Consider the following 57,671-nt stretch of genomic DNA (forward strand, 5'->3'; position numbering starts at 1 on the left):
GCCCCGGAATGTCCGGGCCAGCGCGGGCGCAAGGCGTTGCAGCCGGATCAGATGCGTTCGAAGATCGCGGCGATGCCCTGGCCGCCGCCGATGCACATGGTGACCAGCGCGTAGCGGCCGTTCACGCGCTGCAGTTCATGCAGCGCCTTGGTGGCGATGATGGCGCCCGTCGCGCCGATGGGGTGGCCCAGGCCGATGCCGCTGCCGTTGGGGTTGACCTTGGCCGGATCCAGCTTCAGTTCGCGCGACACCGCGCAGGCCTGCGCGGCAAACGCCTCGTTGGCTTCGATCACGTCCAGCTGGTCCACGGTCAGGCCGGCGCGCTTGAGCGCGGCCTGGGTGGCGGGCACGGGGCCGATGCCCATGATTTCCGGATCCACGCCCGCATGCGCATAGGCCACCAGGCGGGCCAGCGGCTTGATGCCGCGCTTGGCCGCGACCGATGCGTTCATCAGCACCAGCGCGCCCGCGCCGTCGTTCAGGCCGGACGCGTTGCCCGCCGTGACGGTGCCGTTTTCCTTCTGGAAAACCGCCTTGAGCGTGGCCAGGCTGTCGGCCGTGACGTCGCGACGCACGTGTTCATCGGTGTCGAACACGATTTCGCCCTTGCGCGACTTGATCTTCACCGGAACGATCTGGTCGCGGAAATAGCCCGCATCGATGGCGGCGGCGGCGCGGCGGTGCGATTCCGCGGCCACGGCGTCCTGGTCCTGCCGGCTGATGCCGAATTTCGCCGCCACGTTTTCAGCGGTGACGCCCATGTGCATCTTGCCGAACGGATCGGACAATGCGCCGGTCATCATGTCCAGCATGACGCTGTCTCCCATGCGGGCGCCCCAGCGCTGGGCCGGCGCAATGTAGGGCGCGCGGCTCATGCTTTCGGCGCCGGCGCCCACCGCGATCTCGGCGTCGCCCAGCATGATGGTCTGCGCCGCCGACACGATGGCCTGCAGGCCCGAACCGCACAGGCGGTTGACGTTGAAGGCGGGCGTTTCCTTGGCGATGCCGGCGTTCATGGCGGCCACGCGCGACAGGTACATGTCGCGCGGCTCGGTGTTGATGACGTGGCCGACGGCGACGTGGCCGACTTCGCTGCCCGAGACGCCGGCGCGCTCGAGCGCGGCCTTGATGACGGTGGCGCCCAGGTCGCAGGGCGGCACGTCCTTGAGCGCCCCGCCGAAATCTCCGATGGCGGTGCGGACGGCCGAAGCAACGATGACTTCATTCATGGTGTTTCCTCCTTGTAGTGCTTTCCATCATACTGCCCGGCCGCCGTCCCGGCCTCATCCTTGCGGCTTGCGCGCGGCGCGGCGCGCGATGAACTGACCGACCGCCTCGGCATGCGCCGGCGTCTTGTGCGCCAGCGCCTGATAGGCCGCAGACAGCTCCAGCAACGTATCCAGGCGCACGTGCTGGCTTTCGCGCAGGAGCCGCTTGGTCAGGCGCACCGCCTCGGGCGAATTGGCCGCCATGCGGCCCGCCAGCGCCCGGGCCGTGGGCAGCAGTTCGGCGGCCGGCACCACGCGCGACACCAGCCCCCATTCCACGGCCGTGGTCGCGTCGATCGCGTCTCCGGTGAACGACATCTCCGCCGCCCGCGCCGACCCGATCAGGCGCGGCAGGAACCAGGCGCCGCCGTCGCCGGGCACGATGCCCAGCTTGACGAAGCTTTCGGCAAACGCGGCCTCTTGCGCCGCGATGCGCACGTCGCACATGCACGCCAGGTCGCAGCCCGCGCCGATGGCCGGCCCGTTCACCGCCGCGATAGTCGGCACTTCCAGCGCGTGCAGCGCCAGCGGCAGCCGCTGGATGCCGTGGCGGTACTCCTGGCGCAACGCCGCGCTGCCCACTTCCGGACCGATCTGGCGCTGCATGTCGTTCACGTTCCCGCCCGACGAGAAGACGCTGCCCGCGGCGGTGATGATGAGCACGCGCGCGGACGGGTCGCGCTCGATGCGCGCGAACTCGGCCAGCAGCTCGTCCACCATGGCGCTGCCCGTGAGCGCATTGCGGGTTGCCGGATCATTCAGGGTCAACGTCACGACGCCGTCGGCGCTTTGTTCGACCTGCACAAGCTCTGCCATGGACTGCTCCTGTTTCGAATGGCGGTGGTCTATTGTTTCGGGATGCCGGCGCGCTGGGCGGCCTCGTCCCACTTGCGGATTTCCTGGCGCTGGAACTCGCCCAGTTCCTTCGGCCCCACTGGGAACACCTCCCAGTTGGTGCGCGCCAGGAACTCGGCGGCGTCGGGCGTGCGGTAGATGGCGAGCAAGGCGTCCGACAACACGTCGATGATGGGCGCGGGCGTGCGCGCGGGCGCGAACGCGGCGGTCCAATTCACCATGTAATAGCCCGCGAACCCCGACTCCTGCAAGGTCGGCGTATCGGGCGAACTCTTTAGCCGGCTGTCGCCGGTCACCGCCAGCAGCCGCATGCGCCCGCTCTGCACGAAGGGAATCACCGCGCCATAGTCCGCGAACACGAAGTCCACCTGTCCGCCGGCCAGGTCGGTGAGCGCGGGCGCCGCGCCGCGGTACGGCACGTGGTTGGCCTTGATGCCGCCCATGGACAGGAACAGCTCGGTCGCGATCTGGTACGAGGCGCTGCCGCTGCCGTAGTTGAGTTCGCCGGGACGCTTGCGCGCGGCGTCGACCAGGTCGGCCACCGTCTTGTAGGGCGCATCGGACTTCACCGCCAGCGCCATCGCGCCATAGCCCAGCCGGGCCACGGGCGCGAAATCCTTGACCGGGTCATACGGCAGGTCCTTGAACATCGCGGCGTTGGTCGCGACGGGCGAATTGCTGGCCAGCAGCAGCGTGTAGCCATCGGGCTGCGCGGCGGCCACGGCCTGCGCCGCGATGAAGCTGTTGCCGCCCGGCCGGTTTTCGACCGTCACCGCCACGCCCAGCCTTTCCTCCATCTTTTTCGCCACGTAGCGGGCATTGCTGTCGGTCCCGCTGCCCGGCGGAAACGACACGATCAGCCGGATCGGCTTGTCCGGGTACGCGGCCTGCGCCGCCGCCCCGGACAACGCCAGCCACGCAACGCCCGCCAGCGCCGCCAGGCGCATCACCTTGTTCATGCTTGTCTCCTTTGTTGTTGTCGCTCGGTCCACGCGAGGCGTGGAGCGGCGCTGCATGAAGCGTAGGCAGTCGGGACAGGCGCCGTCTAATATTAATTTTTGCGCGCGTGATATCGCACCGGTATCGCCCAGGACGGCTCCGCCCTTGGCGACAGGCCCCGATACGGAATCCGTATCGGAAATCCAAAAAATAATATTGGACAGCTTTCAGCGCGTTCCCGGATAGTCGGCTTTGGCGCCTGTGTCGCGGCGCCGTTGCCCGCACCGGAGCGCCGAATGATCGATACGCTTGAACTGACCGCCATCCCCCCCGAGGACGAAGCCCTCCGCGCCGAGGTGCGCGCCTTCCTGGCGGACGCGCTGGATGGCCTGGAACCCGACGAGCGCGCCCGCTCCTGGATGGGATTCGACGCGGGCTTCAGCCGCCAGCTCGCCGAGCGCGGCTGGCTGGGCCTGACGCTGCCGCGCGAATACGGCGGCGCGGCGCGCGGCCACTTCGCGCGGTTCGTGCTGTCCGAGGAACTGCTGGGCGCCGGCGCGCCCGTATCGGCGCACTGGATCGCGGACCGCCAGAGCGCGCCGCTGATCCTGAAATACGGCACGCCCGCCCAAAAGGACTTCTACCTGCCGCGCATCTGCCGCGCGCAGGCCTTCTTCTGCATCGGCATGAGCGAGCCCGGCTCCGGCTCGGACCTGGCCAGCATCCGCACGCGCGCCGAGCCCGCGGCGGGCGGGTGGCGGCTGAACGGCAGCAAGATCTGGACCACCAATGCGCACCGTTCCCACTACATGATTGCGCTGGTGCGCACGTCGGGCACGTCGCAGGACCGGCACCAGGGCCTGTCGCAGGTCATCGTGGACCTGTCGCTGCCCGGCGTGTCGGTGCGGCCCATCGAAGACCTGGCGGGCGACGCGCATTTCTCCGAGGTGTTCTTCGACAACGTGGAACTGGCCGCCGACGCGCTGATCGGCGAGGAAGGCGCGGGCTGGGCGCAGGTGAACGCGGAACTGGCCTTTGAGCGCAGCGGCCCCGAACGCCTGTATTCCAGCATCGCGCTGCTGGAATGCTGGCTGGCGCACTGCCGCGATTGCGGCGGCGACGCCGCCAGCCGCGCCGCGCTGGGCAGCATCCTGTCGCAAATGGCGGTGCTGCGCGCCATGTCCCTGTCGGTGGCGGGCAAGCTGGCGGCGGGGCAAAGCCCCGCCATCGAGGCCTCGCTCGTGAAGGATCTGGGCACCGAGCTCGAGCAGGCCATTCCGCGCCTGATCGGCGATGCCCTGGGCCGACGCCCGGACCAGCCTGCGCCCCTGCCGCTGCTGCGCACGCTGGCGTACCTGGAACAGGTGGCTCCCACGTTTTCCCTGCGCGGCGGCACCCGCGAAATCCTGCGCGGCATCATCGCGCGCGGCCTTGGCCTTCGATAAGGACGACTTCATGGACAACCTCTTTGGCGACGCCGCCGAACGCCTTTTTGCGCAGACCTGCACCCCCGACGTGGTCCGCCGCGCCGAACAGGGCCAGACGCCCGACAGCGCGTGGCAGGCCTGCGAGGAAGCCGGCTTCGCGGACGCGCTGGTGCCGGAAGAACACGGCGGCGCCGGCCTGGCCCTGGCCGACGCGCTGCCCGTCGTGCTGGCCGCCGGCAGCCATCTCTGCCCCTATCCCATCGCTCATACGCTGCTGGCGCGCGCCTGGCTGAGCCGCGCGGGCCGGCAGCCGCCGGCCGGTTCCATCGCACTGGCGCCGCAGGGCCTGGCCATCGACGGCAAGCGCATCGCGGGCGTCAGCGTGCCCTGGGCGCGCACGGCCGACCACGTGCTCGCCGGCATCGGCGGCCGGGCCTGGCTGCTGCCCATGCGGACGGCCTGCATCCAGCCCAACGGGGTGCACGGCAGCCTGGATGCGGAAGCGTCCTGGGCGCTGGAGGACGCCGAGCGCATCGACGGCCCCGCGCCGCTGGACGAACTGGCTGCCACCGCCTACGCCGCGCTGATCGCCGGCGCGATGGACCGGGTGCTGGCGATGACGCTGGAATACGCCAACCAGCGCGCGCAGTTCGGCAAGCCCATCGGCCGCTTCCAGGCGGTGCAGCAGCAGATCAGCGTGATGGCCGAACACGTGTGGGCCGTTCGCATGGCGGCGCAACTGGCCTTCCAGGGCGACGGCGGCCTGCCGCGCCCCCTGCTCGCGGCCCTGGGCAAGGCGCGCGCCAGCCAGGCCGCGCCGGTCGTGGCCGACATCGCGCACGCGGTGCATGGCGCCATCGGCGTCACCGAGGAATTCGAACTGCAGCTCTATACACGGCGGCTGCGCGACTGGCGGCTGGCTGGCGGCTCCGAATCGCATTGGCACGAGCGCATCGGCGGCGACGCGATCGCGGGCGGCGCCGATGCGCTGTCCTACCTGCGTACGGCGCTCTACGGCAAGGAAGCGGCATGAACGCGACTGCGCGCGATGACCTGCCCCTGTCCGGCATCAGGGTGCTGGACCTGAGCCGGGTGCTGGCCGGGCCGTGGTGCACGCAGACGCTGGCCGACCTGGGCGCGGAAATCTGGAAGATCGAAGCGCCCGGCCAGGGCGACGACACGCGCGGCTGGTCGCCGCCCGACGTCGACGGCGAATCGACTTACTTCATGTGCGCCAACCGCAGCAAGGAATCGGTGGCGGTCAACCTGAAGCATCCCGAAGGCCAGCGCATCGTGCGCGACCTGGCGCGGCAGGCCGACGTGCTGGTCGAGAACTACCGGCTTGGCGCGCTCGAGGCCTTTGGCCTGGGCTACGAGGATCTCGCGGCCATCAACCCGGGCCTCGTCTATTGCTCGATCAGCGGCTACGGCCGCAGCGGCCCGCGCGCGGCCGAAGCCGGATACGACTTCGTGATCCAGGCCGAAAGCGGGCTGATGTCGATCACCGGTGAACCCGGCGGCGCGCCGATGAAGCTGGGCGTGGCCATCACGGACCTGGTCACCGGCATGAACGGCGTGCAGGCGATCCTGGCGGCCCTGCTTGCCCGCGCGCGCAGCGGCAAGGGCCAGCACATCGACCTGGCGCTGCTGGACGGCGCGGTCTGCGTGCTGGCCAACATCGGCGCCGGTTATCTGGCGGCGGGCCAGGCGCCCGGCCGCCTGGGCAACGCCCACCCGACCGTGGTGCCGTACCAGATCTTCGCCACGCGCGACGGTTCGTTCGCGCTGGCGGTCGGCAACGACGCGCAGTTCGCGCGCCTGTGCGCGCTGCTCGGCCGCCCGGAATGGAGCGGCGACCCCGCCTACGCCACCAGCCGCGCGCGCGTGCTGAACCGCGATCGCCTGATACCCGAACTGGAGGCGGTCTTCGCCACGCAGGACACAGCCCACTGGCTGCAGGCCGTGCGCGCCGCCGGCATTCCGGCCGGCGCGGTGCGCAGCGTGGACCAGGCGCTGGATGCGCCCGAGATCGCGGCGCGCGGCCTGCTCGCCGATACGCCGGACGCCAGGCACGGTTCGCTGCGCCTGCTGGGCTCGCCATTGCGCCTGCTGGGTACGCCGCCGCGCGAACCCTTTGCACCGCCACGCCTGGGCGAGCACACGAACGCCGTGCTGTCGCGCATCCTGTCCATGGACGACACGGCGCTGGCCCGGCTTCGCGCCGAAGGCGCGATCGCCTGACCCGATGGCTGTCCATGCCGGCACCGCGCGCCGTATCATGCGGCCTCTTCCCGCCTGGATCGTCGCCATGGATTTCCGTCATCTGCAGCAGTTCCTCGTCCTTGCGGAAACGCTGAATTTCCACCGCGCCGCGGAAAAGCTGCACATGTCGCAGCCGCCGCTGTCGGTGTCGATCCGCAAGCTGGAAGAGGTCGTGGGCGTGCCGCTGTTCGTGCGCGGACGCCAGGGTGTGAAGCTCACGGAAGCCGGCCTGGCGGCGCTGGACGAGGCGCGCCGCGCCCTGTTCCATGCCGAGCAGTTCCGCCTGGCCGCGCGCGCCGGAGCCGCGGGCGAAGGCGGCACCGTGCGCATCGGCTTCGTGGGATCGGCCACGCATGGCGTGCTGCCGCGCATCCTGCCACTGTTCCGCCAGCGCTATCCGGGCGTCACGGTGGTGCTGCGCGAAGCCACGTCGATTCGCATCATGCAGGAACTGGAAGAGGACACGCTTGAAGTCGGCATCGTGCGCGTGCCGGTCGCGATGGGATCGAACGTGCGGCTGGCGCCGCTGACCACCGAGGACTTCGCGCTGGCGGTGCCCAAGTCGCATCCGCTGGCGCGGCGCGGCCGGATCCGGCTGGCCGACCTGGCGCAGGAGCCCTTCATCATGTACACGGCCACCGAGGCCGCGGGCCTGCGCATGGCCGCGATCAACGCCTGCCAGTTGCGCGGCTTCACGCCTCGCATCACGCAGGAGGCCGTGCAGGTGCAGACCCTGCTGAGCCTGGTCGAAAGCGGACTGGGCGTGGCGCTGGTGCCGGCCGGCGGCCGGCGCCATCCCGGCACCAGCGTGGTCTACAAGACGCTGGCCGATTTTCCCGCCGGCGCCTCCATCGGCATTTCCCTGGCGTGGAATCCCGCCACCGAACGCAGCGCCACGCGCAACCTGCGCGAAATGGCGATCCAGGCCTTTCGCGACAAAAACACGAAATAGGCCTCCCCGCTTGCGGCAATGCCGCAGGCAGGCTTAGGATGGAGCATGGTCACGCCGCGGCACCCTCGGGACGCCCGGTGCGGCGCGGGGCCGACGTTCGATCCTCACCAGCGATTCGGGAGCACATCGTGAAGACAGTTGCTGAGCTTCTCAGGGAAAAGGCCAATCACGCCGTCGTGACGGTTTCGCCGGACTCGTCGGTGTTCGACGCGGTCAAGACGATGGCCGAACGCAGCATCGGCGCCGTGGTGGTGGTGGAAGGCGACGTGGTGCTGGGCATGCTCACCGAACGCGACTACGCGCGCAAGATCGTCCTGCAGGACCGTTCGTCGCGCACGACCAAGGTCCGGGAGATCATGACGGATTCGGTCTACTACGTGGGCCCCGCCGACACCCGCGAGCACTGTATGGCCATGATGACCGAACGGCATTTCCGCCACCTGCCGGTCATCGACAACGACAAGCTCGTCGGCCTGCTTTCCATCGGCGACCTGGTCAAGGACGTGATGAGCGAGCAGAAATTCATCATCCACGAACTCGAGCGCTACATCACCGGCGAACGCGGCTGACGCTGTCCGCGGGCCGTGACAGGGTCCGCGGCTGCGCGGCGGCCGCGCCTGGCCGGCCGCGCCTAGCCGGCCGCCAGCAGCCTCGACGCCGGCACGATCAGCCCCATGCCGGCCGCCAACAGCAGCACGAACACCATGCGCTTGACGGTCTTCATCGAATTCTCCGTGCTGTAGCGGCGCGCCATCCAGGTCACGCCGATCACGATCGGCAGCGCTTGCACGCTCAGCCAGAACGACGACGCCATGAAGGCACCCTGCCCGGTCACGAGCGCCAGCCGCACGGTCGCATTGAGCGAGAACAGGATCAAGAGGCTGTTGCGGATCGTCGCCAGCGGCAGGGGCTGGCGGTACAGGTGATAGACCATGGGCGGCCCCGCACTGGAGAACAGGCCGCCCAGCACGCCGGACACCCCGCCGAAGAATACGCAAGACGCGCGCGAGGACAGTTGCGCCAGCGGCTGGCTGCGCGCCACCAGCAGGATGGCGCAGGCCAGGATGGTGATGCCCAGGAGCAGCTGCAACAGCACCGCCATGGATCCGCTGATCCACGTCAGCGCGGCCACTCCAACCCCCACGCCGGCCAGGCTGCTGATCGCGGCGGGCGTCAGCAGCGTCCAGTTCACCTGCGGCTTGGCGCGCGCCAGCGTGACGCCGGCGTTCACCAGCGACAGGACGCTGACCACGTTGGCCACCTCGGATACCGAGGCCAGCTGGAACACGCCCGACAGCCCCAGCAGCACCAGGCCGAACGCAAAGCCCGTCATCGTCTGGGCATAGGTGGCGAGCGCCACGCAGGCGAGGAACAGCAGGTGTTGATAAATGCTCATGCGCAGGAAAGAGCCAGACCAGCCTCGGCTCAGCCCTGGCTGCGGTCATGCGCAGCGAGCGGATCGACGGGAAACGGCGTGCTAACGGATTAACGGGTTAACGGTTTTGTGCCGGGGATGATATCACCGGCCGATCCGCCCTCATCCGTCCCCTTCCGCAGCTGTTTCCACACATATGGTCACAAACTGATGCGCTCATGCACCCTCCGGCTGGCGGCCTGCCGCTATCCTTGCCGCCCGGCAAGCCCCTACACGCCTGCCCGGCCGCCCTATCCCGGGGCGCGTCCACGGGCCGGCACGCGTGCACAGCGAGAATGACCCCCAAACAGACCACGATCAACACGGTGACCCTGACCTGCTCCACCTGCGGCAGCGCCCAGTTCACCAAGCTGGACACCAACGAGTACCGATGCAGCCACTGCCACGCGGTCACGCTGGTCGAGGACAACGTCGCCCAGCGGCTCGAAAAGATCCTGCGCAACATCCAGAAGCCGCAGCCCCCCCAGATCAAGACGTCCGCCATCGCGGCGATCTCGCTGGCGATCCTGGCCGCCGTCATCATCCCCCTGGTCGTATCGAACTCGGGCTCCCGGTCGCCCGCGCCAAGCCGCCCCGTGGAGCCGCCCATCGACGCGGCGCTGGTCAAGCTGACAGACGTCCAGGAAATCAAGTGGCGCGGCCGCACCCAGCTCGTCCTGATCGTGCGCAACGAGACCGGCAGGAAAATCGACGTGCCCCGCGTCACGGCCTCGTTCTTCCAGGGCGAACTGTCGCTGGCGTCGACCTCGGGCTCTGCCCCGGCGCGCTCGCTGCAGCCGGGCGAATACACCCCCATGACGATCTCGGCGCCGGACAAGGCGTACACCCGCTATGACCTGCAGGTCGGCACGCCGTCCCCCGCTCGCGGCAAGAACAACGACGTGGCCGCCAGCAAGGTGCAGCTGGTCCGCAACGACGGCACGCACCGGCTGGTCGGCCTGATCCGCAACCAGGGCGCCAACCCCGCCGGCAGCACGCAGATCACGGTGATGCTCTATGGCGCGGACGGCAAGCTGATCGGCTTTGGCAACGGCTACGCCACGGCCAGCCCGCTGGCCGCGGGCGCGCTGACGTCCTTCGACGTGCGCTGCGAGATGCTGCGCGACGGCGAGGTCGCCTCTTACGACTACATGGTGCAAAGTGAAAGCTGACCCCACCGCCGCCGGCCGCCTGACCGGGCTTGCGCTGTTCCTGTTCGCCGCCGCGGCCTTTGCCGCCGAACCGCCCGCCAGCCGCATCGTGCACGTCAGCCCCGCCGACGTGCGGGTCATCGACCACGTGCGCCTCACCACGGAAGAGCTGCTGGACCCGGATTTCGCCCTGTTCGACTCCTCGGCGCTCAAGCTGTCCGCGCCGCGCCGGCTGCTCGACGAGATCGAGCGCCCCGTCCTGTATGCGGAACTGGTCAACACCAGCGACCAGTACGTCGCCCTGTCGCCCCGCGCCGAGATCACGGTCTTCGACGGTTCGCGCCGGCTGGACCTGCGCCAGTCCTGGAGCCTGCCCGCCAGCCTGTACCCAGGCGAACGGGTGCCGGTTGCGCTGACCGGCCGCGTCGACCGCTACAGCGAGGTCAAGACCCAGTGGCTGCCGGCCAAGCGCGCCGCCCTGCCGGGGCCGCGCCCCAAGCTGGACGTGTCGGTGGAAAACACCGAGGCAGCCGTGGGTACCGGCACCCTGAACTTCAGCTACCGCTTCCGTTACAAGTACGTCACCGTGCATGGCCGGGTGCGCAACGACAGCCCGTCCGAGGTCGAGAAGGTGCGGGTGTGGGTCAGCCTGTACGACGCCCAGGGCCAGGTGTCCGGCGCCAGCTACCAGGAACTGCGCCTGCCGCGCCTGCCGCCCGGCGACAGCGCCCCGTTCGAGGTGAGCGTCAAGCAATACGGCGGAAATTTCGCCCGCGTGGGCGTGGTCTACGACGCCAGCGCCCTCTGACGCCCGTCCGGCGTCCCCCCAAGGCGGCCCCGCGCGGGCCGCCTTTTGCTTGGCCGCGCGGCGCCGTCCGTCGCCGCCGAGCAACAGCGGCAGGCTCAAGTCTTATATAAGATATAAGACATTTGCTTGCCGGCCCCACTTGCTTCTACAATTCCGGCCAACAACCCTTCTTCCAACCCGACTTTGAGCAGGCCTCACATGCTGGATACTTACCGCCAACACGTTGCCGAACGCGCGGCTCTGGGGATTCCCCCGCTGCCCCTTACGGCCAAACAAACCGCTGAACTGATCGAACTGCTGAAGAACCCGCCCGCCGGAGAAGAGCAGAACCTGGTCGAACTGCTGACCCACCGCGTGCCCGCCGGCGTGGACGACGCCGCCAAAGTCAAGGCCTCGTATCTGGCCGCCGTGGCGCTGGGCAAGGAAGCTTGTGCGCTGATCAGCCGTGCCAAGGCGACGCAACTGCTGGGCACGATGCTCGGTGGCTACAACATTGGCCCGCTGGTCGAACTGCTGGACGACGCGGAAATCGGCACCATCGCCGCCGATGCCCTCAAGAAGACCCTGCTGATGTTCGACGCCTTCCACGACGTGAAGGAAAAGGCCGACAAGGGCAACGCCAACGCCAAGGCCGTGCTGCAAAGCTGGGCCGACGCCGAATGGTTCACCAGCCGTCCGGAACTGCCGGAAAGCCTGACCATCACGGTCTTCAAGGTGCCCGGCGAAACCAACACCGACGACCTGTCGCCCGCCCCCGACGCCACCACCCGCCCCGACATCCCGATGCACGCCCTGGCGATGCTCAAGAACAAGCGCGACGGCGCCGCGTTCGAACCGGAAGAAGACGGCAAGCGCGGCCCGGTCAAGTTCATCGAATCCCTGAAGGACAAGGGCCACCTCGTCGCCTACGTGGGTGACGTCGTCGGCACCGGCTCCTCGCGCAAGTCGGCCACCAACTCGGTGCTGTGGTTCACGGGCGAAGACATCCCCTTCGTGCCGAACAAGCGTTTCGGCGGCGTGTGCCTGGGCAACAAGATCGCCCCGATCTTCTACAACACCATGGAAGACGCCGGCGCCCTGCCGATCGAACTCGACGTTTCCAAGATGGAAATGGGCGACGTCGTCGAACTGCGTCCGTACGAAGGCCGCGCCATCAAGAACGGCGAAGTCATCGCCGAATTCGAAGTCAAGTCCGACGTCCTGTTCGACGAAGTGCGCGCCGGCGGCCGCATTCCGCTGATCATCGGCCGCGGCCTGACCTCCAAGGCGCGTGAAGCGCTGGGCCTGGCGCCGTCCACCCTGTTCCGCCTGCCCAAGGACCCGGCCGACACCGGCAAGGGTTTCTCGCTGGCCCAGAAGATGGTCGGCCGCGCCTGCGGCCTGCCGGAAGGCCGCGGCATTCGCCCGGGCACCTACTGCGAACCGAAGATGACCTCGGTCGGCAGCCAGGACACCACCGGCCCGATGACCCGCGACGAACTGAAGGACCTGGCCTGCCTGGGCTTCTCGGCCGATCTGGTGATGCAGTCGTTCTGCCACACCGCCGCCTACCCCAAGCCCGTGGACGTCAAGACGCACCACACGCTGCCTGAATTCATCAGCACCCGCGGCGGCGTTTCGCTGCGCCCGGGCGACGGCGTGATCCACTCGTGGCTGAACCGCATGCTGCTGCCCGACACCGTCGGCACCGGCGGCGACTCCCACACCCGCTTCCCCATCGGCATCTCGTTCCCGGCCGGCTCGGGCCTGGTGGCGTTTGCCGCCGCCACGGGCGTCATGCCGCTGGACATGCCGGAATCGGTGCTGGTCCGCTTCAAGGGCAAGCTGCAGCCCGGCGTCACCCTGCGCGACCTGGTCAACGCCATTCCGCTGTACGCCATCAAGCAGGGCCTGCTGACGGTTGCCAAGCAAGGCAAGAAGAACATCTTCTCCGGCCGCATCCTCGAAATCGAAGGCCTGCCCGACCTGAAGGTCGAACAAGCCTTCGAACTGTCGGACGCTTCCGCCGAACGTTCGGCCGCCGGTTGCTCGGTGCGCCTGAACAAGGAACCGATCATCGAATACATCAACAGCAACATCGTGATGCTGAAGTGGATGATCGCCAACGGCTACGAAGACGAGCGCACGCTGGGCCGCCGCATCAAGGCCATGGAAGCCTGGCTGGCTGATCCCAAGCTGCTGGAGCCGGACGCCGACGCCGAATACGCCGCCGTCATCGAGATCGACCTGGCCGACGTGCACGAGCCCATCGTGGCCTGCCCGAACGACCCGGACGACGTCAAGACGCTGTCGGAAGTCGCCGGCGCCAAGATCGACGAAGTGTTCATCGGCAGCTGCATGACCAACATCGGCCACTTCCGCGCAGCCTCCAAGCTGCTCGAAGGCAAGCGCGACATCCCGGTCAAGCTGTGGGTCGCTCCCCCGACCAAGATGGACGCCACGCAACTGACCGAAGAAGGCCACTACGGCGTGTTCGGCACCGCCGGCGCCCGCACGGAAATGCCGGGCTGCTCGCTGTGCATGGGCAACCAGGCGCAGGTGCGCGAAGGCGCCACCGTCATGTCGACCAGCACCCGCAACTTCCCGAACCGCCTGGGCAAGAACACGAACGTGTACCTGGGTTCGGCGGAACTGGCCGCCATCTGCTCCAAGCTTGGCCGCATCCCGACCAAGGACGAGTACATGGCCGACATGGGCGTCATCAACAAGAGCAGCGACCAGATCTACCAGTACCTGAACTTCGACAAGATCGCCGACTACAAGGATGTCGCCGACGTGATCGAAGTCTGATCGCCGCGCGCATTGCAGGCCTGACAGCCTGACGACAAAGGCCCTGGTGCTCACGCCCCGGGGCCTTTCTTCTGGCCGCATGGAACTCTATTGGGAGAATTGTTACTCCCAGACGGGAATTTTCTCGGTTGCCAGAGTCCATTGTGAAAAAAAGATCATTGATTGCCCCCGCCGTGCGTGCCGGCGGGTGGCCCTGTTCGCTTTCGCTTACCGCCGCGCTGCTCGCGAACGTCGCCTCCGATGCACATGCCCAGGGGATACGGCATAACTGGTCCGCGGGCGGCGGCGCCGACACTCGATGGAGCTCGGTCGGCAATTGGGACGTGTCGTCGGTGCCCGCGCCGGGCGACGATGTCTACATCGGCAATTCGGCAACCCTGCAAACGGTGCGCCTGGATGGCACGCGACAGGTTGGGCTGTTCTATCTTGGCACCGGGGGCAGCGCCACGCTCGATTTCGACGCCGCCGCGAGCCTGCAGACCAATATCAGCGTCCTGGCCAACAGCAGCGCCTCCCAGGTCACCATGAACCTGGCCGGGGGCCAGTCGTGGACGGATACCTCGCTGTCCGTCATCGGCAATTTCGGCCGGGCGCAGGTGTCGCTGTCCGACGCATCCTCGTTCAACGGCTCTCAGGTCTACCTGGGAAGCGAACTCGGCGCTCACGGAACCCTGCATTTGCGCGACCGGGCCTCCGCGACGCTCGCCGCCCTGGAGATCGGCGCATCGGGCACCGGGGTGCTCGACGCCGCGGACAAGAACACGCTGGTGCGGACCGGTTCGGCGGTGCTTGCGACCGGCGCGGGGTCCAGCGGCTCGGCGACGTTGTCGAACCAGGCGCAATGGGTTGTCGCCAACCAGTTGACAGTCGGCAGCCAGGGCGCGGGCAGCGTCAATGTGGCCTCCGGCGCGCAACTGTCGTCGCTGAGCCAGGTGACGATGGGCCTGTACGCCGGCAGCCGGGGCGAAATCACGGTATCAGGCCAGGATTCCTCCTTCAGCGCCTCGGGCGCGCTTTTTGTGGGCGCGCGGGGCACGGGCCTGATCACGATTGAAGACCAGGGCGCGATGATCGCGGGCGACACCGTGCTTGGCCGGGGCGGTTCGGCCAATGGCGGCATCGTGCTCAAGGGGGCCGGCACGACGATGGGGGTCAATACGCTCACCATCGGCGGTGACCGTACCGATACTGGCGCCGTGGCGGCCGTGGGCCGCTTGGACATCAGCGGCGGCGCCAAGGCCAGCGCGGGCCAGGTGCGGCTGGGCGATGCGGTCAATGCCAGCGGCACGCTGAGCGTGACAGGCGCGGGATCGTCGCTGGCCTCGAGCGATCGGATCAGCGTCGGCTATGCGGGTACCGGCTCGCTGGTCATGGATAGCGGCGCCACATTGACGACACAAGGCGTGCTGATCGGTCACGAGGCTGGTTCGTCCGGCACGGCCACCCTGGACGGCCCGGGCACGCGCCTGGGCAGCAGCGGGGTGGTGTATGTCGGCAACGTCGGCAACGGCAGCCTGCAGATGAGCAGCGGCGCGCGCCTGGACAGCACCGACGGCTACGTCGCCACCGAACACGGCTCCAACAGCAGTGCAGCGCTGAGCGGCGGCGCGGCCTGGGTGAACAGCGGCGACTTCTTCGTCGGCCACAACGCGGGCGCCAGCGGCGCGACCACGGTCGCGGGCGGCGCCCGCGTCGAAAGCCGCTATGGCATCCTGGGCGACCTCAACGGCGCGCGCGGCATGATGCGCATCACGGGCGCCGGCTCGCTCTGGCAGACATCCTCCGACATGAACGTCGGCCGTCTGGGCCAGGGCGAAATGACCCTGACCGATGGCGGCACGGCGCGCGCGCCCGTGATCTACATCGCCAATAACGCCGGCTCGCGCGGCGTGCTCAACGTCGGCGCCGCGGCAGGCGACGCGCCGGCGTCCGCCGGTGTGCTCGACACCCCGCGCGTGCACCTGGGCGCGGGCGACGGACGCCTGGTATTCAACTTCGCCGGCGCGCCGCTCATCTACGGCGGCAACATCGCCGGCCAGGGCGCCGTCGATCTTTACGCCGGCGACCTGGTGTTGACCGGCCGCAGCACCAACACCGGCCTGACCGCCGTGCGCGGCGGTTCCCTGACGGTAAACGGCCGCCTGGCCGGACCGGTTGAGGTGCTGGCCGGCGGCGTCCTCGGCGGCAACGGTACGGTGGGCCCGACCACGGTGGCCTCCGGCGCGGTGCTGGCACCCGGCAATTCCATCGGCACGCTCACCGTCAACGGAGATCTGAGGTTGGCGGCCGGCTCGGTCTATCGTGTCGAAGCCCAGCCGGCGGGCACCCAGAGCGATCGCGTCGACGTGCGTGGCACCGCCTATCTGGGCGGCTCGGTGCTGCACGTGGGGCCGCAGGGCAACTTCACCCCCAACCTGCGCTACACGATACTGACCGCGAACGCGTTCTCGGGCCGCTTTGACAGCGTGACCTCCGCCTACGCCTTCCTCGATCCGACCTTGAGCTACGACGGCGGCGCAATCAACCTGCAACTGGATCAAACCCGTTCGTTCGCCAGCGCCGGCGTCACGGGCAACCAGCGCGCGGTCGGCGCGGCGCTCGACAGCCTGCCCGCCGGGCACGCGCTGGGGCGCTACGTATCGACCTTGCCTGCCGGCCAGCCGCAAGCCGTGTTCGACAGCCTGTCGGGCGAAGCCCATGCCAGCGTCAGCAACTCGCTCGCCCGGGGCGCGTCCACGGTGCGCGCGCTGCCCACGGCACGGCTGCGCGCCAATCTGCAAGCCGGCCTGCTGCCCGGAGCGCCCACGGCGCAGGCTGGCGGCGCCTTGATGCCGCAAGGCGCGCTGCCCTCATCGGCCGCCTTGCCTGCCTGGGCCGAGCTCGTGGGCGGCTGGCAGACCTTCGATGGCGACGGTAACGCGGCGCCTTGGCGCCAGCATACCGGCGGCGTCTTTGTCGGAGCCGACCGGCCGGTCGGCGCGGGCTGGCGACTGGGCGGCGCGGTGGGCTTCACCGATACCAAGACCAAGGTCGACGACCGCAGCAGCCAGGCCGACATCGGCGGCTACAGCGCCCTGGTCTACGGCGGCAAGTCGTTCGCGGCCGCCAATGGTGCCTGGAACCTGCTGGGCGGCGCGGGCTACACCTGGCACGATATTTCCACGCGGCGCCAGGCGGCGAGCCAGGCCGATGCGTTGACGGCCGACTATGGCGCCAGCACCGTGCAACTGTTCTCCGAGCTTTCCTATTCGTGGGCGGCAACGGCGGGCCTCACGCTCGAACCGTACGCCGGGCTGGCCTGGAGCGACCTGCGCATTCGCGGCTTCCGCGAAACCGGCGGCGCCGCGGCGCTGACGGGCCAGGCTTCGCGTCAGCAACAGACCCAGACCGCGCTCGGTCTGCGCGCGCGCCAGGATGTCGAATGGGGAGGCCGGCAAGGATGGGTGACCGCGATGCTGGGCTGGCGCCACGCCTTTGGCGACGTGGATGCCAAGACCCAGCTGGCGTTCGACGCCAGCCAGCCGTTTACGGTGGCCGGCACCCCCATCGCGCGCGACGCCGCCTTATTGGGATTGGGCGCTGACATGGCCCTCGGGCGCAACAGCAGCGTAGGTTTGTCCTACGACGGCCAGTTCGCGCGCGACAGCCGCGAGCACGCCGCGAGCGTGCGCGTGGCGTGGCGGTTCTGACCCGACGGCATCGGGCCGGCTCTCATCAGCCGGTCCGATGCCGGCCAAGGTGCATGAGAGCCATGCCCGAGATGGCCAGCGCGGCGCCGAAGAACAGGCTGCGGGGCGTGGGCTCGCCCAGCCACAGGCTGGAGAACAGCACGCCGAACACCGGCACGAGCGTGATGTAGCCGGAAGCGGCGCCAGCGCCCAGCGCCTTGACGCCTTCGAAGTACCACGCGTAGGCGATGGCGGTGGCGCCGAACGCCAGCGCCATCACGCTGGTCCAGGCCTTCAGGGGCGCGCCGGCCAGCGCCTGCCAGGCCGCCGTGCCCTCGAAGGCGAGGCTCGCCAGCAACAACATCAACGCGCCGATCACGGTGGTGGCCGTGGTGGTGGTCAGCGCGTCCACGCCCTTGAGCACCAGCCGCCCGATCAGGGTATAGGCTACCCAGCATGCCACGCAGCCGAGCAGCAGCAATTCACCGGCCCCGAGTGCGCCGGGCAGGTTGGCGCCCGAGCCGCCGCTGATCGCGATGTAGGCGCCGATGGCCGACAGCACCATGCCCGCCAGGATGGAGGGATTCAGGCGCTCGTGGAAAAGCAGCGCGGCCAGCAACAGCGTGGCGCCCGGATTGAGCGTCACCACGATGGCGGCCCGGCCGGCAGGCACCAATTGCAGGCTCAGCATGAAAAAGCTGGAGTAACCGAATACGCCCGCCAGGGCGGCGGCGGTCAGGCCGAGCCATTGGTTGCGGGTCAGCTTCTTCAGGTTGCGCAGCGCCGAGGCACGATGCATCCACAACAGCAGCGCCACGCTGGCGAACAGGAACCGCAGGCTGGCCGCGGCCAGCGGCGCCATAGACTGGGCCACGACCTTGCCCCAGGACCACGACGCGCCCCACAGCGCCGCCATGCCGACCAGGCGCACGTGCGTGGCCATCAATGTATTTTTCATGTCTTGTTCGAAGTCAGGGGCAAGGGGAGCGCGTCAACAGGGCCGGGGTCGCTCGATCGCAGGCGGAATTTTAGCTGGCTGCCGTCCACCGATGCGGCACGCCCCATCGCGCGTTCGCCAGACCTGCGCCCGCCGGGGCGCGACGCAGGGACGGCTTTCCACCGAGCGCGAAGTGTGTTGCGCGGGTCACGCCGCCTTCAAGCCGGCATGACGATGGTGTGTGTCGCCCCGGTCGGTCCAAGTTCAGGGGGTATTGAACGCGGACATTTGAATGGGCGCTGCGTCCATATGACGAAACGTTTCAATACAATCGACGCACGCCGATCAGACATCGGCCGCCACCGCCGGGAAAACCCCGGCGCATTTTCCTGGAGCAAGTCCACCAATGACCCGGCTATTGCTGCCGCCGCTTTTGCTGACGCTGGCCGGCTGCGCCACCGCGCCGCCCTCGAATCCCGAGAACATCTGCGCCATCTTCCGCGAAAAGCCGGAGTGGCACGACGCCGCGCTGGACGTGCAGAAAAAATGGGGCGCCCCGGTGCCGGTCCCGATCGCCATGATGTACCAGGAGTCGTCCTTCAAGCACGATGCCCTGCCGCCCCGCTACTACTTCCTGGGCATCATCCCCTGGGGCCGCGTGAGTTCGGCTTACGGCTACGCGCAGGCCAAGGACGAGACCTGGGCCGACTACAAGCGCGAAGCCGGCGGCTGGACTTCCAGCCGCGACAACTTCGCGGACGCGCTGGACTTCATGGGCTGGTACATGAACAAGACCCAGCGCATCAACGGCGTTTCCAAATGGGACGCCTACGGCCAGTACCTGAACTATCACGAAGGCTGGACCGGCTATCGCAACCGCAGCTACGACCGCAAGGCCTGGCTCAAGACCGTGTCGCAGAAGGTGCGGGCGCGCGCCGAGAAATTCACCGCGCAATACAAGAGCTGCGAATCGAGCCTGACGCGGGGCGGATGGCTGTGGTGAGGACTGCCCTGCCCGCCTGAAGGCAGACGAAAAAAATCCCGGCTCAAGGCCGGGATTTTGACGCTAGCGGGGAGATCCCCGCAGGCCTTAGAAGTCCATGCTGGCCGTCAGCGAGAACGTGCGCGGACCGCCCAGCACCAGGTAGCCGTTGCCCGGGTAGCCGCCCACGGAAGACCAGTAGTTGCGGTTGGCGATGTTGTCCACGCGGGCGCGCAGGGTCAAGACGTGGCCGTCCACGTCCATCATGTAGCGCAGGCCGGCGTCGAAGCGGGTCCAGCCCGGAACCTTGAGCGTGTTGGCGTCGTTCGCGTACGACGAGCCCGTGTAGACCACGCGGCCGTCGATGGCCAGGCCTTCCACGCCCGGGATATCCCATTCCACGCCCATGTTGGCCTGGAAGCGCGGCACGCCGATCACGCGGTTGCCGTCCAGCGACGCGGTACCGGTCGACACCTGCTTGGCGTCCAGCCAGGTCAGGCCGCCCAACAGGCGCACGCTGCGCACGGGTTCGCCGAACACCGTCAGTTCCACGCCCTGGTGGCGATCCTTGCCCGAATTGGTCAGCTCGTTGTTGGCGTTGTAGGCCGCGCGCGGCTTGTCCGTCGAGAAGAAAGCCAGGCCGCCGCCCAGGCTATCCCCTTCATATTTCACCCCGACTTCCTTCTGCTTGGAGACGAAGGGCGGAAGGCTCTGGCCGACGTTCGGCACCGGCTTGCCGCCTGCGGTCGCAGGTGCGGTCGGGCCAGCAACCAGGGCTTCGATGTAGTTCGCATACAGCGAAACGCTCGGCGCGACCTTGAACACGAGGCCGAAGGCCGGCGAGTTGTGGCTGGCGTCGTAGGCGCCGTTTTCCTTGCCGGTGTTGTAAGCGTAGTCGCGCTGCGACATGCGCTGATGCCGGATGCCCGCCGTCAGCAGCACCTTGTCGTCCAGGAAGGACATCGTGTCGCCGATGGCATAGCTGCTCATGCGCGTGCGGCCCTGCAGCGCCGGGTTGTCCAGGTCGTTGCCGCGCAGCGCGTTGGCGCTGAATGCGGGCTTGTCGTAGGAAATCGGATCGTAGATGTTCGTGGGGAACGTGTTCAGGTAGTCCATCACGTAGGCATTCTTCTTCTTCAGGTCGAAGAAGGAGGCCGACACGACGAACTGATGGCCCACGGGGCCGGTCTGCACCTTGGCGCGCAGGCCCACTTCACCGGTGTTCACGCTGTCTTCGCGCGTGTTGTCGAAGCGGTAGAAGTTGCCGGCGCCGGTGCTGCCGTTGGTCAGCGTGATGTTGCCCAGCGAGTTGGCCTCGTCGCTGCGGCGCATGCCGAAGGCGCCGTAGGCGGTCAGCTTGTCGCTGAAATCATGCTCGGCGCGCAAGGTGCCGAACCAGTCGCGCTCGTTGGAGTAGGACCACGGCTGCGCGTAGTTGGAGCGGGCGTCCGGCGCGTCGGGAACGGTGGTGACGCCGGCGCCCAGCGTCACGTTGGGACGCGCGCGCTTGAGCTTGTTTTCCTGAAAGCCAATGTCGGCGGACAGGCGGGTATCGGCCGAGCGCCAATCCAGGCCCAGGGACACCACGCTGGTGCGGGAATGTTCGTCGTCGATCGCGGTGTCGCCGCTGCGCTGCGCCGCGTTCAGTCGGATGCCGGTGCTGCCGTCGGGGCCGAAACGGCGTGCGATGTCGGTGGACAGCTGGAATTGGCCGCCGCTGGAAACGCCGGTGGTAACGCGGGTCAGCGGTTCGTTCGGGGCGCGCTTGGGCACCAGGTTGATCACGCCGCCGATGCCGCCGCCGCCAGGCGTCGCGCCCGTCAGGAAGGCCGTGGCGCCGCGCAGCACTTCAACGCGCTCGAAGAGTTCGGTCGCGATGTATTGGCGCGGCAGCAGGCTGTACAGGCCGTTGTAGGCCACGTCGTCCGAGCTCAGGATGAAGCCGCGAATGAAGTACGACTCCTGGAAGTTGCCGAAGCCGCGCGCCACGCGCACGCCGGAATCGTTCTGCAGCACATCGCCCACGCTTTTCGCCTGGCGGTCCTGGATCAGCTCATTGGTGTAGCTGGTGACGCTGAACGGAGTGCTCATGAAGTCCTCCGTGCCCAGGATGCCGACACGGCCGCCGCGAGCCACCTGCCCGCCCGCGAAGGGCGCGGCCAGGCCGCCGGCCGACGCATCGGCGCTGGCCTCGACGCGGATGGCGTCCATCGACGTCACGGCGCCGTTGGATTCGGAGGACTGGGTCTGGGGCGCGGTCTGGGCGTGGACGGCGCCGAAGCACGGCAGCGCGGCGGCCATGCATGCAAGAGTTCGAATTTTCATATCGGGACGCTGGTAGGGCGGAAACGATCCGCGTTGCGGGAGGAGATCCGCAAAATCCCTTTTGAACTGCCGCGGCGCCCGGAACCGGCGCCAGCAAAGCCCGTTCGCCCTGGGGTCTTGAGGTCTAACCCGGCAAATGTTACCAAAAGAGAATCATTCTCATTGCGTCCCTCAAATGAAATATAGGTCGACTGTTGCCATATCGCAACAAATCGACCCTGGAGGGATCAGGCGGCGGCGTCCTGCAGTGCGGTGTCGGCCTCGGCCGTCTCGTAAGCCGCCAGCGCATCGGCCAGCGCCTTGTGTTCGTCCTGCGCGGGCGTCTTGCGTCCGGCGGCGGGCGAATCGACCGCGGGACCCGCGATCAGCACGAAATGCGCGGGCGTCTTGCCCGCCATCAGCACCAGCACGCCTTCCTCGCCGTCGGGCGTCGCGCTGGCCGTGGCCGCAGTCCCCGCCGCCAGGATGGCGAAATCCGGGTCCCCGCCCGCGACCTTCGGCAAGGGAACGGCGCCCTTGCGTCGATGCCTGGCGCGCACGCCCAGGTCGCCCTGCACCGCGTAGAACCAGGCGTTCCAGCCGGGCGGTGTGGGCACCAGCGTGGTGGCGCCGGGCCGCAGCCAGCCATCCAGAATCAGTAGCGGTTCCGGTGTTTGCAGCGGAGACACCCAGCCTTCGTAACTGCCCGCCGCCACGCGGATGCGGCCGGAGACGGTCTGGATGACCGGCATTTCCCAGGCGCGCAACAGCGAGGTCGACGCCGGCAGCGATTTCAGGTGTTCGGGCAGGTCGATGAATATCTGCAGGCCGTGCAGCCTGGCCTCGCCGGCCGGGCGTTGCGCATGCACGATGCCCCTGCCCGCCAGCGTCCAGTGCAGGTCGCCCGCGCGGATCTCGCGGTTGGCCTCGGTGCTGTCCAGGCTCTGCATCGCCCCCGTGCTGTCCTCCAGCAATAGCGTCGCCGCGCTGATGCCGGCGTGCGGGTGCGGCCCGAAGGCCGGGCCGGTCATCACGAAATGGTCCACCATCACCAGCGGCGACATGCCGCGGGAAAAATCGGTATGGCGAAACTGCCGGATGGTGCACGAATCGCCCGGGGACTTGATGGAACCGGCGACGGCGGCGCTAAGGTGAAGAGTCAAAAAAAGCTGCCTGAATTGATGCTGAATCGAGTTCGGGGCAAAGCTTAGGCGTTCCACCGGGCGGGCAGTAGAGACCAATTTCAGGAATAATTGTCCTGTTGAACAGGACAATTCCGGATCTTCCACGAAACTGCGTTTAAAACACTGTATGCCTAGCTATATTCATCGCCTGGACGACCTGCTGCTGTTCACTGAGGTCGTCGAAAAAGGCGGCTTTTCCGCGGCCGCGCGTGTGTTGAATATGCAACGTTCCAAGCTCAGCCGGCGCGTGGCCGAACTGGAGGCCCGCCTGGGAGTGCGCCTGCTCCAGCGCAACACGCGCCGCGTGTCGCTCACCCCGATGGGCGAACAGATCTATGCGCATGCGCAGGCGCTGGCCCGCGAGGCCCGCACGGTGTACGACCTGGCCGCATCCATGGGCGACACGCCCGGCGGCCTGTTGCGCATCACCGCGCCGTCGCCGCTGGCGGTCACCCTGCTGGGCGACCTGGTCGCGCGCTTCTGCCTGGCGCATCCCGGCGTGCGCGTGCTGCTGGATACGCGGGACCAGGTCATCGACCTGGTCGGCGAAGGCTATGACCTTGCCTTCCGCGCCCAGGCCAATTCCCTGACCGATTCGCGCCTGATCGCGCGCGAACTGGCGCCGGTGCCCCTCATCCTGGTGTGCAATCCCGGCCTGGCCCAGGCCGCGCCGCGCCATCCGCTCGACCTGGCCGGCCTGCCCCTCCTGGCCCATGCCACGCAGGACGGTCCCCAGACGTGGCGCTTCACCGGCCCTGCGGGCGAAACCGAATCGGTGGAATTCCTGCCGCGATGCGTCAGCAGCAACATGGCGACCCTGCGGACCATGGCCCGGGCGGGCCTGGGCGCGGCGATCGTGCCGCGCTATCTGTGCGCGGACCTGCTGGACAAAGGCGAACTGGTCGGGATCCTTCCCGGCTGGAATACCGCGCCCGCCCGCATCTATGCCGTTATGCCCGCGCGCCGCGGCGAACCGCTGGCCTTGCGGCGTTTCCTGGAGTGCGCGGCCGCGGAGCTGCCCGCGCTGCTGGCCTGAGCGCCCGCTTTGCGGCGCGAGGCTCCTCTGGCGGCCTGAGCGCCTCCTTGGCGGCGCGAAGGTCCGCTGCCGACCTGATCCCCCCATTGCGGCGCGAAGGTCTTGCAGGCTTCGCGCGCGTCCGCCAAAGTAGGGGTTTCGCCGAACACGGTTCGTCCGGCGCAAAACAGGGGCCGGAACTTTGACGCGTCACACAAGTCTTATATAAGATATAAGACACTGATCACTGGCAAGCTTGTCTCGCAGACAATGACAAACGTGCCGAAACGCCTGAAAATGCCGCCTTCAGCTGGGCAAAACCACGGAGTCCATCATGCCGCACAACACCCTAGACACACTCAAGAATTTCAAGATCGGCAACAAGTCCTGTCAGTACTATTCGCTGCCGGCGCTGGGCAAGTCGCTTGGCATCGATGTGCAGCGGCTCCCGGTGTCCATCCGCATCGTCCTGGAATCCGTGCTGCGCAACTGCGACGGCAAGAAAGTCACTGAAGAACACGTCAGGCAGCTGGCCAACTGGCAGGCCAACGCCAAGCGCGAGGACGAAATCCCCTTCGTCGTCGCCCGCGTCGTGCTGCAGGACTTCACCGGCGTGCCCCTGCTGGCCGACATCGCCGCCATGCGCTCGGTGGCCGACAAGATGGGCAAGAGCCCCAAGAGCATCGAACCCCTGGTGCCCGTGGACCTGGTGGTGGACCACTCGGTCATGATCGACTACTTCGGCACCAAGGACGCGCTGGACCTGAACATGAAGCTGGAGTTCAAGCGCAACCAGGAACGCTACCAGTTCATGAAATGGGGCATGCAGGCGTTCGACACCTTCGGCGTCGTGCCCCCGGGCTTTGGCATCGTCCACCAGGTCAACCTGGAATACCTGGCGCGCGGCGTGCACCAGGACAAGAAGAACAACGTCTACTACCCCGATTCCCTGGTGGGCACCGACAGCCACACCACCATGATCAACGGCATCGGCGTGGTCGGCTGGGGCGTGGGCGGCATCGAAGCCGAAGCCGGCATGCTCGGCCAGCCCGTGTACTTCCTGACCCCCGACGTGGTGGGCGTGGAACTGAAGGGCAAGCTGCGCGGCGGCGTCACCGCCACCGACCTGGTGCTGACCATCACCGAAATGCTGCGGCGTGAAAAGGTCGTGGGCAAGTTCGTCGAATTCTGCGGCGAAGGCACCGCCAGCCTGTCCGTGGCCGAACGCGCCACCATCGGCAACATGGCGCCGGAATACGGCGCGACCATGGGCTTCTTCCCGGTCGACGAACGCACCATCGACTACTTCCGCGGCACCGGCCGCACCGACGAGGAAATCGCCGCCTTCGAAGCCTATTTCAAGGCCCAGAAGATGTTCGGCGTCCCCGGCGCCCGCGACATCAACTTCACCAAGCTGCTGACGCTGGACCTGTCCACCGTCGCGCCGTCGCTGGCCGGCCCGAAGCGTCCGCAGGACCGCATCGAAATCGGCAACGTCAAGAACACCTTCATCGACCTGTTCTCCAAGCCAGTTGCCGAAAACGGCTTCAACCAGCCCGCCGAAAAGCTCGGCCAGACTTTCACCACCAGCGCCGGCACGCAGGTCAAGAACGGCGACATCCTGATCGCCGCCATCACGTCCTGCACCAACACGTCCAATCCCAGCGTGCTGCTGGCGGCCGGCCTGCTGGCCAAGAAGGCCGTGGAAGCCGGCCTGACCGTGCCCAAGCACATCAAGACCTCGCTGGCCCCCGGATCGCGCGTGGTCACTGAATACCTGACCAAGACGGGCCTCTTGCCCTACCTGGAAAAGCTCGGTTTCGACGTGGCGGCCTACGGCTGCACCACCTGCATCGGCAACGCCGGCGACCTGACCCCGGACCTGAACGAGGCCATCACCAGCAACGACCTGATCTGCTCGGCCGTGCTCTCGGGCAACCGCAACTTCGAGGCCCGCATCCACCCGAACATCAAGGCCAACTTCCTGGCCTCGCCGCCGCTGGTCGTGGCCTACGCCCTGGCCGGCACCGTGACGCGCGACCTGATGACCGAGCCCGTGGGCCGCGGCAAGGACGGCGACGTGTGGCTGGGCAACATCTGGCCGACCACCGAGGAAATCGATTCGCTCCTGAAGTACGCGCTGGACCCCGAGGCCTTCGAGGCCAACTACGGCCAGGTCAAGAGCAACCCGGGCAAGCTCTGGGAAAACATCAAGGGCGTCAACGGCGACACCTACAACTGGCCCGATTCCACCTACATCGCCGAACCGCCCTTCTTCGAAGGCTTCGGCATGACGCCGGGCGCGATGCCCACGGTCAAGGGCGCGCGCGCGCTGGGCGTCTTCGGCGACTCGGTCACCACCGACCACATCTCGCCGGCCGGCTCCATCAAGGAAACCTCGCCCGCGGGCAAGTGGCTGAAGGAAAACGGCGTCATGAAGGCCGACTTCAACAGCTACGGTTCGCGCCGCGGCAACCATGAAATCATGATGCGCGGCACCTTCGCCAACGTGCGCATCAAGAACCTGATGATCCCCGCGCTGCCCGACGGCAGCCGCTTCGAAGGCGGCGAAACCCTGTTCCAGCCGACGGGCGAACAGATGTCCATCTACGACGCGGCCATGAAGTATGTCGCGGCCGGCACGCCCACCGTGGTGTTCGGCGGCGAAGAATACGGCACCGGCTCGTCGCGCGACTGGGCCGCCAAGGGCACCCAGCTGCTTGGCGTGAAAGCCGTGGTCACCCGCAGCTTCGAGCGCATCCACCGCAGCAACCTGGTGGGCATGGGCGTGCTGCCGCTGCAGTTCAAGGGCGGCGACAGCGTGCAGTCGCTGGGCATCACCGGCGAAGAAACGTACGACATCTCGGGCCTGGAAAACGGCATCAAGCCGATGCAGGACGTGACGCTGACGATCACCCGCAAGGATGGTTCGAAGCAGGACGTGACCGTGCTGCTGCGCATCGACACGCCCATTGAAGTGGACTACTACCAGCACGGCGGCATCCTGCCCTTCGTGCTGCGCCAACTGCTCGCGGCCTGACATCAGGACGCACGCAAAAGCCCCGGGACCTCGCGGTCCCGGGGCTTTTTTCATCGCCGAGCCGCCTCAAGATGAAAACGCCCCCTCGGGGGGCAGCAAGCCGCAGGCGCGGCGTGGGGGCCATTTTCATGCGGCGCGGCCTGGACGCCCGCGCGCCCGATCAGTCGAACTGGTAGGCGTCCATCGCCAGCGCGCTGTACGACACCTCGTCATTAAGCCGCTTTGCCGCCGGCCCGCCCGCCCCCAGCGCCACGTACAGCGGCATCAGGTGGTCGTCGTGCGGATGCGCCTGCAACGCCCCCGGCGCCTGCGCCTGCCAGTCCAGCAGCGCGGGCACGTTGTGCTCGGCCAGGTGGTGGGCGTACCACTCCTGGAACGCCGGCACGTAGGCGGCCGCAGGCGCATTCTGCGGCATGCGCACGTGGCGCAGGTTGTGCGTCAGCGAACCCGAACCGATGATCAGGATGTCCTCGTCGCGCAAGGGCGCCAGCGCACGGCCCAGTGCCATCTGCCCGGCCGCGTCGCGCCCCATGTCCAGCGACAGCTGCACGACGGGAACATCCACGTCCGGATACAGATAGCGCAGCGGCACCCAGGCGCCGTGGTCCAGCGGACGCCGGGGATCGCGGTCCGCCGCGATGCCCGACTCCGCCAGCAGGGCCTGCACGCGAGCGGCCAGTTCCGGCGACCCCGGCGCGGCGTACTGCAGCGTGTAGAGCTCGGGCGGAAAGCCGCCGAAGTCGTGCCAGGCCACCTGCTGGTCGCGGGTGGACAGCGCCAGTCCCTCGCCCATCCAGTGCGGCGACACAACCAGGATGCCGCGCGGCTTGCGGCCTTGCGCGGCGCTCCAGTCCGCCAGCGCCGGACCGGTCTTGCCGGGCTCGACGGCCAGCATGGGGGAACCATGGGAAACGAAAAGCGTAGGCCAGCGCATGGCGATGCCTCCAGGAATTTATCAATGCCTTCATTTTCGACCGATTCAATCCAGCAATAAACCCCCTGCATGGAGATAATCTGTTGCCAATATGGCATCAATTCACCACGCGACGGCTTCGTGGGACGGCCGGCGCCGCGCGCTGCGCCATCCGGCCATCCTCCATGGGACGGGGGGCCGCCCCGCCGGATGTGCCGGGCGTTAAACTACGTCGTTACACACTGAATGGACGTCCCCCGAAGTTATGGCCCGATCCCGCAGCCAATCCGCTCCCCGCATGACCCGTGACGCAACCCGCCTCGTCGCGCTTGCCCAGGCGCTGAACCGTTCGGGCAGCCGCGTCGAAGACGTGTTCTGGGAGAACCAGCTTGGCGAAGCGATCCCGAAGCTGCTCAAGGCCGGCCAGGACGCCCCCCTTGAGGCGGCGCTGGACCACCTTGCGCAAAACGACGTGGGCGCCTACGAGGTCCTGATCGAACAGGCCGAAACGCTGTCCGAATCGATGAAGATCGAAAAGAACGGCGTGCGCCATGACGTGCTGCTGATCGTCGCGCCCATCGTCGCCTGGACCCGCTACGCCATCCCCACCGGCCCGATTTCCGCCAGCGCGCAGCAGGCCCTGCTGGCCCAGTTGCACGGACATGTCCTGTCCAGCAAGGCACGCAGCACCCTGATGCCTTTGGTGGTCAGCGTCGACCAGATGCCCCGCACCTTCTCCGAGACCTGGCAATGGCTGCAGCGCCTGGGCACGCAGGCTCTGGGCGCCGAAACCACCAAGCCGGCCCTGAACACCGAGGTCGAGACCGCGAACATGCTGGCCGACACCCGCTACATCGTGGGCGCGGTGGCCGTGCCCGAGGGCGAGCCGATCTTCCGTTGGCAGGAAAACCTGGGCGACGCCGAGGCCAGCCGGGACGCCTGCCACGCGCAGTGGGCCGCGCAGGCCCAGCCCACCCTGGCCGGGCTTCTGCCGGGTTGCGGCTTTGAATCCCTGCTGCCCGACGCCTATTACGTCAGCAACCGCGAGGCCGACCGCCAGGTGCGCCCCCTGTCGCTGCGGGCGGCGGTGAGCTGGCTGGAAGGCGCCGTCAACCTCGAGGCCTCGCAGTTGCGGGCGGTCGTGGCGGGCTGCGGCGAAGGCCGCGTCGACGAGTACCGCATCGGCTTCACGGCGCGCAGCAGCAACGACGTGTACTACGGCTGCGTCTGGCCCTTGTACGGACGCGAAGAAGACCTGATCTCGGACGAAGGCCAGCCCGACGTGGTCGACGAGATCGCGGCGCTGCTCAAGGAATACGGCGTCAACGACGTGCGCCGCATTCCCGGCGTGCTGCCGCCCGAATACTGCGAGGACTGCGGAGCCCCCTACTTCCCGAATCCCCTGGGCGAACTGGTGCATGCCGAACTGCCCGAGGACGCCGAGGCCGCCCCCGCCCATTTCCACTAGGGCAGCCATGCAAGCGGACATCTTCTGCCGGGTCGTCGACAACTACGGCGACATCGGCGTCTGCTGGCGCCTGGCGCGCCAGCTCGCGCGGGACGACGGCTGGGATGTCCGCCTGTGGGTCGACGACCTGGCCAGCTTCGCGCATATCCAGCCCGGCATCGACGCGCACGCGCCGCGCCAGCAAGCGGGCGGCGTGGATATCGTGCATTGGTCCGATACGCCCGATCCGGCGCTGGCCGCGCGCGACGTGGTGATCGAGGCCTTTGCCTGCGATCCGCCCGCCGCCTTCGTCGACAGCATGCGCCTCAACCATCCGGCCTGGATCAATCTGGAATACCTGAGCGCCGAGGCCTGGGTCGAAAGCTGCCACGGCCTGCCCTCGCAGCGGCCCGACGGGCTGGTGAAGCACTTTTTCTTTCCCGGCTTCACCGCGGCCACGGGCGGCCTGCTGCGCGAGTCCGGCCTGTCGGCCGAACGCGAAGCCCTGCAGGCATCGGCCGGCCTGCAAGACAGCTTCCTGCGCGCTGCCGGCGTGCCCGACGACGCGCTCGCGCTGCGGCGCGACGGCGCCCGCACGGTGTCCCTGTTTTGCTACCCGTCCGCCCCCGTGGGCGAGCTGGCCCGGGCCCTGGCGGCGGACCCGCGCCAAACCGTGCTGCTCGCGCCGCAAGGTGTGGCGCCCGGCCTGGAATCAGCCTGCCAGGCCCCCGGCGCCCCCCGGGTGGTCCGTCTGCCGTTCATCGCCCAGCCCGATTTCGACCGCCTGCTCTGGTGCGCCGACATCAACTTCGTGCGCGGCGAGGACTCTTTCGTGCGCGCCGCCTGGGCCGCCCGCCCGCTGGTGTGGCAGATCTACCCGCAGCAAGAGAACATCCACCTGGAAAAGCTGGACGCCTGGCTGGCTCGCTATCCGGCCCCCGAATCCGCCCACGCGCTGATCCGGGCCTGGAACCAGCCAGACGCCGGCGGCACGACCGCCGCCGCGGCCGCCGCGCTGGCTCCCGACGCCTGGCAGGCCTGGGCGGCGGCCGCCCGTGCATGGGACGCCAGCCAGGCGGCCCTGCCCGGCCTGGCCGAAAATCTGGCCGCATTTTGCGCAGAGTTGGCCAAGAAACGTTAGAATAGAGAGTTTTCTGAGTTGCCCTGAATTTGTCGGGCCTCAACTATGACGCCTCCCGGGGTGTGCATGAAGCCGTCGTCTACCCAGACCTGCGTCCCTCAGGGCGCGTGTCTCTAAGACCAGAGTCTTCCAAGACCTGAATCTGGAACGCCGACTTCTGCAAGCACGGCGAGTGCACCCATCACCCCCGGAGTTTTATCGATGAAAACCGCTCAGGAATTGCGAGTCGGCAACGTGGTCATGGTCGGCAAGGATCCCCTCGTCGTTCAGAAGGCCGAATACAACAAGTCTGGCCGCAACGCCGCCGTCGTCAAGCTGAAGTTCAAGAACCTCTTGACCGCCTCGGCCAGCGAATCGGTCTACAAGGCTGACGAAAAGTTCGAAGTCGTCCAACTGGACCGCAAGGAATGCACGTATTCCTACTTCGGCGACCCGATGTACGTCTTCATGGACGAAGAGTACAACCAGTACGAAATCGAAGCCGAAAGCATGGGCGACGCCCTGAACTACCTGGAAGAAGCGATGCCCGTGGAAGTGGTCTTCTACGACGGCCGCGCCATTTCGGTGGAACTGCCCACGACGCTCGTTCGCGAAATCACCTACACCGAACCCGCCGTCCGTGGCGACACCTCGGGCAAGGTGACCAAGCCGGCCAAGATCAACACCGGCTACGAACTGAACGTGCCGCTCTTCTGCGCCATCGGCGACAAGATCGAAATCGACACGCGCACCAACGAATACCGCAGCCGCGTCAACAACTGATCCGGCCCAGCGCAAAAAAGCCAGACCTTCGGGTCTGGCTTTTTTTTTGCGTCGGGGGATGTGACCCGACGAAGCACGCTCCTACTGCAGGCGTTCGTCGTCCAGGAAGTCGGGCACGGCCATGACCTCGATGCCGTCATCGGCCAGGGATTCGCGTTCTTCAGGGGTGGCGGTGCCCCGGATGGGACGCTCATGCGCGTCGCCGTCATGGATGCGGCGAGCTTCTTCGGCAAAGCGCGGCCCGACGTTTTCGGTGTTGCGCACCAGGGCGCGCACCTGGCGCATGACGGCAGCCTGCAGCGCGGCCATTTTTTCGGCGTCGGTGGCGCCCGCCGGCGCGATGGGCTGGGCCGCCGGCTTGTGCAGGTGCGCCACGTTCAGGCGCGGAGCGGACAGGCGCTTGGTGATGCTGCCCGACCCGCAGACCGGACACGTGACGAGGCCACGCGCCTGCTGCGCGTCATAGTCGTCGTGCGACGCGAACCAGCCTTCGAAAATATGGCTGTGGTCGCACTGGAGGTCAAAAACTTTGAGGGCCATGGCATCAATATGGAGTTCTATGACCAGAATACAAGATCCCGGGCAAGGCGGCTGGCCGGCCGCCGCTTGCCGCGCGGCGGCCGTTCGCCGGAATAAGACGGACGGAAGGTTCAGGCCGGATCCGGCGGCCCGAAATGCAGCCTTGGAACCGCGGCCAGCAGCCGGCGCGTGACCTCCTGGCGCGGCGCCAGCAGCACCGCTTCGGCCTGCCCCAATTCGACGATGCGCCCCCCGTCCATGACGGCGATGCGATCCGCCAGGTATTCGACCACGCCGAAGTTGTGCGTGATGAACAGGTAGGCGATGCCGAGTTCGGCCTGCAGTTCGCGCAGCAGGTCCAGGATCTGCGCCTGCACCGAGACATCCAGCGCGGAGGTCGGCTCGTCGCAGATCAGCACCTTGGGTTCGACCGCCAGCGCGCGTGCGATGGCGATGCGCTGGCGCTGCCCGCCCGAGAATTCATGCGGGTAGCGCGTCAGCGTGTTGGCCGGCAGCCCGACGCGCTCGATCAGCTGCGCCGCGTGCTTTTTCCGGGCCTCCTTGCCCATGCCGCGCCGCAGGGACTCCAATCCTTCGTCCAGGATGTCTCCCACGCGCATGCGCGGATCCAGCGACGCATACGGATCCTGGAACACGATCTGGATGTCCTGCCGCAAACGCTGCAACTGGCGGCGGTCGGCGGACAGCACATCCTGCCCCTGGAGCATGGCCCGGCCCGAGATCCGCGCGCCGTCGATCAGTCGCAGCAGCGCCTTGCCGGTGGTGGTCTTGCCGCAGCCGGACTCGCCCAGCAAAGCCAGGGTTTCGCCCGCGCGCAGCGAAAACGTCACGCCATCGACGGCCTTGACCCAGGACACGATGCGGCGCAGCGGGCCCTTGCGCACCGGGTAGTGGACCTTCAGGTCCTGCACGTCCAGCACCACACCCGCGGAGCGGGCCTGCGCGTTCGGCTTGCCGGCTTGCGCGGCGGCTGCGCGTCCCTGTTCGGTCAGCGGCACGCCGCGTTTGTCGAAAGTGGGAATGGCCTCGAAGAGCTGTTTGGCGTAGGGATGCCGGGGCGCGCGAAAGAATTCCTCGGCGCTGGCGCTTTCGACGATTTCGCCGCCGCGCATCAGGGCGACGTGGTGCGCGACGTTCTTCACCACCGCCAGGTCGTGCGTGATCAGCAGCACGGCCATGCCCATTTCCTGCTGGATGCCGGCCAGCAGGTCCAGCACCTGCGCCTGCACCGTGACGTCCAGCGCGGTGGTCGGCTCGTCGGCGATCAGCAGCACGGGTTCGGCCGCCAGCGCGATCGCGATCATGACGCGCTGCTTCTGGCCGCCCGAAAACTGGAAGGGATAATCGTCGATGCGGCGCTCCGGCTCGGGAATGCCGACCCGCCGCAGCCAGTCGATGGCCCGCGCGCGCGCGGCCGCGCCGCGCAGCGGGGTGTGCGCGGTGAGGGTCTCGGTGATCTGGTCGCCCACGCGCATGACGGGATTCAGGCTGGTGGACGGTTCCTGGAAGATGATGCCGATGCGCCCGCCCCGCACGCCGCGCATGGCGCTTTCCGGCAGCCGGTTGAGGTCTTCGCCGTCCAGGTCGATCTGTCCGCCCACGATGCGCCCGGCGTCGGGCAGCAGGCGCAGCAGCGCCAGCGCGGTCATGCTCTTGCCGCAGCCGGATTCGCCGACCAGCGCAAAGGTTTCGCGCTTGGAAATGGCCAGCTGCAGGCGCTTGACCGCGTGCGTCATGCCGCTTTCGCCCACGACGTCCACGTCCAGGCCCTGCACGGTCAGCAGGGGCGTATCCGGGCTCATGGCGCCTCTCCGGTCTTGGACGCGCGCGCGTCGGCGGCCAGCACCGCGCCCGGACGGCGGCCGAAAAAGCCCAGGCGCGCCAGGCGGCTGGGCTTGTAGCGGCGGGTGCGCGGATCGAAGGCGTCGCGCACCGCGTCCGCGAACAGGTTGGCCGCCAGCACCAGCGCCAGCATGAAGATGAAAGCGGTCATCAGGTTCCACCAGATCATGGGGTCGCGGGACATTTCCAGGCGGGCGCCGTCGATCATGGAGCCGAAGGAATTCATGCTGGGGTCCACGCCGATGCCCAGGTACGACAGCACGGCCTCGTACAGCACCAGCCCCGAGAACTCCAGCACCACCGTGATCAGCACCAGGTGCGCGACGTTGGGCAGCAGGTGGCGCGTCATGATGCGCCAGTGCGACACGCCGAACGCGCGCGCCGCCTGCACGTATTCCAGTTCGCGCAGCTTCAGGGTTTCGGCGCGCAGCAGGCGGCACAGCCCGGCCCAGCCCGTCAGGCCCAGGATCATGCACAGCAGGAACAGCCGCAGGTCGGCGCGGGCGGCGGAGGTGTCGAACAGGTCGGAATGGTTGTCGATGTACACCTGCATCATCAACGCGCAGGCGGCCACCAGCAGCACGCCGGGAATCGAGGTGATGGTGGTGTACAGGTACTGGATGGCGTCGTCGACCTTGCCCTTGAAATAGCCGGCCGCGATGCCGAAGACGATCGCGGGTGGCAGCATCGCCAGCGTGGTCAGGCTGCCGATGACGAGCGCCGTGCGGATGCTTTTCAGGGCCTGCCAGAGCACGTCGTTGCCGATGCGGTCGGTGCCCAGTGCGTGGTAGCCGCTGGACAGGCCGGCCAGCGCGCCGACGGCCAGGCACAGCAAGGCGAAGGTGATCGTCATGGCGCGCCAGGGAATGTCGGCGCGGCCGGCCAGGAGTTCCTCGGCCGCATGCGAGGCCGAGCCCGTGGCGCGCGCCAGGCAGGCATAGAGCAGGATCGCGCCGGCCAGCGCCACCGCCAGGCCGGCGGCAAGCCCCCATCCCAGGCGCTTGGCGATGTCGCCCGCGCGTTCCTTGTCCGGATCGGTCAGGTGCAGGGCCGCGCCCCGCAGGCGCGGAAAATCGCGCACCGGCTTGTCGTCGACAAGCATGGTTTCCTTGGTGAACTGGTGCGCGGCCAGCGGCTCGGAATAGGTTTTCTCGGGGCGGGTCAGGACGGTGCCCGCCAGCAGGCCGTCCAGCGCGGACTGCACCGCCGGCGCATAGACCGGCGGGGCGTCGGCCGCGGCGCCCGGCGCGGGCGGCAGCTGCGGGCGGTAGTGCACGGAATCCAGCAGGCCGATCACCGAAAACGCGACGAGGATGACCGCGGAACACATGGCGGGCGTGTCGCGCGCCACGCGCGCCCAGGTGGCTCGCAGGTTGGGGCTGCGGCGCACGCGCCAGACATAGGCCAGCGCGCCCAGCACCATCAGCCATAGCGCGATATCGGTCCAGAGGAAGACGAACTTGGGCATGGCGGCTACTCGAATCGGACGCGGGGATCGGCCAGCGTGTAGGAAATGTCGGCCAGGATCAGCCCCACGATGTAGAGCGCGGAACCCAGGAACACCATCGCGCGCACGATGGAGAAGTCCTGCGCATTGATGGCGTCGATGGTGTAGCTGCCCAGCCCCGGGATGCCGAAGAACGACTCCGCGATCAGGCTGCCCATGAACAGCAGCGGCAGCGCGGCGACCGTGCTGGTCAGGATGGGCAGCATGGCGTTGCGCAGCACATGGCGGAACAGCACCACGCGTTCGGCCAGCCCCTTGGAACGGGCCGTGCGCACGTAGTCCTTGCCGATTTCCTCAAGGAACAGGGTGCGGTAGAAGCGCGCCTCGGGGCCCAGCCGCGACACGATCGCCACCAGCACCGGCAGCGCCAGGAATTTGATCATGTCCAGCCCGCCCGAATAGCCCGAGAACGGCACCAGCCGCAGCAGCTTGGCGAAGACCCACTGCCCGGCAATGATGTAGAACAGGCTGGAGATGGACAGCAGCATCACGCACAGCACCACCCCCCAGAAGTCCAGCCGGGTGGCGCGGAAATAGACCAGGGTGAGCGAAAACACGATGCTGGCGAACAGCCCCAGGAAGAAGGTGGGCACCGCCAGGGCCAGGCTCGGGCCCATGCGCGTCTTGATTTCCCGGCCGATGTCGCGGCCGCCGTCGGACGCGCCGAAGTCCATGACCAGCAGCGGCACCGAGCGCCGGTAGAACACGGTGTCGGTGACCCGCGCCGTGCCCTGGGCCTGGGCGTTGAAGAACAGCGGCTTGTCGTAGCCGCGCTCGATCTTCCATTTTTCGACGGCGTCCTGGCTGACGCGCTGCCCGCCGATGGCCAGCCGGGCCATGTCGTCGGGCGTGTTCACCGCGAAGAACAGGATGAAGGTGAAGAGATTCACGCCGATCAGAATCAGCACGCCATACAGCAGCCGGCGTATCACGTAGCCGATCATGATTGATGCTCCTTGCGTTCCGGCTGCGTGAAGGCCGTCTGGCGTTCACGCCGCTTGAGCGCCACGTACGAAGGCCAGATCGCCAGCGCCAGCAGCAGGATGAAGACGCCGATGGGCCACCAGATGGGGGAGTTCCATTCGTCGATCTTCTTTTGGCGCAGTTCCGGGTCGATCTTCATGTACTGCAGCGTGTTGCGGACCATCTGCGTGGGCTTGGCGTTGCCGACCCACTGCTGATAGGCGCCGCCCGACATCGGGAAGTAGCCGAACATCCAGGGCGCATCGCGCTGCACGACGGCGATCATCCTGGCGATCAGTTCGGCCTTTTCCGGGCCGTCGTCCAGGAACTTCATCTGTTCGAACAACCGGTCGAATTCCGGGCTGGAATAATTGGCGGCGTTTTCCCCCCCGCCCTTGGCCTTGGCGTTCGGACCGTAGAGCAGGAAGAGGAAGTTCTCGGCGTCGGGGTAGTCGGCGTTCCAGCCCCACAGGAAGATCTGCGCCGAGCCGCGCAGCATCTTGTCCTGGAACCGGTTGTAGTCGGTGGCGCGCACGTCGAGCTGCACGCCGATCTTGGCGAGCTGGCGGCGCATCCAGTCGAACTGCGGATTGGAGCCGCCGCCGGACATGGAGTCGTAGTACAGGACCAGCGGCGCCCCCGTCTGCGCATTGCGGCCGTCCGGGTAGCCGGCCTCGGCCAGCAAGCGCCTGGCCACGTCGATGGACTTGCGCACGGGCTTGCCGTCGACCAGGTCGTAGACCACCGGATTGATGCCCTCGGGCGGGTCGCGGTAGCCCAGCACGCCCGGCGGCACCGGCCCGTAGGCCACGGACGCCTGGCTGTTCTCGAATACCGCCACGTATTCTTCCCAGTCGAACGCAATGCTGATGGCCTGGCGCAGCTTGCGGTTGCGCGCTTCCTGTTCGGGCGTGTCGCCCTTGCCCACCACCGGGTCCAGCCAATTGAAGCCCATGTACCAGTTGGCGGTTTCAACCGTGGTGGGCAGCTTGATGCCGTGTTCCTGGTACTTGCGCGCCTTGTCCTGGCTGTCGCCGGCGGCCACCAGCATGGCCACGCCGTATTCGCCGCGCTCGATCTGCGGCACGTCGTAGTAGCCCTGCATGAACTTGCCGGTCAGCGGAATGGCTTCCTTTTCGACGCTGAATTCCGCGCGGTCGATGAAGGGCGTGGGCTTGCCGCAATCGGCCAGCATGCCCGCGGCCTCGTCGCCCGGCTCGCCTTCGCAGGGGTAGGGTTCGCCATGGAAATTGGGATTGCGGCCCAGCACGTGGCGGCGGTTCTGCAGCGATTCGACCAGCATGTAGGGGCCGGTGCCGACCGGCCAGGTATTCAACGACAGGTCGTGCGCCGCCATGCTGGGCTGGCTGTAGAAGCGGTCCGCTTCCCAGGGGATGGGCGCGGTGAAGGTCATGGCCAGCCAATACTTGAACTGCGGGTACTTGCCGTCGACGCGGATGCGCAGCGTATGGGGATCCAGCGCCTCGACGCCCTTGAAGGCGTCGTCCTCGCGCAGGTCCAGCCAGGGCGAAGCGCCCGCGCCGCCCGGCACGTCGCGCCGCAGTTCCTGGTCGCGCTTGCGCAGGCGGTCGCCGTAGTCCTTCAGGCCGTGCACGTGCTCGGCCATCAGGGAATAGATGGGCGACACCACGCGCGGGCTGGCCAGGCGGCGGAAGGCGTAGACGTAGTCGTCCGCCGTCAGTTCGCGCGTGCCCGTCAGCGGGAAATCGGGAATGTAGAACTTGTCGTCGAGCTCGCCCGGCGCCAGCGGATAGTAGGCGTAGCTGCCGTCCGGCTTGCGCGCAAAGGCGGGATGCGGCGCGAAGCGCATGCCCGGCCGGATCTTGATGTCGTAGATGCTCTGCGCGATCTGGTCGCCCGGCGTGTCCGCCGGCAACGTGTTGCCCTGCGCGTCCAGGTAGACAGGCGGATCGATCGACGCCGCCGCGCGCGGCACCAGTTCGTAGGGCCGCTTCAGGTAGTGGTACCCGTAAAGCGGCTCATAGATGTTGTAGGTATAAGGGGTTTCGTCGCCGGAATAAGAACTGGCCGGGTCCAGGTACTTCGGGGAACGTTTGACGAAAGCGGAATAGAGCGTGTTCTGGCTTTCGGCGCCGGACGGATACGGGCTGTTGATGGGGCTTTCTTGCGAGCAGCCCGCCAACGCCAGCGACAGCAGCATGGCCGACGCCCAGAGCCGCTTCATGACACCCATGGAAACCTTCCCTTCGTTTCGTAACGACAGAGGATAGCAAACGCGGGACGGACCCAGTAACCCGGCATCTCCCTAGGGGACTGCCCCAGAGCAGCGAGGCCCTGGCCACGCATGGCGGGCATCCGTCCGGCCCCTCTCAGCCGCACTGGCGCTGGCGCCAGCAGTCGTAGCGCCATTTCCAGGGCTGGGTGGCGTTCGGACGGGCCCACAGCCCGCGGCCGGCCTCTTTGGCCTGGCGCTGCAATTCCGGCATGGCCTTGTCGCGCAGGTAATCGCCCTTGCGGGCGGTGTAGGCCCAGGCGTAGCCGGCCTCGACCTGCAGGCGGTTGGCGGAGCGGCCGTCGTCCAGGATAAGGGCGCAGACGTCGCGGCCATATTGGTCCTGCTCGTAGCACTGGGCCGTGAGCGCCTTGCCCGCGACCAGCCCGGACAGGTGCTTGCGCGCGGCTTCGGCATCGGGCTGCCCGGGCTGCTCCGGGCCGTGGCCCTCTTCCGGCGCGTCGATGCTGTCCATGCGGATGCGCCGCTGGCCGTCGGGCGCGCGCAGCGTCACGGTGTCGCCGTCGGCCACGTTGACGATCGTGCCGGTGAGCGTGTAGCTGCCCTGCGGAATGCCGCCGGCGATGGTCGCCCCCGGTTTGGCCGGGGCCGAGGGCGTCGGCGCGCCGGGGCGCGGCTCCTGGCGTCCCGATGGCTGCAGCCAGTTGACGAGGGCGCCCGCCGCCGCAAGGATCAGGGCGACGACGAGGGCGGTCAGCTTGCTGCCGCCGCGAAAGGGAGGTTTGCCACGCACCGGCCGGAGCTCCAGATAGGAAACGAACCGCAGTTTGCCACAAGGCCGGGCCCGCTTTCGCGCAAGTCGGACAGCGGCCGGACAGCCCCCCTTCCCGCGGGCGTCGGCGACGCCTACAGCCAGCCGGACTTGCGGAAACGCCAGTACAGCACCGAGCACGCGGACAGGATGACGCCCAGCGTGATCGGATAGCCCCACGGCGATTTGAGCTCGGGCATGAATTCGAAGTTCATGCCGTAAATGCCCGCGATCGCGGTCGGCACCGCCAGGATGGCCGCCCAGGAGGCCAGCTTGCGGGTGGTGTCGTTCTGCGCGGCCTGGCCGATCATGAGGCTGGCTTCGAACGCGAAGGCCAGCGATTCGCGCAGGGAGTTGAAGAGCTCGTCCACGCGCAGCACGCGGTCGGCGACTTCGCCGAAGTACGGGCGGGCGTGCTCGTCCACGGCGGACATCTCCACGCGCGCCAGCCGGCGGCAGATCTCGGCCAGCGGCGACACGACGGTATGGATGCGCAGGAGGTCCCGGCGCTGCCGGTAGAGCCTGCGGATATCGGCATCCTTCGCGCCGCGGATCAGCAGCTTCTGCTCGGCGCCTTCCACCACGGATTCGATCTTGACCGCGGCCGCGACGTAGCGGTCCACCAGCCAGTCCAGCAGTTCGGACGCCACGTAGTCGCTGCCGCGCTTGAGCAGGTCGGGCGAGGCTTCCAGGCGTTCGCGCAGCGGACTGTGGCCGGCGGTGGCGCCGCGGCGCACGGTGACCAGGAAGCCGTCGCCGATCAGGAACTGGGTTTCGCCGAAGATGGGACGCTCGGCCTCGACTTCGACCGTGATGGCGACGATCAGGATCATGTTGCCGTAGTCGATGATCTTCGGCCGCCGGTGGGTCTCCAGCATTTCTTCCTGGTTCTTGTCGCAGGCCCCCAATTCGCTCGACACCTTGGCGAGCGTCTCCGGACTGGGGTTGCGCAGGCCGATCCACAGCATGCTCTGGCCCTGGCGCTGGCTGACGTACTGACCGGCTTCATCGATCGGGACCTCGCGGTCCCGGCGTCCATTCAAGTAGGCGATCGAGGCCACGACCTCGCCCTTGGGCGCGTCGGCGGCTTGTGCTTCAGTAGACATATACACCCTCGGACAAATCGATCCCTGCCGTGCAGCTTATGCGTATCGACCGATGATAGCCCAGCCCGCGGGCGGCCCGCCTAGAACAAGTTGCGCACGCGCTTGGCCACATCGATGCGCGGGGCCTGGGGCTCCTTGGGTTCGCCCCGCCCGGCGGGCAGGTCCGGCAGCTTGGGCAGGTGGTCGAACAGCGGCAGCATCGCATTGGTGATGTAGCGCGTGCGCGATCCGTAGACGTGGCGGTCGCCCATGCCGGTCTGCTGGTGCACGTAGAAGCGCTGCGGCACGATCAGCTGCAGGCGTTCCTTGGCTCGCGTCATGGCCACGTACAGCAGCCGGCGCTCTTCCTCGATCTCTTCGGCGGTGCCGGTGCTCATGTCCGACGGAATGCAGCCGTCCACCACGTTCAGCACGTAGACCGCCTTCCATTCCTGCCCCTTCGCGGAATGGATGGTCGACAGGATCATGTAGTCTTCGTCGCGCAGCGGCGCGCCGGATTCGTCGCTGGTGGCGTCCGGCGGATCCAGGGTCAGCTCGGTCAGGAAGCGCTCGCGCGACGGGTAGCCCGCCGCGATGCGCACCAGCTGGTCCAGGTCCGTCTTGCGCACGCGGGCATCGTCGTACAGGCGCTCGAGCTGGCCGCTGTACCAGCGCAGCGCAAGGTCCACGTCGGCGGGCCACTTCAGCCCGGGATCGCACAGCGCGGCGTAGGTATCGGCGAACGCGCCCCACCCTTCCTGCGCCGCCGCCCCCGGCTTGAACTCGCGCAGGACCCGCAAGGGTTCGGCGGACGCGGACATCGCATCCATCAGCTTGCCCGCCGTGGCCGGGCCGATGCCGGGCATCAGCTGCGCCACGCGAAAACCCGCCATGCGCCCGCGCGGGTTCTCGGCCCAGCGCAGCAGCGACAGCAGGTCCTTCACATGCGCGGCCTCCAGGAAGCGCAGGCCGCCGAATTTGACGAAGGGAATGTTGCGGCGGGTCAGTTCGAGTTCGAGCGCCGCGCTGTGGCTGGCGGTGCGGAACAGCGCCGCCTGGGACTTGAGCGTCGCGCCGCCCTCGCGCTGGGCCAGGACCTGGTCGGCCACCCAGCGGGCCTGTCCGGCTTCGTCGCTGACCGTCACCAGTTCGGGCAGCTGGGAGGACTGCCGGTCGGTCCAGAGGTCCTTGGCGTAGCGTTCCGTCGCCAGCCCGATCACCGCGTTGGACGCATTCAGGATGGGCTGCGTCGACCGGTAGTTGCGGTCCAGCGTGATCACGCGCGCGGGCGCGGGAAACTGGTTCGGAAAGTCCAGGATGTTGCGCACCGTGGCCGCGCGGAACGAATAGATGGACTGGGCATCGTCGCCCACCACCGTCAGGCCGCGGCCGTCGGGTTTCATCGCCAGCAGGATGGCCGACTGCAGCCGGTTGGTGTCCTGGTATTCGTCCACCAGCACGTGGTCGAAGCGCGCGCCCACGTCCGCCGCGATGTCGGCGTCGGTCATCATCTCCGACCAATACAGCAGCAGGTCGTCGTAGTCCAGCACCTGCTGGTCCTGCTTGGCCGCGACATAGGCGCGGAACAGGTTCTTCAGTTCGTCTTCCCATTGCACGCACCACGGGAAGGACGTCTTGAGCACATCCGCCACCGGCGTCTGGCTGTTGACCACGCGTGAATAGATGGCCAGGCACGTGCCCTTGAGCGGAAAGCGGGACTTGGTGGACGACAGTCCCAGCTCATGGCGCACCATGCCCATCAGGTCTTCGGCGTCGCCGCGATCGTGGATGGTGAAGGCTTCGGACAGGCCGATGCGCTGCGCGCAATCGCGCAACAGGCGCGCGCCGATCGCATGGAACGTGCCCGACCAGGGCAGCGACGGCGCCTGCTGCGACGACCGCAGGTTCATCACCCGCTGCAGCACCGACCCGACGCGGCGCTCCATCTCTAGCGCCGCGCGGCGCGAGAAGGTCAGCAGCAGCATGCGCTGCGGGTCCGCGCCCTTCAGGATCAGGTGCGCCACGCGATGCGCCAGCGTGTTGGTCTTGCCGGACCCCGCCCCCGCGATCACCAGCAGGGGACCATCGTCGCCGGGCGCGCCGGCCGCGCCGAATTCGGCCGCCTCGCGCTGCGCGGGATTCAGGTCGGCCAGGGGATCGGGACGACCCGTCGAGGGTTCGCTGGAGGACGGGGAAGGAAGATTGGCTTGGTCTGACATGTCGCGGTGCCGCAGCGCTGCGGCCGCAAAAAAGGAAGGAGCCAAGGCTGGCTCCGGATGAACACTGTATATTTATACAGAATTTTTTGAATTCCGTCTGATTCGCCCCTGGCGCCATGCCTGAATCCCCCCGCATCCTGACCGGCACCGCCTCCTGGACCGACCCGACCCTGCTGGCCTGCGGCCGCTTCTACCCGCCCGAAGCGCGCAGCGCCGAAGCCCGGCTGCGCTTTTACGCGTCGCGCTTTTCCCTGGCCGAGGTCGACTCCAGCTTCTACGCCATGCCCTCGCCGGACAACGCCCACCTGTGGGCCACCCGGACGCCGGAAAACTTTGTCTTCAACATCAAAGCCTTTCGGCTGTTCACCGGCCACCAGACGCCGCTGTCGGCCCTGCCCTCGGACATCCGGCGCGAACTCGCGGACTGGCGCGAAGCCGTCATCTATCACGACCAGATGCCGGCCGACCTGCGCGACGAACTCTGGCGGCGCTACCAGATTGCGCTCGAGCCCCTGCGGCTTCCCGGCAAGCTGGGCGCGGTGCACTTCCAGTTTCCCCCCTGGATCCGGCGCGACGCGCGCGGCAAGGCGCGGGTCGAGGACTGCGCGCGGCGCATGGAGGAACACCTGATATCGGTGGAATTCCGGCACCGCAGCTGGTTCGACACCCCCACCGCCACCGCGGACACGCTGGCCTTTGAGCGCGACCTGGGCGTGGCGCATACCGTGGTGGACGCACCGCAGGGCTTTGACAACACCGTGCCGGCGGTGTGGGAAAGCACGCATCCGGAACTCGCGCTGCTGCGCCTGCACGGACGCAACGCCGCCACCTGGAACGCGTCCGGCGCGGCGTCGTCCGGCCGCTTCCAGTACGAATATACGGAACAGGAACTGGCCGAACTGGTCGCGCGGTTCACCCGCCTGGCGTCCCAGACCGCGCAGGCGCACGCCGTGTTCAACACCAACTTCGAAGACCAGGGCATGCGCAACGCGGCGGCCTTCACATCGGCGCTGGCGCTGCCGGGGTTTTGAGAATTCAGGTAGCGGTCTCCGGTCGCACGGGTGTCTTCAGCCTGGCAGATACAAGGTGCCTGACACCCTTGAAGCACCACGTTGGATTGAAGATGCTCTCTGCGGGTGTCAGACACCCAAAGAGCCAAAGCAGCGGGAGCCAGACACTCGACGGCGAGCAGCTGACTTCACTTTTCCCTCGCACCGCCATAAAAGAGCACCCGACGTCTCTTATATGAAAGGACAGCCCCGTCTCGCGCCGCCCGCGCCACGCCTGCCGCGCTACTGCCCACGCGCCACTTCCGCCAGGCTTTCCAGCAGCACTTCGAACTTGCGCGCGATGTCGTGCTCGGGCACGCAGGCGTAGCCCAGCAGCAGGCCGGGCCGGCGCCCTTCTTCATTCACGTAGTAGCGCGACAGCGCGCGCGTCAGCACGCCTTTGCCACGCGCGACGTCCACCACGCGCAGGTCGTCCATGTCTTGCGGCAGCGTCAGCACCAGGTGCAGGCCCGCCATGCTGGCGTCGCGGTGCAGCCAGTCGGGGCCCAGTCGCCGCTCGATCAGGTTGACCAGCATGGCGCGGCGGCGGCCGTACAGCATGCGCATGCGGCGAATATGGGCGGCGTAGTGGCCTTCGGAGATGAACGTCGCCAGCGCGGCGTGCGTCATCAGATGGCCTTCGCGGTACAGCTCGGCATGCGCCGCCTGGAACGCGGCGGTCAGCGCCTTGGGCAGCACCAGATAGCCCACGCGCAGGCCGGGATACAGCGTCTTGCTGAAGGTGCCCATGTAGATGACGGGCGCGTCCGGCTCCAGGCCCTGCAGCGATTCGATGGGCTTGCCCGAGAAGCGGAACTCGCTGTCGTAGTCGTCCTCGATGATCCAGCTGCCGCTCTGCCGCGCCAGCGCCAGCAGCTGGCGCCGGCGCGTGAGCGACATGACCGGTCCCAGCGGGTACTGGTGCGAGGGCGTGACGAAGATGAAGCGCGGCGGCGTGGCCACGCTGTCCGGCAGGCGCATGCCCTCTTCGTCCACCGGCAGGTGCACCGTGCGCAGGCCGTTGGCCTGCAGAATGCTGCGGGCGCCCCAGTAGCCGGGGTCTTCGACCCAGGCGGTCTCGCCCGCTTCGCCCAGGATGCGGGTCGTCAGGTCGATGGCCTGGTGCGAGCCCTCGGTGATGATGATCTGGTCGGGATCGCAGTCGATGGAGCGCGTCAGCGCCAGGTGCTGCGCCAGCGCCTCGCGCAGCGCGGGCAGGCCGCCGCCGTAGGAATAGCTCAGCAGGTCCGGCGACGGATTGCGCCACAGGCCGCTGAAGATGCGGCCGAATTTCTTGTGCGGGAATTCGGTCAGGTCGGGCACGCCGGGCATGAAGGCGCCCCACTGGTAGGGCGACGCCGACACGCTGTCGACGATCGCCGCGCCCCGCGGCGACAGGGCCGGACGGGGCTGGGCCTGCTGCGCGGGCCGCAGGCGGCGTCCGCTGGCCAGGTAGGAGTCCGGCACCGACGCATTGACGAAGGTGCCATTGCCCTGGCGGCTGCGGGTGTAGCCTTCCGCCAGCAGCTGGCTGTACACGTGCACGACGGTGTTGCGCGCGATACCCAGCTCGGCCGCCAGGTCGCGCGTGGCGGGCAGGCGCGAGTCCGCGGCAATGGATCCATCCAGGATGGCTTCGCGCACGCCGCGGTAGAGCCGCTTGTTCATGGGATCGCTGGATCCGTCGGCCAGACGGAGCAGCAGCAAGTCGCCGACAATGGACCGCAATTGGTTCTACCTGATTTATTAAAGTGGTTCCCACAAGTGGGGCCATCGTAGCATTAAATAAGGTTTTCACCGCCCATCATGCTCTGCGAGACCGAGATGAAGAATCAGGATCTGAATACCCGCCGTTCCCTGGCCACGCCGCGCGGCGTCGGCGTCATGTGCGACTTCTATGCCGTGCGCGCGGAAAACGCCACGCTGTGGGACGCCGAAGGCAAGGAATACATCGATTTCGCAGGCGGCATCGCCGTCCTGAACACGGGCCACCTGCACCCGAAGATCAAGGCCGCGGTCGCCGCCCAGCTGGACAACTTCACGCACACCGCCTACCAGATCGTGCCCTATGAAGGCTACATCTCGCTGGCCGAGCGCATCAACCGCCTGGCGCCCATCGACGGCCTGAAGAAGAGCGCCTTCTTCACGACCGGCGTCGAAGCCGTCGAAAACGCCGTGAAGATCGCGCGCTCGGCCACCGGCCGCTCGGGCGTCATCGCCTTCTCCGGCTCCTTCCACGGCCGCACCATGCTGGGCATGGCGCTGACCGGCAAGGTCGCCCCGTACAAGCTGTCGTTCGGCCCGATGCCGGGCGACATCTATCACGTGCCGTTCCCCAACGCCACGCAGTCGATCAGCGTCGCCGATTCGCTCAAGGCGCTGGACCTGCTGTTCAAGGTCGACATCGATCCCAAGCGCGTCGCGGCCATCATCATCGAGCCCGTGCAGGGCGAAGGCGGCTTCAACATCACGCCGCCCGAACTGATGACGGCGCTGCGCAAGGTCTGCGACGAGCACGGCATCCTGCTGATCGCCGACGAAGTCCAGACGGGCTTCGGCCGCACCGGCAAGCTGTTCGCGATGGAGCACCACTCGGTCCAGGCCGACCTCATCACGATGGCCAAGAGCCTGGGCGGCGGCTTCCCGATCTCGGGCGTGGTCGGCCGCGCCGACGTCATGGACGGCCCCGCCGCGGGCGGCCTGGGCGGCACCTACGCCGGCAACCCGCTGGCGGTCGCCGCCGCGCATGCGGTGCTGGACGTGATCGCCGAGGAAAAGCTGTGCGACCGCGCCAACCAGCTGGGCGAAAAGCTGCGCGCGCATCTGGAAGGCCTGCGCGCCAAGGTTCCCGGCATCGCCGACGTGCGCGGCCTGGGCTCGATGGTCGCGCTGGAACTGAACGACGCGGCCGGCAAGCCCGACGCCGAAGCGGTCAAGCGCGTGCAGAAGCACGCCATCGACAACGGCCTGATTTTGCTAAGCTGCGGTGTGTACGGGAACGTCCTGCGCTTCCTGTATCCCTTGACCATCCCCGACGCCCAGTTCGCACGCGCGCTGGACATCCTGTCCGAGGCGCTGACCGCCTGAGGCGAGAAGAAGTCCTGAATAACCGGTTATTCGGCCGGCAGGAACAACGATTGCGGGCGTAGCAGGCAAGGCGGCTTGAAACCCAAGCCGCACGCCTGCCGCGCCCGCAGTCGCTTGGCCTGCCGCGCCTTTCAAGGAGACTCCCGACATGACAGCATTGACCCATCCCCTCTCGCGTCCCGACCTGCTGCGCGACGCCTGCTACATCGACGGCAAGTGGGTAGGCGCCAACGGCGGCGCATCCATTCCCGTGGACAACCCTTCCACCGGCAAGACCATCGTGTCGGTGCCCAAGCTGGGCCGCAAGGAAACCGAACAGGCCATCGCCAGCGCCCAGGCCGCGCTGCCGGCCTGGAGCGCCAAGACCGGCAAGGAACGCGCCGCGATCCTGCTGAAGTGGGCCCAGCTGATGATGCAGAACCAGCAGGACCTGGCCGCCATCATGACGTCCGAACAGGGCAAGCCGGTGACCGAGGCCGCCGGTGAAATCGCCTACGCCGCGTCGTTCCTGGAGTGGTTCGCCGAAGAAGCCAAGCGCATCGACGGCGACATCCTGCAAAGCCCCAAGGCCGGCCAGCGCCTGATGGCGCTCAAGCAGCCCATCGGCGTCACCGCCGCGATCACGCCGTGGAACTTCCCCGCCGCCATGATCACCCGCAAGGTCGGCCCGGCGCTGGCCGCCGGCTGCACCATGGTGGTCAAGCCGGCCCAGCAGACGCCGCTGACCGCGCTGGCGCTGGCGGTGCTGGCCGAGGAAGCCGGCGTGCCGGCGGGCGTGTTCCACGTCATCACCGGCAGCTCGCGCGACATCGGCGCGGCGCTGTGCGAAAGCGACGTCGTGCGCAAGCTGAGCTTCACCGGCTCGACCGAAGTCGGCCGCACGCTGATGGAGCAATGCGCGCCCACGATCAAGAAGCTGTCGCTGGAACTGGGCGGCAACGCGCCCTTCATCGTGTTCGACGACGCCGACCTGGACCGCGCCGTGGACGGCATCCTGGCCTCGAAGTACCGCAACGCCGGCCAGACCTGCGTGTGCGCCAACCGCATCTATGTGCAGGCCGGCGTGTACGAAGAAGTCGCCAAGCGCCTGGTGGCCAAGGTCAACGCCATGAAGGTCGGCGACGGCTTTGAAGACGGCGTGACGCAAGGTCCGCTGATCGACCGCAACGCCGTCGAAAAGGTGCAGGAGCACATCGCCGACGCCACGGCCAATGGCGCCAAGGTCATCGCGGGCGGCAAGCCGCACGCAAAGGGCGGCACGTTCTTCGAACCCACGGTGGTGCGCGACGTGACGCAATCGATGCGCTTTGCCTCGGAAGAAACCTTCGGCCCGGTCGCGCCGCTGTTCCGCTTCGACACCGAAGAAGAAGTCATCGGCATGGCCAACGACACCATCTTCGGCCTGGCCGCCTACTTCTTCACCCGCGACTACGCCCGCATCTGGCGCGTGTCCGAATCGCTGGAGTACGGCATCGTCGGCATCAACACCGGCCTCATCTCCAACGAAGTCGGCCCGTTCGGCGGCGTCAAGCAATCCGGCCTTGGCCGCGAAGGCTCCAAGTACGGCATCGAAGAGTACCTGGAGATCAAGTACCTCTGCGTGGACCTGGGCGCCTGATGCCCATGGCGCGCGGCGCCCCGCCGCGCGCCCGGGATAAGCGGGCTCCCCGCCCGCTTATCCCCAGCAACTGTGGACAACCCGGCTGACAAGTCCTGCATGACCCGGAAAAGTCCTTTCAAAGCAATGACTTGAAAATCACGCTCAAATGCAGCCCAGGCATGATAGATTTGCGCGTTCCCTGGACGAGTCAGTATGAGCAGAACCTTCACCCTCGAGGACACCCGCAAGCTGGCGGCCATCCTGGCTGAAACCGCGCAGGCTGAGGTCATGCCGCGCTTTCGCAACCTGCCGGAAGGCGCGGTGCGCGGCAAGAGTTCTCCGCGCGACCTCGTCACCGACGCTGACGAAGCCGCCGAACGCCTGATCGCCACGCGCCTGGCCAAGCTGCATCCGGGCGCCGTGCTGATCGGCGAAGAAGCGTCCGCGCGCAATCCCGCGTTGCTGAACATGCTGGTCGATGCCGACCTGGCCTTCCTGATCGATCCCATCGACGGCACCCGCAACTATGTCGCCGGGCTGCCCCTGTTCGGGATGATGATCGCGGCCTGCCATCGCGGCGACGTGATCGCCGGCGTGATCTACGATCCCGTCAGCCGCGACAGCGCGCTGGCCGTGCGCGGCGAAGGCGCCTGGATGGAATACGAAAACGGCAAGCGCACGCCCTTGTCCGTCGCCCAGCCCGCCCCAGCGCAGGACATGGACGGCCTGATCGCCACGGGCGCCCTGCCCGAACCCCTGAGAACCGCCGTCAACGGCAACCTGTCGCGCCTGGGCAGCACGGCGTCCCTGCGCTGCGCCGCCCACGAATACCGCATGCTGGCGGCCGGGCATTGCCATATAGCGCTGTACAACCAGCTCACGGCCTGGGACCACGCCGCCGGCTGGCTGCTGCACCGCGAGGCCGGCGGCTATGCGGCGCGCTTCGACGGGTCTCCCTACAAGCCCACCCACCGCACCGGCGGCCTGCTCTACGCGCCCGATGCCGGCAGTTGGCACGCGGCGCACAAAGCGCTGTTGGGGGACGCATTGGACAGCGTCGAGGCTTGACAGAAAGGCCCTTTGCAGGCCAAAAATATCGGGTTATCCCTAGGAGTTATCCCCAGTTCCTGTGGACAACCCTATGGAAAGGTCTGTAACCGTTCAAAAAAAGCGTTGCCGGGCAAGCACTTGCTTAAACCGGTCAAAAACCGGCCGACCCGGCAGCCCCTATAGGGCCTCCAGCGCTGCCGCGCAGGGCTGCTCCACTTTAAGGGTCAGAAGGCTGTCGGCCCGGGTGCGGCCCAGGTTGATGGCGGCGATGGGAATGCCGCTGCGCGAGGCGGCGGTCACGAAGCGGTAGCCCGAATACACCATCAACGATGACCCGACCACCAGCACGGCGTCGGCATTCATCAGCCCGGCGTTGGCCCGGTCGACGCGGTCGCGCGGCACGGTTTCGCCGAAGAACACCACATCGGGTTTGACGATGCCGCCGCAGCGCGGACAAGGCGGCACGGCAAAGCGGGAAAAGTCGTGGCCGTCCAGGTCCGCGTCGCCATCGGGCGCATCGCTCGCCTCCAGCGCCACCCAGTCCGGGTTGAGCGCGTGCAGCGCATCCTGCCAGTCGTGGCGGCCGCCGCGCCAGTCGCAATTCATGCAGCGCACCGCATCGAGCCGGCCGTGCAGGTCCACGACGCCGTGGCTGCCCGCGGCTTCGTGGAGTCCGTCCACGTTCTGCGTCACCAGGATGGCGACGTGGCCGCGCGCTTCCAGGCGCGCCAGCGCCAGATGCGAGGCGTTGGGCCGCACGTGGCCGAAGCGCCGCCAGCCCACCATGCTGCGCGCCCAGTAGCGCGCGCGGGCCAGTTCCCCGCCCATGAAGGTCTGCAGCGTCATGGGCGGCTGGCGCTTCCATTCGCCTTCGGTGTCGCGGTAGTCGGGGATGCCGGAATCGGTGCTGACGCCCGCGCCCGTCAGCACGAACAGCCGGGGGTGCCGGTCGATGAAGCCGCGCAGCGCGGCCAGTTCCGAGACTGCTGTGTCCATCCAGGCTCCTCAGTCGTGTTCCCGCGGCGGCGCTAGCCGCGCGCGGGAAGCGGCGCTCAGCCGCCCAGGCCGCAGTCGGGCATGTCGCTGACCAGGCTGGCCTGCGTGACGTTGCTGCCCGGCGGCACGCTGCGCGTGAGCCAGACGTTGCCGCCGATGGTCGAGCCCTTGCCGATGGTGACGCGGCCCAGAATCGTCGCGCCAGCGTAGATCACCACGTCGTCCTCGATCAAGGGGTGGCGCGCCAGGCCCTTCTTGAGTTCGCCGTTTTCGCCGGGCGGGAAGCGTTTCGCCCCCAGCGTGACCATCTGGTAGAGCCGCACGCGGTCGCCGATGATGGCAGTCTCGCCGATCACGACGCCGGTGCCGTGATCGATGAAGAAGCTGCGGCCGATGGTGGCGCCGGGGTGGATGTCGATGCCGGTGTCGGCGTGGGCGATTTCCGCCACGATGCGCGCCAGCATCGGCACGCCCAGGCGGTACAGGACGTTGGCCAGGCGATGGTGGATCATGGCCGCCACGCCGGGATAGCAGAGCAGCACTTCGTCCACGCTGTGCGCGGCGGGGTCGCCCTGGTAGGCGGCCGTCACGTCCAGGTCGAGCGCGGCGCGCACGGCCGGCAGTTCGGCGCCGAAGCGGCGCACGATTTCGGTGGCGCGCTGCTGCGTTTCCGCGCGCAGGGCCGGATCGTCGCGGCCCACATACTGCAGCTCCAGACAGACCTGGTGCAGGAGCGCGTCCAGCGCCGCGCCGATGGTGTGCCCGACGTAGAAGTCCTCGACCTCTTCGCGCAGGTCGATGGGGCCCAGGCGCATCGGGAACAAGGCGCCGCACAGATGCTTGATGATCTGGCGCAGGCTTTCCTGCGAGGGGAACTCGCGCAGGCCGGCGTCGTCGCGCAGGCGGCCGCGCGGGCCGCGCCAGGCGACGCGCGCGTCGCGCAGGCCGGACACGATGCTGTCCAGGTTCCAGTGGGCGGAGGGGATGTAGGTGGGGCCGCTCATTGCCGCGGACCCGTCTGGGAGCCGGTGAACCCGGTGTACGTATGGATGACAAACATGAGAGTGCCTCGCTGACGATGCGTCGCCCCCGGCCGGACCGCCGGGCAATGCTGCTTCGCAATATTTCCGTCAACTGTAACCGCTCGGCCCCATCCGCCGGAAGTCATCCGATACGCCGTTGGGGTTATGCCGTGGCGGATTCCGTCTCATAACCTTGCGGATTGCCCTGCTGCCAGCGCCAGCCGTCCGCGCACATCGACTCCACATCCTGCGTGCTGCGCCAGCCCAGCAACGACGCCGCCAGCGCCGGATCGGCCCACATGCGCTCGACGTCGCCCGCCCGCCGCGGCAGCGTGCGCAGCGGGATCTTGCAGCCGTTGACCCGCTCGAAGGCGTGCACCAGCTCCAGCACGCTGGTGCCCTGCCCCGTGCCCAGGTTGACCGCGACGAAGCCGGAATGGTTCTCGGAATAGGTCAGCGCCTGCACGTGCCCCCGCGCCAGGTCCATGACGTGCAGGTAGTCGCGCACGCCGGTGCCGTCGACCGTCCCGTAGTCGTCGCCGAACACGCGCAGGAAGGGCTGGCGCCCCACCGCCACCTGCGTGATGAACGGAAAAAGATTATTGGGCAGGTCGCGCGGGCTTTCGCCGATCTGCCCGCTGGGATGCGCGCCGATCGGATTGAAGTAGCGCAGCGTCACGGCGCTGAAGCCGGGATCCGCCGCGCACATGTCGCGCAGCATTTCCTCGACCATCAGCTTGGTGCGGCCGTAGGGATTGGTGGGCGCCAGCGGATGGGCCTCCGTGAACGGCAGGTAGCGCGGCTCGCCATAGACGGTGGCGGAAGAGCTGAACACCAGCCGCGACACGCCCGCCTCGCGCATGGCGCGCAGCAGAACCAGCGACCCGTTGACATTGTTGTCGTAGTACTTGAGGGGGTCCGCCACCGATTCGCCCACCGCCTTGCAGCCGGCCAGGTGCAGCACCGAACTGACCGGCGCGCCCGCGGCCGCCGCGCCGGCCAGCAGCGATGCGACCAGCCCCGGCGTGCGGATGTCCCCTTCGACCAGCGCTATCGGCACGCCGCAAAGGCGCTCCACCCGGCGCACGGCCTCGCGGCTGCCGTTGCTGAAGTTATCCAGCACCAGCGGCCGCAGGCCGGACGCCAGCATCGCCACCAGCGTGTGCGTGCCGATGTAGCCCGCGCCGCCCGTCACCAGCACCTGCGTATCCAGCATGTCGGCGCTCCGTCAGAGGTGGGCCGCCATGCCCGGCACCCACGCATGACGGGGACGCGGCGCCTGCGCGTGGCTGCGGTAGCGGTCGATCCAGTACGAGGTGGACGCGTCGTGTCCCCAGTCGACCACGCCGGCGGACACCGGCACCGCAAGCTCGCGCTCGATGCCGTTGGCCAGCCGCTTGCCGAGCTCCACGCCCCATTGGTCGAACGGATTGATGCCCCACACCACGCTCTGCACGAACACCTTGTGCTCGTACAGCGCCAGCAGCGCGCCCAGGCCGCGCGGATCGAGCTGGCGCAGGACGATCAGCGTGGACGGCCTGCCGCCCGGATGCACCATGTGCTGCGCCAGGCTCAGCGCGCGTTCCTGGTCGTCGATGTGCGCCACGTCCATCAGCGCCTGCTCCAGGCACTTGCCGCGCAGCAGGGCCTGGCGCTGCGCCAGGCAGTTGGCCAGCAGCATCCGATGCGCGTCCGGGCTGTCCGCGTGGCCCTGCAGGCTGGCGATGAAATCGACCGGCGCGCCCTCTTCGCTCTGGTGCAGCCACTGGAAAAAGGTGTGCTGGCCATCGGTGCCCGGCATGCCCCAGATGATGGGCGCCGTCGGCACGCCGACCGCCGCGCCGTCGCCCGCGACGCGCTTGCCCAGCGATTCCATTTCCAGCTGCTGCAGGTACGTGACCAGGTGCAGCAGCCGCGCGCTGTAGGCGGCGACGTTCAGCGAGTTGTAGCCCAGCACGCTGCAGTTGACCAGGCCCGCCAGCGCCAGCTGGACCGGCGCGTTCGACGCGAACGGCGCCTGCTGGAAATGCTGGTCCATGGCCTCGGCGCCGGCCCGCATGCCGATCAGCACGTCCGCGCCGACGGTCAGCGCGATCGACAGCCCGGCGACGGACCAGACGGAATAGCGGCCGCCCACCCAATCGCACATCTTGAAGATCTGGCTGGACGGCACGCCCAGCGCGCGGGCGGCCGGGGCGTTGGAGGTCACCGCGGCCAAGTGGTCCGACGCATCGGCCACGCCGCCCTGCTTGAGCCAGGCGATGGCGGCGCGCGCATTGTGCAACGTTTCCGCCGTGGTGAATGACTTGGAAGACACCACCACCAGCGTGCGGCGCGCATCCAGCCCCGCCACCGCATCATGGAAGGCATGGCCGTCGATGTTGGACACGAAGCGGATCTGCCGGCGCTGCAGCGGTCCGCCGAAGGCCTGGACCGCGAGCCGGGGGCCCCAGTCGCTGCCCCCGATGCCGATGTGCAGCACGGTGGAAAAGTCCGCGGTCTGGTCCACGCGCCGCACGAAGTCGGTCATGCGCGAATACTCGCAGACCGAATCCGCGTCCTGCCCGTCCGGTTGCTCGCGCGTGCGCCCGGCGCGCAGCGCGGTATGCCACGCGGGCTTGCCTTCGGTCCAGTTGACCGGTTCGCCCGCAAACAGGGCGCTGCGCGCCTCTTCCAGCCCGCGCGCCTGCAGCAGCGCCGCTGCCGCGGCGTCCAGCGCCGACGACTGCCGCTGCATCGTCAGGTCCACGCACAACCCTGCCGCTTCGATCACCTTCAGTGCGCTTGCGTCCAGTTCGGCGCTCTGCGCCGACTGCGCGAACGCCACCCATTCGGGGCTGTCCGCCAGCCCGGAGTTCGCCCTTAACGCCTCAATCGCATGTTGAGCCTTTCCCATCGCGTGATGCTCCTTAGAACGGTAAACGAATGTGAGGTGCAACGCGCTTGAACGCCTTGCGGAAGTCCTCCTCGATACGGGCCAATGCGGCCACGCTGTCTCCTTCGAACCGGAGTACCACCGTCGGCGTGGTGTTGGACGGACGCGCCAGGCCGAAGCCGTCGGCGTAGTCCACGCGTATCCCGTCGAGATCGGTGATCGACACCGCGTTGGGGAACTCCCCGTGTTCGCGCAGCGCGTTCACCAGTTCGACGTTTTCGCCTTCGTTGGTCTCCAGCTTTAATTCCGGGGTGGCGCAAGACTGCGGCAAGCTTTCCAGCAAAGCCGACGGGTCCGGCGCCGACGACAGGATCTCCAGCAGGCGGGCGGCGGCGTAAATGCCGTCGTCAAAGCCGTACCAGCGCTCCTTGAAGAAAATGTGCCCGCTCATCTCTCCAGCAAGCAGCGCTCCCGATTCGCGCATCTTGGCCTTTATCAGGGAATGCCCTGTCTTCCACATCGTCGCCTTGCCACCCGCCTCGGTGATGGCCCGGGGCACGTGGCGGCTGCACTTGACGTCGTAGATGATCTCGGCGCCCGGGTTGCGCGCCAGCACGTCGCGGGCAAACAGGATGAGCTGGCGGTCCGGCCAGATGATCTGTCCCGATTTGGTCACCACCCCCAGGCGGTCGCCATCGCCGTCGAACGCCAGGCCGACCTCGCAATCCGAATAGCGCAGGCAATAGATCAGGTCCTGCAGGTTGTGCGGATCGGCCGGGTCGGGGTGGTGGCCGGGGAAGGACCCGTCCACCTCGCAGAACAGTTCGGTCACTTCGCAGCCCAGCGCGCGGAACAGCCCCGGCGCCACCGCGCCCGCCACGCCGCTGCCGCAGTCGATGGCGATCTTCATGGGCCGGGCCATGCGGATGTCGCCCACCAGGCGCGCCGCGTAGCACGGCACCACCTGCATCTGCGTGCGTCCCCCGGGCGTGTCCGCCGATTCGATGGGCAGGCGCATCGCATCGCGCAGCGCGGTGATGCCTTCGCCGTACAGCGACCCGCCTTCCAGCACGATCTTGAAGCCGTTGTGCGTGGGCGGGTTGTGGCTGCCGGTCACCGCGATGCCGGCGCCGGTATCCATGAGCCGGGTCGTGAAATACACCATCGGCGTGGTCGCCATGCCGATGTCGATCACATGCATGCCGGCCGAGCGCAGGCCGGCCTGCAGCGCCGCGGCAAGCTCGACGCTGCTCAGCCTGCCGTCCCGCCCCACCACGATCGCCCGCGCCCCCTGGTCGCGGGCCTTGGTGCCCACCGCCATCCCCAGGCTGTGGGCGAACCTTGCATCTATCTCATCCGGCACCGTTCCGCGTATGTCGTAGGCCTTGAAAACCGCATCCAGAATCTGCGGCGTGTCCCAGCCAAAAGTTCCGTGCATGCCAGTTTCTCCGGGTGGCGTTTACTTGGGACCGTTCTGTTTGAAATCGCCGTAGTACGCCGCACGGGAGTATCGATAACCGCCGTACTTGGACCGGAAGCCGAAGCGTTCCGGAAGGAGCTTGAGACCATTGAAGAGCACGCCGTCCACCGGGGCGCCGGCCTGGATCAGGCGCTTGGCCGTTTCCCGGATCTCGCCCACCGTGTTCATGCCCGAACGCACCACCACCATCACCGCCGCGGCGTGCGTGCCGACCACGGCCGCATCCGGAGACGACAGCACGGGCGCCGTGTCCAGGATCACCATGTCGTACTGCGTGGCCAGTTCGCGCAGCGTCTCGCCGAACACGGGCGAGGCCAGCAGCTCGGAAGGATCGAAGGTGACGGCGCCCGTGGCGATGAAATCCACGCCCTCGGACACGCTGTGCTTGCGCACGCGGGTCAGCGGAATCGTGCCCGACAGCACTTCGAACAGGCCGTCTTCCTTGGGCACGCCGAAGTAGCGGTTGAGCTGGCCCTTGCGGAAATCGGCGTCGATCAGCAGCACGCGCTTGCCCACGCCGCCCTGGATGAAGGCGAAATTGGCCGACAGGAAGGACTTGCCCACGCCGGCCACCGGACCGGTGAACATCACCATGTTGTTTGCCGACTGGCGCAGCGATGCCTGCAGCACGTTGCGGAAGGACCGCAGGCTTTCGATGGGCGGCGAGTTGCCCTGGCTCTGCGCCAGCAGCGCCGGCACGGTGGCGTTCTTGCGCCGGCTGCGGCGCCACAGCTTGTCCTGCATGTCGCTGTACGGAATGGCGGCCAGCACGGGCAGCCCGGTGTGGCGTTCGACGTCTTCCGGCTCGGACAGGCCGCCGAACAGGGCGTTGCGCACGAACGCGCACAGGATGCCGAAGATCAGGCCGATGGCGGTGGCCACGCCGATGATGATCGCGCCCTTGGGACGGACGGGCTTGTCGGGCTGCACGGCCGCATCCAGGATGCGCACGTTGCCCACCTTGCCGGCGCGGATCAGCTTGAGCTGCTGCGTGTTGTTGAGCAGCGCCGTGTAAAGCTCGGTGTTGACGCGCACGTCGCGCACCAGGCGCACCACGTCCTGTTCCAGGTCGGGCAGCTGCTTGATGTTGTTGCCCAGGCGATTCACGTCGCCGGTCAGGGACGCGATCTGGCGATCGATGCCCACGATGCTCGGGTGCGTCGGCGCAAAGCGCGTGATCAGTTCCTGGCGCTTCTGGCGCAGTTCCATCACGCGGGTCTGCGCGTCGACCGACTGCGCAAGGATCAGCTTGGCTTCTTCGCTCAGGTCGATCGTGCCGCGCTTGTTGCGCAAGGCGTTGTACTTGGTTTCCGCGGCGTCCAGCTCGGCCTTGAGCTGCGGCAACTGCTGTTCCAGGAACACCAGCGACTTCTCGGCCTGCGCCGACTTGCGGTTCACGTTCTGCTGCACGTATTCCTGGCCGATCTGGTTCAGCACGGCGGTGGTCAGCGCCGGGTCGTTGCCCTCGAGGGTGACGCCGATGACGCCCGATGCGCGGCCCCGTTCGAAGATCCCCAGGTGCGACTGCACGTTCTCGATGGCGGCCAGGCGCGAACTGCGCGATACCGTGAACTCGGTGCCCGGGCGGCCCGACAGCGCGTCGACGTGCACGTCCATGGCGCCGCCGCCGGGCAAGAGGAAGCGTTCGGGCTTGCCGACCGTGCCGGTGAAGGTGGCGCCGGTGAGCTTGTCGCTCAGGGTGTAGCGTCCTTCTCCCAGCGTGGTCAGGCGGAAGGGCTTGCCCAGCCATTCGTTGGGCACGTCCAGCTGGGAAATCGCGATGCTCTCGCCGCCCCACGCGTAGCCGCCGCGCGGGAGGCCGGACGGATACGGCAGGCTTTCGTAGCGCTGCGCCAGCCACTCGCCCACCACCGGGAAATAGCGCGGCTTGGCGTGGATGTACAGCAGGAACTTGTCGACGGCCGGACCGACGACCATGCGCGACCGCAGCACTTCCATTTCACCCGAGGTTTCCGCCTTGGTGTCGAACATCGACGAAACATCGCCCAGCAGGCTTCGCGCCTGCCCGTTCGGCATTTCCTCCTCGACCTGCACAATGATGTCAGCCGAA

Annotated in this window: 42 protein-coding genes (1 of these 42 running past the window's edge); 19 read left to right on the forward strand and 23 right to left on the reverse strand. The window is 67.8% G+C overall.

Translation table 11 applies throughout. The features are described 5' to 3' along the window. Window positions 1-47 precede the first annotated feature (47 nt). Genes ABE485_RS17495 through ABE485_RS17505 form a run of 3 tightly spaced genes read right to left on the reverse strand, consistent with a single transcriptional unit; the run spans window position 48 to window position 3,082 of the window. On the reverse strand, window positions 48-1,229 hold the full coding sequence (locus tag ABE485_RS17495) for an acetyl-CoA C-acyltransferase family protein (protein ID WP_346516535.1): 1,182 nt from the start codon (window positions 1,227-1,229) through the stop codon (window positions 48-50). Window positions 1,230-1,283: 54 nt separating this feature from the next. Then, window positions 1,284-2,084: a crotonase/enoyl-CoA hydratase family protein gene (locus ABE485_RS17500; protein ID WP_346516536.1), complete on the reverse strand. Its 801-nt coding sequence runs from the start codon at window positions 2,082-2,084 to the stop codon at window positions 1,284-1,286. Between the two features lie 29 nt (window positions 2,085-2,113). Then, the gene (locus ABE485_RS17505) at window positions 2,114-3,082 is read right to left on the reverse strand and encodes a Bug family tripartite tricarboxylate transporter substrate binding protein (protein ID WP_346516537.1); all 969 of its coding nucleotides are present in this window, start codon (window positions 3,080-3,082) and stop codon (window positions 2,114-2,116) included. Window positions 3,083-3,358: 276 nt separating this feature from the next. Between ABE485_RS17505 and ABE485_RS17510 the strand changes: the two genes are divergently transcribed. From ABE485_RS17510 to ABE485_RS17530, 5 genes are all read left to right on the forward strand, one after another. Continuing rightward, window positions 3,359-4,507 (forward strand): acyl-CoA dehydrogenase family protein, encoded by a 1,149-nt coding sequence (locus tag ABE485_RS17510; protein WP_346516538.1) that lies wholly within the window; start codon window positions 3,359-3,361, stop codon window positions 4,505-4,507. 10 nt (window positions 4,508-4,517) lie between these two features. Continuing rightward, window positions 4,518-5,522 (forward strand): acyl-CoA dehydrogenase family protein, encoded by a 1,005-nt coding sequence (locus ABE485_RS17515; protein ID WP_346516539.1) that lies wholly within the window; start codon window positions 4,518-4,520, stop codon window positions 5,520-5,522. Further along, the gene (locus ABE485_RS17520) at window positions 5,519-6,730 is read left to right on the forward strand and encodes a CaiB/BaiF CoA transferase family protein (RefSeq protein WP_346516540.1); all 1,212 of its coding nucleotides are present in this window, start codon (window positions 5,519-5,521) and stop codon (window positions 6,728-6,730) included. The genes ABE485_RS17515 and ABE485_RS17520 overlap by 4 nt, the downstream gene beginning before the upstream one ends. Before the next feature lie 67 nt (window positions 6,731-6,797). Further along, window positions 6,798-7,703 carry a LysR family transcriptional regulator gene (locus ABE485_RS17525; RefSeq protein ID WP_346516541.1) on the forward strand — a complete coding sequence of 302 codons (906 nt, stop codon included), beginning with the start codon at window positions 6,798-6,800 and terminating at the stop codon, window positions 7,701-7,703. Between the two features lie 128 nt (window positions 7,704-7,831). Beyond that, complete coding sequence (locus ABE485_RS17530) at window positions 7,832-8,272, forward strand: CBS domain-containing protein (protein WP_346516542.1); 441 nt, start codon at window positions 7,832-7,834, stop codon at window positions 8,270-8,272. Window positions 8,273-8,334: 62 nt separating this feature from the next. Here the strand turns inward: ABE485_RS17530 and ABE485_RS17535 are convergent, their stop codons facing one another. Then, window positions 8,335-9,099 carry a TSUP family transporter gene (locus ABE485_RS17535; RefSeq protein WP_346516543.1) on the reverse strand — a complete coding sequence of 255 codons (765 nt, stop codon included), beginning with the start codon at window positions 9,097-9,099 and terminating at the stop codon, window positions 8,335-8,337. Window positions 9,100-9,413: 314 nt separating this feature from the next. On the opposite strand from ABE485_RS17535, the gene ABE485_RS17540 reads away from it, so the two are divergent. From ABE485_RS17540 to ABE485_RS17555, 4 genes are all read left to right on the forward strand, one after another. Then, window positions 9,414-10,289, forward strand: a complete 876-nt coding sequence (locus ABE485_RS17540; protein ID WP_346516544.1) for an FxLYD domain-containing protein — start codon at window positions 9,414-9,416, stop codon at window positions 10,287-10,289. Continuing rightward, window positions 10,279-11,076 (forward strand): FxLYD domain-containing protein, encoded by a 798-nt coding sequence (locus ABE485_RS17545; protein WP_346516545.1) that lies wholly within the window; start codon window positions 10,279-10,281, stop codon window positions 11,074-11,076. The genes ABE485_RS17540 and ABE485_RS17545 overlap by 11 nt, the downstream gene beginning before the upstream one ends. Window positions 11,077-11,274: 198 nt before the next feature. Further along, window positions 11,275-13,866, forward strand: a complete 2,592-nt coding sequence (gene acnB, locus ABE485_RS17550) for a bifunctional aconitate hydratase 2/2-methylisocitrate dehydratase (RefSeq protein ID WP_346516546.1) — start codon at window positions 11,275-11,277, stop codon at window positions 13,864-13,866. 158 nt (window positions 13,867-14,024) lie between these two features. Next, entirely contained in the window at window positions 14,025-17,555 is a 3,531-nt protein-coding gene (locus ABE485_RS17555; RefSeq protein ID WP_346516547.1) for an autotransporter domain-containing protein, read from the forward strand. Window positions 17,556-17,580: 25 nt separating this feature from the next. Here ABE485_RS17555 and ABE485_RS17560 read toward each other — a convergent pair whose 3' ends face one another. Next, entirely contained in the window at window positions 17,581-18,492 is a 912-nt protein-coding gene (locus ABE485_RS17560) for a DMT family transporter (RefSeq protein WP_346516548.1), read from the reverse strand. A 385-nt stretch (window positions 18,493-18,877) separates the two neighbouring features. Here ABE485_RS17560 and ABE485_RS17565 point away from each other — a divergent pair, with 385 nt between their 5' ends. Further along, a complete protein-coding gene (locus ABE485_RS17565; RefSeq protein WP_346516549.1) occupies window positions 18,878-19,474 on the forward strand; it encodes a hypothetical protein in 597 nt (198 codons plus the stop codon). An 87-nt stretch (window positions 19,475-19,561) separates the two neighbouring features. On the opposite strand, the gene ABE485_RS17570 is transcribed toward ABE485_RS17565, so the two are convergent. Both ABE485_RS17570 and ABE485_RS17575 read right to left on the reverse strand, forming a co-directional pair. After that, window positions 19,562-21,778, reverse strand: coding sequence for a TonB-dependent receptor (locus ABE485_RS17570; RefSeq protein WP_346516550.1), 2,217 nt, complete (start codon window positions 21,776-21,778; stop codon window positions 19,562-19,564). A gap of 227 nt (window positions 21,779-22,005) precedes the next feature. Continuing rightward, a complete protein-coding gene (locus tag ABE485_RS17575; protein ID WP_346516551.1) occupies window positions 22,006-22,920 on the reverse strand; it encodes a pirin family protein in 915 nt (304 codons plus the stop codon). Between the two features lie 148 nt (window positions 22,921-23,068). Here ABE485_RS17575 and ABE485_RS17580 point away from each other — a divergent pair, with 148 nt between their 5' ends. After that, window positions 23,069-23,977: a LysR substrate-binding domain-containing protein gene (locus ABE485_RS17580; protein ID WP_346516552.1), complete on the forward strand. Its 909-nt coding sequence runs from the start codon at window positions 23,069-23,071 to the stop codon at window positions 23,975-23,977. A 313-nt stretch (window positions 23,978-24,290) separates the two neighbouring features. Next, a complete protein-coding gene (acnA, locus tag ABE485_RS17585; protein WP_346516553.1) occupies window positions 24,291-26,996 on the forward strand; it encodes an aconitate hydratase AcnA in 2,706 nt (901 codons plus the stop codon). A 160-nt stretch (window positions 26,997-27,156) separates the two neighbouring features. On the opposite strand, the gene ABE485_RS17590 is transcribed toward acnA, so the two are convergent. Further along, on the reverse strand, window positions 27,157-27,930 hold the full coding sequence (locus ABE485_RS17590) for a DODA-type extradiol aromatic ring-opening family dioxygenase (RefSeq protein WP_346516554.1): 774 nt from the start codon (window positions 27,928-27,930) through the stop codon (window positions 27,157-27,159). Between the two features lie 244 nt (window positions 27,931-28,174). Here ABE485_RS17590 and ABE485_RS17595 point away from each other — a divergent pair, with 244 nt between their 5' ends. From ABE485_RS17595 to efp, 3 genes are all read left to right on the forward strand, one after another. Then, a complete protein-coding gene (locus ABE485_RS17595; RefSeq protein ID WP_346516555.1) occupies window positions 28,175-29,377 on the forward strand; it encodes a DUF2863 family protein in 1,203 nt (400 codons plus the stop codon). Window positions 29,378-29,384: 7 nt separating this feature from the next. After that, the gene (earP, locus tag ABE485_RS17600; RefSeq protein WP_346516556.1) at window positions 29,385-30,497 is read left to right on the forward strand and encodes an elongation factor P maturation arginine rhamnosyltransferase EarP; all 1,113 of its coding nucleotides are present in this window, start codon (window positions 29,385-29,387) and stop codon (window positions 30,495-30,497) included. Window positions 30,498-30,698: 201 nt separating this feature from the next. Continuing rightward, window positions 30,699-31,259 carry an elongation factor P gene (gene efp, locus ABE485_RS17605; protein WP_006225610.1) on the forward strand — a complete coding sequence of 187 codons (561 nt, stop codon included), beginning with the start codon at window positions 30,699-30,701 and terminating at the stop codon, window positions 31,257-31,259. 81 nt (window positions 31,260-31,340) lie between these two features. On the opposite strand, the gene ABE485_RS17610 is transcribed toward efp, so the two are convergent. From ABE485_RS17610 to ABE485_RS17645, 8 genes are all read right to left on the reverse strand, one after another. Further along, complete coding sequence (locus tag ABE485_RS17610; protein ID WP_346516557.1) at window positions 31,341-31,799, reverse strand: DUF1178 family protein; 459 nt, start codon at window positions 31,797-31,799, stop codon at window positions 31,341-31,343. A gap of 110 nt (window positions 31,800-31,909) precedes the next feature. Beyond that, window positions 31,910-33,601: an ABC transporter ATP-binding protein gene (locus ABE485_RS17615; RefSeq protein WP_346516558.1), complete on the reverse strand. Its 1,692-nt coding sequence runs from the start codon at window positions 33,599-33,601 to the stop codon at window positions 31,910-31,912. Continuing rightward, window positions 33,598-35,109, reverse strand: a complete 1,512-nt coding sequence (locus ABE485_RS17620) for an ABC transporter permease (protein WP_346516559.1) — start codon at window positions 35,107-35,109, stop codon at window positions 33,598-33,600. Before ABE485_RS17620 ends, ABE485_RS17615 begins: the two co-directional genes overlap by 4 nt. Window positions 35,110-35,114: 5 nt before the next feature. Continuing rightward, entirely contained in the window at window positions 35,115-36,092 is a 978-nt protein-coding gene (locus ABE485_RS17625) for an ABC transporter permease (protein WP_346516560.1), read from the reverse strand. Then, entirely contained in the window at window positions 36,089-38,326 is a 2,238-nt protein-coding gene (locus ABE485_RS17630) for an ABC transporter substrate-binding protein (protein WP_346516561.1), read from the reverse strand. The genes ABE485_RS17625 and ABE485_RS17630 overlap by 4 nt, the downstream gene beginning before the upstream one ends. Before the next feature lie 136 nt (window positions 38,327-38,462). After that, the gene (locus tag ABE485_RS17635) at window positions 38,463-39,119 is read right to left on the reverse strand and encodes a thermonuclease family protein (protein ID WP_346516562.1); all 657 of its coding nucleotides are present in this window, start codon (window positions 39,117-39,119) and stop codon (window positions 38,463-38,465) included. Between the two features lie 113 nt (window positions 39,120-39,232). Beyond that, on the reverse strand, window positions 39,233-40,243 hold the full coding sequence (locus tag ABE485_RS17640) for a magnesium and cobalt transport protein CorA (RefSeq protein ID WP_346516563.1): 1,011 nt from the start codon (window positions 40,241-40,243) through the stop codon (window positions 39,233-39,235). An 80-nt stretch (window positions 40,244-40,323) separates the two neighbouring features. Beyond that, window positions 40,324-42,441, reverse strand: coding sequence for an ATP-dependent helicase (locus ABE485_RS17645; RefSeq protein ID WP_346516564.1), 2,118 nt, complete (start codon window positions 42,439-42,441; stop codon window positions 40,324-40,326). Between the two features lie 116 nt (window positions 42,442-42,557). Between ABE485_RS17645 and ABE485_RS17650 the strand changes: the two genes are divergently transcribed. Then, window positions 42,558-43,472 (forward strand): DUF72 domain-containing protein, encoded by a 915-nt coding sequence (locus ABE485_RS17650; protein ID WP_346516565.1) that lies wholly within the window; start codon window positions 42,558-42,560, stop codon window positions 43,470-43,472. 261 nt (window positions 43,473-43,733) lie between these two features. Here the strand turns inward: ABE485_RS17650 and ABE485_RS17655 are convergent, their stop codons facing one another. Then, the gene (locus tag ABE485_RS17655; RefSeq protein WP_430795437.1) at window positions 43,734-45,218 is read right to left on the reverse strand and encodes a PLP-dependent aminotransferase family protein; all 1,485 of its coding nucleotides are present in this window, start codon (window positions 45,216-45,218) and stop codon (window positions 43,734-43,736) included. A 96-nt stretch (window positions 45,219-45,314) separates the two neighbouring features. Here ABE485_RS17655 and ABE485_RS17660 point away from each other — a divergent pair, with 96 nt between their 5' ends. The 3 genes from ABE485_RS17660 (at window position 45,315) to ABE485_RS17670 (ending at window position 49,245) form a co-directional block, all read left to right on the forward strand. Continuing rightward, window positions 45,315-46,577, forward strand: a complete 1,263-nt coding sequence (locus tag ABE485_RS17660; protein ID WP_346516566.1) for a 4-aminobutyrate--2-oxoglutarate transaminase — start codon at window positions 45,315-45,317, stop codon at window positions 46,575-46,577. 148 nt (window positions 46,578-46,725) lie between these two features. Further along, the gene (locus ABE485_RS17665) at window positions 46,726-48,195 is read left to right on the forward strand and encodes an NAD-dependent succinate-semialdehyde dehydrogenase (RefSeq protein ID WP_346516567.1); all 1,470 of its coding nucleotides are present in this window, start codon (window positions 46,726-46,728) and stop codon (window positions 48,193-48,195) included. A gap of 195 nt (window positions 48,196-48,390) precedes the next feature. Continuing rightward, on the forward strand, window positions 48,391-49,245 hold the full coding sequence (locus tag ABE485_RS17670) for an inositol monophosphatase family protein (protein ID WP_346516568.1): 855 nt from the start codon (window positions 48,391-48,393) through the stop codon (window positions 49,243-49,245). A 159-nt stretch (window positions 49,246-49,404) separates the two neighbouring features. Here ABE485_RS17670 and ABE485_RS17675 read toward each other — a convergent pair whose 3' ends face one another. From ABE485_RS17675 to ABE485_RS17700, 6 genes are all read right to left on the reverse strand, one after another. Next, the gene (locus ABE485_RS17675; RefSeq protein ID WP_346516569.1) at window positions 49,405-50,223 is read right to left on the reverse strand and encodes an NAD-dependent protein deacetylase; all 819 of its coding nucleotides are present in this window, start codon (window positions 50,221-50,223) and stop codon (window positions 49,405-49,407) included. Window positions 50,224-50,279: 56 nt separating this feature from the next. Further along, window positions 50,280-51,227, reverse strand: coding sequence for a serine O-acetyltransferase EpsC (gene epsC, locus ABE485_RS17680; RefSeq protein ID WP_346516570.1), 948 nt, complete (start codon window positions 51,225-51,227; stop codon window positions 50,280-50,282). A 181-nt stretch (window positions 51,228-51,408) separates the two neighbouring features. After that, window positions 51,409-52,461: a UDP-glucose 4-epimerase GalE gene (galE, locus tag ABE485_RS17685; protein ID WP_346516571.1), complete on the reverse strand. Its 1,053-nt coding sequence runs from the start codon at window positions 52,459-52,461 to the stop codon at window positions 51,409-51,411. Window positions 52,462-52,473: 12 nt separating this feature from the next. Next, complete coding sequence (gene pgi / locus ABE485_RS17690) at window positions 52,474-54,141, reverse strand: glucose-6-phosphate isomerase (protein WP_346516572.1); 1,668 nt, start codon at window positions 54,139-54,141, stop codon at window positions 52,474-52,476. 13 nt (window positions 54,142-54,154) lie between these two features. Then, the gene (locus tag ABE485_RS17695) at window positions 54,155-55,558 is read right to left on the reverse strand and encodes a phosphomannomutase/phosphoglucomutase (protein WP_346516573.1); all 1,404 of its coding nucleotides are present in this window, start codon (window positions 55,556-55,558) and stop codon (window positions 54,155-54,157) included. Between the two features lie 21 nt (window positions 55,559-55,579). Next, window positions 55,580-57,671, reverse strand: partial view of a GNVR domain-containing protein gene (locus ABE485_RS17700; protein WP_346516574.1) — the 3' portion only. Its footprint extends 170 nt past the window's final position; the window shows 2,092 of its 2,262 coding nt (coding positions 171-2,262); its start codon lies off the right edge, out of view; the stop codon is at window positions 55,580-55,582.

This window comes from Achromobacter spanius (assembly GCF_039673305.1).
Classification (GTDB): Bacteria; Pseudomonadota; Gammaproteobacteria; order Burkholderiales; family Burkholderiaceae_B; genus Achromobacter; species Achromobacter spanius_F.

What these genes read in the sequence shown, in the direction of transcription:
- ABE485_RS17610 (WP_346516557.1), bottom strand. Translation starts at nt 31,799, where the DNA reads ATGGCCCTCAAAGTTTTTGACCTCCAGTGCGACCACAGCCATATTTTC.
- earP (WP_346516556.1), top strand. Translation starts at nt 29,385, where the DNA reads ATGCAAGCGGACATCTTCTGCCGGGTCGTCGACAACTACGGCGACATC.
- ABE485_RS17630 (WP_346516561.1), bottom strand. Translation starts at nt 38,326, where the DNA reads ATGGGTGTCATGAAGCGGCTCTGGGCGTCGGCCATGCTGCTGTCGCTG.
- galE (WP_346516571.1), bottom strand. Translation starts at nt 52,461, where the DNA reads ATGCTGGATACGCAGGTGCTGGTGACGGGCGGCGCGGGCTACATCGGC.
- ABE485_RS17565 (WP_346516549.1), top strand. Translation starts at nt 18,878, where the DNA reads ATGACCCGGCTATTGCTGCCGCCGCTTTTGCTGACGCTGGCCGGCTGC.
- ABE485_RS17620 (WP_346516559.1), bottom strand. Translation starts at nt 35,109, where the DNA reads ATGCCCAAGTTCGTCTTCCTCTGGACCGATATCGCGCTATGGCTGATG.
- ABE485_RS17650 (WP_346516565.1), top strand. Translation starts at nt 42,558, where the DNA reads ATGCCTGAATCCCCCCGCATCCTGACCGGCACCGCCTCCTGGACCGAC.
- ABE485_RS17675 (WP_346516569.1), bottom strand. Translation starts at nt 50,223, where the DNA reads ATGGACACAGCAGTCTCGGAACTGGCCGCGCTGCGCGGCTTCATCGAC.
- efp (WP_006225610.1), top strand. Translation starts at nt 30,699, where the DNA reads ATGAAAACCGCTCAGGAATTGCGAGTCGGCAACGTGGTCATGGTCGGC.
- acnB (WP_346516546.1), top strand. Translation starts at nt 11,275, where the DNA reads ATGCTGGATACTTACCGCCAACACGTTGCCGAACGCGCGGCTCTGGGG.
- ABE485_RS17615 (WP_346516558.1), bottom strand. Translation starts at nt 33,601, where the DNA reads ATGAGCCCGGATACGCCCCTGCTGACCGTGCAGGGCCTGGACGTGGAC.
- ABE485_RS17505 (WP_346516537.1), bottom strand. Translation starts at nt 3,082, where the DNA reads ATGAACAAGGTGATGCGCCTGGCGGCGCTGGCGGGCGTTGCGTGGCTG.
- ABE485_RS17590 (WP_346516554.1), bottom strand. Translation starts at nt 27,930, where the DNA reads ATGCGCTGGCCTACGCTTTTCGTTTCCCATGGTTCCCCCATGCTGGCC.
- epsC (WP_346516570.1), bottom strand. Translation starts at nt 51,227, where the DNA reads ATGAGCGGCCCCACCTACATCCCCTCCGCCCACTGGAACCTGGACAGC.
- ABE485_RS17695 (WP_346516573.1), bottom strand. Translation starts at nt 55,558, where the DNA reads ATGCACGGAACTTTTGGCTGGGACACGCCGCAGATTCTGGATGCGGTT.
- ABE485_RS17540 (WP_346516544.1), top strand. Translation starts at nt 9,414, where the DNA reads ATGACCCCCAAACAGACCACGATCAACACGGTGACCCTGACCTGCTCC.
- ABE485_RS17640 (WP_346516563.1), bottom strand. Translation starts at nt 40,243, where the DNA reads ATGTCTACTGAAGCACAAGCCGCCGACGCGCCCAAGGGCGAGGTCGTG.
- ABE485_RS17520 (WP_346516540.1), top strand. Translation starts at nt 5,519, where the DNA reads ATGAACGCGACTGCGCGCGATGACCTGCCCCTGTCCGGCATCAGGGTG.
- ABE485_RS17595 (WP_346516555.1), top strand. Translation starts at nt 28,175, where the DNA reads ATGGCCCGATCCCGCAGCCAATCCGCTCCCCGCATGACCCGTGACGCA.
- ABE485_RS17625 (WP_346516560.1), bottom strand. Translation starts at nt 36,092, where the DNA reads ATGATCGGCTACGTGATACGCCGGCTGCTGTATGGCGTGCTGATTCTG.
- ABE485_RS17580 (WP_346516552.1), top strand. Translation starts at nt 23,069, where the DNA reads ATGCCTAGCTATATTCATCGCCTGGACGACCTGCTGCTGTTCACTGAG.
- ABE485_RS17570 (WP_346516550.1), bottom strand. Translation starts at nt 21,778, where the DNA reads ATGAAAATTCGAACTCTTGCATGCATGGCCGCCGCGCTGCCGTGCTTC.
- ABE485_RS17495 (WP_346516535.1), bottom strand. Translation starts at nt 1,229, where the DNA reads ATGAATGAAGTCATCGTTGCTTCGGCCGTCCGCACCGCCATCGGAGAT.
- ABE485_RS17500 (WP_346516536.1), bottom strand. Translation starts at nt 2,084, where the DNA reads ATGGCAGAGCTTGTGCAGGTCGAACAAAGCGCCGACGGCGTCGTGACG.
- ABE485_RS17670 (WP_346516568.1), top strand. Translation starts at nt 48,391, where the DNA reads ATGAGCAGAACCTTCACCCTCGAGGACACCCGCAAGCTGGCGGCCATC.
- ABE485_RS17560 (WP_346516548.1), bottom strand. Translation starts at nt 18,492, where the DNA reads ATGAAAAATACATTGATGGCCACGCACGTGCGCCTGGTCGGCATGGCG.
- ABE485_RS17645 (WP_346516564.1), bottom strand. Translation starts at nt 42,441, where the DNA reads ATGTCAGACCAAGCCAATCTTCCTTCCCCGTCCTCCAGCGAACCCTCG.
- ABE485_RS17535 (WP_346516543.1), bottom strand. Translation starts at nt 9,099, where the DNA reads ATGAGCATTTATCAACACCTGCTGTTCCTCGCCTGCGTGGCGCTCGCC.
- ABE485_RS17525 (WP_346516541.1), top strand. Translation starts at nt 6,798, where the DNA reads ATGGATTTCCGTCATCTGCAGCAGTTCCTCGTCCTTGCGGAAACGCTG.
- acnA (WP_346516553.1), top strand. Translation starts at nt 24,291, where the DNA reads ATGCCGCACAACACCCTAGACACACTCAAGAATTTCAAGATCGGCAAC.
- pgi (WP_346516572.1), bottom strand. Translation starts at nt 54,141, where the DNA reads ATGGGAAAGGCTCAACATGCGATTGAGGCGTTAAGGGCGAACTCCGGG.
- ABE485_RS17665 (WP_346516567.1), top strand. Translation starts at nt 46,726, where the DNA reads ATGACAGCATTGACCCATCCCCTCTCGCGTCCCGACCTGCTGCGCGAC.
- ABE485_RS17510 (WP_346516538.1), top strand. Translation starts at nt 3,359, where the DNA reads ATGATCGATACGCTTGAACTGACCGCCATCCCCCCCGAGGACGAAGCC.
- ABE485_RS17515 (WP_346516539.1), top strand. Translation starts at nt 4,518, where the DNA reads ATGGACAACCTCTTTGGCGACGCCGCCGAACGCCTTTTTGCGCAGACC.
- ABE485_RS17660 (WP_346516566.1), top strand. Translation starts at nt 45,315, where the DNA reads ATGAAGAATCAGGATCTGAATACCCGCCGTTCCCTGGCCACGCCGCGC.